Source organism: Pseudomonas sp. NPDC078416 (assembly GCF_050268485.1).
GTDB lineage: Bacteria > Pseudomonadota > Gammaproteobacteria > Pseudomonadales > Pseudomonadaceae > Aquipseudomonas.
Window position 1 is genome coordinate 13,449 of record NZ_JBNNGV010000024.1, and the last position, 57,671, is coordinate 71,119.

The window sequence follows — 57,671 nt, forward strand, 5'->3', positions numbered from 1 at the left end:
AGCGCGCTTGCCCGCGAAGGCGGTGTGCCTCTTACGAATCAATCGCCTGACACGCCGCCTTCGCCAGCAAGCCGGCTCCTACGGATTCTGTGTCCTCCACAAAATTTGTGGCTTGCCGAAATCCACTGTAGGAGCGCGCTTGCCCGCGAAAGCGATCTGCCTGACACGAATCAATCGCCTGACAACCTGCCTTCGCGGGCAAGCGCGCTCCTACGCCTTCGGCAGAAGCTGAGTGCGGCAGATCCAAAGCTTAAGTCGCGCGTATCAACGTCTGCATCAGTTCCGCCTCCGTCGACAGGGTTTTGGAGTTGGCCTGATACGCCGTCTGCGCCTGGATCAGCTCCACCAGCTCGTTGGTCAACGTGACGTTGGAGCCTTCCAGAGAGTGGCCGATGACGCTGCCCAACGTGCCGACACCCGGTGCTTCGTAATTGGCGGCGCCGGAGGCCAGGGTTTCGACCCAGCGGGTATCGCTCACCGGCTGCAGCCCCTGGTTGTTGGCGAAGCTGGCGAGCATGACCTGGCCCACGTTGCGGTGCAGGCCATTGCTGAAGCCGATCATCAGCATGCCGCTCTTGTCGATCGTCAGCTGGGTGGCCTGCCCCGCCGTGTGCCCATCGATGACGACGTTGCTGTTGCCGGTGGGGGCGTTGTGCTGACTGGTCTTGTTGAAGTCCATGACAATGCCGTCGGCATTTCCCGCGGCGCCATTCGCGCCCCAGCGCCCGCCCGGTTGGTTGCCGTCCAGCGGTTTGGCCGGCACCCAGCCTTCGAGGGTCAGGGTGTTGTTGGCGGCGGTCAGCCATTGACTGCCAATCAGCGATTGCAACGAGCCGCTGGAGTCAAACAGCATGCTCGCCGTCGACGGCGCCGTGCTGGTCGGGTCCTGCGGGTTGCGCCCGTCGATCAGCGTATGCATCTTCCAGCTGTTGCTGCCGTCTTTGACAAAGTACTGGGTCATCTCGTGGCGCATGCCCAGGCTGTCGAAGACGCCGTAGGTGGACGCCTTGGTGAAGGTGGTGATGTCCGACGGATTGAACGTCGGTACCGGCCGTGGCATAAGCGGATCGGCCGGGTCGAGCACCGGCAGACCGCCGTCCAGCAACGGCAGTGAGATCGGCCCTGGAGACGGCGCGGGGCTGGCGGTCCAGGCGCCGTTGACGTTGACCGCAGGTCGCCATTGCTGCAGGGACAACTCGGTGTCGGAGATCATCTTCACCGCTGCCGTAGAGCCGGTGAGTGAAAGCTTGCCGGCCGCAGACACTTGCAGGCCGATCTCCAGCGTCGCGGTGCTGGTCGGGTCCAGCGGATTGACGCCGTCGATGAGCATGTACGACGTCCAGTTGTTGTCTTCGGTCTTGACGAAGTACTGCTTGAGCTCGTGATCCTGCGGCGGAACGCCGGCGTCCTGAATCATCCGCCCCGACACGCGGGTATAGGTGGTCGGGTCGCCGGGGTCGAACCTCGGAATAGTCCCAAGTGACGCCGACGCCGCATTCAGGTTGAGGGTCTGCTCCATCTTCCCGGTGGCCTTGGGCGACATGTCGGCCGCGTCAATCTTCAGATCCGTGCGCACGCCGCTGATCACCTCTCCATCGTCTGTCACCCCATAGCCTTGCAAGCGGCTGCCGTGGGAGTCGACGACAAAATTCTGCGCATCCTTGATGAAGGCCCCTGACCTGCCGTAACTGATGGAACCGGCGTCACTCATGACAAAGAAACCGTTGCCCTGAATGCGCATGTCGAGCGCCCTGCCCTCGCTGGTGATGACGCCGCCGGGCGCAAAGTTCTGCGAAACGTTGGCCACTTGCACCCCGTCACCCGAGGCCGTCCGGCTGCCGCCGAGCATGGAAGAGGAATAGACCGCCGAGAATTCGGCGCGTGAGGATTTAAAACCTGAGGTGTGGACGTTGGCGATGTTGTTGCCGGCCACTTCCATGCGCTTGTGCGCCGCATGCAAACCTGAAACCGCTGTGTTGAATGACATGAACACTCCCTGAGTCGTTGTTCAACGACACGCTCGTCAATGCATCGAGATCGCGGGCAAAGGAATGCAATCGAACGGACCGCGTAAACGGCGCCGCTCAATGGCATTTATTTGTCAGCGAACTTGATTCTCGCAAAGACGAAAGTAGGAAGTTTCCAGTTGTAGAGTGGGACGGCTCTCGATATTTCAGTCAAAAAAAAGGCATAAAAAAAGCCCCTCGGAGAGGGGCTTCGTTGACCGTGTCCAGCGACCGTTATCAGGTCATCTGAATGATGGTCTGCATGATGGTGCTCTGCGTCGAAATGGTCTTGGCGTTTGCCTGGTAGTTGCTTTGCGCCTTGATCAGGTTGACCAGTTCACCGGTCAGGTCGACGTTGGATTCTTCCAGCGCCTGCCCGGTCAAGTAACCCAGCGTACCCGACTGCGGCGCGCCCGTGACCGGGATGCCCGACGAAGCCGATTCGCGCCAGTTGGTGCCGCCCGCCGGGGACAGGCCCTGAACGTTGGCGAAGTTGGTCAGCGACACTTGACCGATGACCTTGGACTGACCGTTGGTGTAGGTCGCGAACATGTTGCCGGTGGCGTCGATGTTCATCGCCGTGATCTGGCCGGTGGCGTAACCGTCCTGGGTCTTGGTGATTGCACCCGACACCGCGTTGGTCTGGGTGGTCGCCAGCATGTTGAGCTTGATCCCGCCCGCATTCGCGGCCGCGCCATTGCTCGCCCAGGTGGTGGTGCTGCCAACGGTGGTCTTGGCGGCCGGCACCCAGTTGTTGATGGAGAAGACACCGCCCGCACCCACGCTCACGTTGGGCGAATTGGTGGTATCAGGGGCGCCGGTACCGCTGGTAATCAAGCTACCCGACGAATCGAAGGTCACTGCGGTCGCGTCAGCGGTGGTGGAGTTTGGATCGCTGATGCTGCGGCCATCGACCAGGCTGTACATCGTCCAGGTATTGGTGCCCGTCTTCGAAAAATACTGGTCGAGGGTGTGTTCGTTACCCTGACTGTCATACAGCGGCGTGCTGTAGGTGGTGGTGTAGCTGTTGGTGTCGGACGGCGAGAACGTCGCAACCGTCGGAACCGTCGACGAGGAGTTCAGGTTGGAGGCGACGGTGATCAAGCTGGTGCTTTTCGGCGCCAGGTTCGACGAATCGACACGCAGGTTGCTCAACACGCCCGTGGCGACATTGCCCTGACCGTCAACGCTGTAGCCCTGCAGATTGTTGCCCGCTTCGTTGACGATGTAGCCAGCGGAGTCAGTGTGAAATGCACCGGCACGGGTATAGAGCTGCTCGCCGTTGTTGCTCAGCTTGAAGAAGCCGTTGCCGTTGATCGCCAGGTCCAGGCTGCGGCCGGTACCGGTGTTCAGCGTGCCTTGGGTGAACTGCTGCGAAACCGCGGCGGTGGTGACGCCGCTGCCGGTGTTGGTGCCGCCAGAGGTGCCGCGAATCGATTGGGCGTACTGGTCAGCAAATTCCGCACGGGAAGATTTGAAACCGGTGGTCGCGACGTTGGCAATGTTGTTGCCGGTGACGTCGAGACTTTTGTTTGCGGCGTAGAGCCCACTAAGACCAACATTGAAAGACATGATTAACTCCTGCGCCGTCTAGTCGGCTCTAAATTCCGATTTGCTTGATTTTTGCCAGTGCCACCTGGGTGCCGCCGGCCAGGTTCAACGTCATGTCAGAGCCCGTTGTGCCCATGGTCACGCTGTTGACTGTCGCCGGCAGATAGGTGCTCAACGTAGTGGCGGTGCCGTTGAGGCTGCCGTTGGCGACGAAGCTGTAATTGCCCGCTGCCAGCGCTGTGCCGCTGTCATCTTTGCCATCCCAGCTAAAGGATGTAGTGCCGGCCGCCTGAGTACCCAGGTCGATGGTGCGCACGACGTTGGTACCGGTGCTGTCGTAGATCTTCACCGTGGTGTCGGTGCTGGACGATGGCAGCACCACCGATCCGGTCATGGCCTTGCTGGTGTCAACGTAGGTGGAACCTGCGTCCACGGTCACCGAGCGGCCGACCAGCGAGGAAGCCTGCAACGCCTGGGACGACTGATACATGGTGCTGATCGAGTCGACCGAGGTGCTCAGGTTCTGCATGGTTTCCAGGCTGCTGAACTGAGCCAGCTGCGCCACGAACTCGCTGTTGTCCTGAGGATCGAGCGGGTTCTGATTCTGCATTTGCGTGACCAGCAACTGCAGGAATGAATCCTTGCCCAGGGAACTTGAGCCGGTGAGGCTGCTGGTGCTGGATTTGGTGCTGGTGCCTGTGGTTCCGGAGGTCGTGCTTTGCAGCCCTTTGAGGAACGTCGAGGTAGCGTCTGTGCTTGAGACCGTCATGGATTTCGCCCTTTATCACTGACCGAGGGTCAGGACCTTCTGCATCATTGTTTTCGCGGTGTTCATGATTTCCGCATTGGTCTGGAACGAACGGCTGGCCGAGATCATGTCGGCCATCTCGTTGACGACGTTGACGTTCGGGTAATACACGTAGCCGTTCTTGTCCGCTGACGGGTGATTTGGCTCGTAACGTGCCTCCAGGTTGGAAGCGTCTTCGACGATGCCGGAAACCTGCACGCCGGTGCCGGCCTGACCCTGGTCTTCGAACAGCGATGCGCTGCCGCCGGACTCCTGACCCTGGAAGACGGTGGCGAACACCGGATGCCGGGCGCGATAGGTCTTGTCCAGGCTGGAGGACACGGTTTCGGCGTTGGCGATGTTGCTGGCCACGGTGTTGAGGCGGGTGTTCTGGGCACTCATGCCGCTACCGGCAATATTGAAAACACTGGACAGGGACATGGATTACTCTCCGCGCAGGGCTGCAACCAGCCCTTTGAATTTGCTGTTGAGCAAGGTGAAGCTGGCCTGAAAACCGATGGCGTTTTCGGCGTAGTTGGCGTTTTCGACTTGGGAGTCGACGGTGTTCTGGTCCAGCGACGGCTGCGACGGGGTGCGGTAGAGCAGGCTGGCTTCGCCATCGCTCATGCCTTCGGCTTCGATGTGACGGTTGTTGGTCATGTCGAGGGCGAAGTGGCCGTTTTTGCTTTTGTCGCTTTCGGCGGCCAGGACTTTGGAGAAGTCCAGGTCACGCGCCTTGTAGTTGGGGGTGTCGGCGTTGGTGATGTTGTTGGCCAGCACTTCGGCACGCTGAGCGCGGAAGTTGAGTGCTTTTTCGTGGATGCCGAGGGCGTTTTCAAAACTGATGCTCATGTCGGGACCTTTGAGGGCTGACCAGATGTACGTGCAGGAGTTATAGCAAGGTGCGTGCCACTTGCTGGAAGTGCCGTTTTACGAGGGCTGCAGGGGTGTTGGTGCAGGGGGATGACAGAAAAGCGGCAAGGGATTTCCGCTCGATGGGCGGAAAGCGGCAAGGCAGGTGCCGTTTTTTTGCCGTATTACGCGTCAGCATCAGCCTCAGCTTGGAAGATCCAGATCAACAGCGTCTGCCTGGGGGGCAGACCGTTTCGCCTTCGGCGAGTTACTTTTAAAAAGCACTAGATGTAACCAAAAGTGCCTGCTCTCGGTTGGGTCCCTCCTCCGTCGGGATTCCCTCACTCCGACGATGCTCCGTGGGCCCGCGCCGAACGGACATCCATGTCCTGACGGCGCTCTCGCCGCATCCATGCGGCTCGACCCACTCCACATCGTCTGCGTTCGGCCTGCACCCAAGTCGCGATTTTCGTCGTCTGGGCTGGCTGTGCATGAAGATCAAGAGCAGATCAAAGGCTTCCCGGCTAAAGCCGGTCCCACTGAGGACGCGCTGCTTCAACGATCTTTGATCGGTCATCGTCGCGCCTGACAGAACGCATTTTTTCTGTAGGAGCCGGCTTGCTGGCGAACGCGGTGGGTCAGGTATGCATGTATCGACTGACACATTGCATTCGCCAGCAAGCCGGCTCCTACAGTGAAATCGCGCTCACCCAGCGGGACCGGCTCTGACAGTAGGACCGGCTTTAGCCGGGAAGCCCTTGATCTGCTTTAGATGTGCTTCAGATCAGCTTTTGATCTGCTTTAAAGCGCTTTTGATTTTCATACACAAAAGGCTCAGTCACCGCCAATCGCGACTTGGGTGCAGGCTGAACGTAGGTCTCGCGCAGTGGGCCGAGCCGCATGGATGCGGCGAGAGCGCCGTCAGGGCATGGATGCCCGTTCGGCGCGGGCCCACGGAGCGAGACCGGAGTGAGGGTACTCCGACGAAGGAGGAGCCCAACCAGGAGCAGGCACCCTTGGTTACTTGGGGATGGTGCGACTTTCGACTTTTCCAAGTAACTCGCCGAAGGCGAAATGTCTGCCATTAGGCAGACCAAACTCAGCGCCAATACAATCAACCCGCTGCCAAAAATCCAAGCGCCAACACAAAACAAAAACCCGCCTAAGCGGGTTCTAAAACAAAACCGGAGCCAATCACTTGGCCTGATAAATAATCCCGGGACTGCACTGCACCATCTGATAATGATCCGGTAACCCGTTCAACGCCTCCGACGCCCCAAGGAACAAATACCCCCCAGGCTTCAACGTCGAATGAATACGCAACAAAATATCCTTCTTCACCTCCGCCGAAAAATAAATCAGCACATTGCGACAGAACACGATATCGAACTTGCCCAACGCCGCATAACTGTCCAACAGATTGAACGAACGGAACTCCACACGGCTCTTGATCGGCGCCTTCACCGTCCAGCGCCCTGGCGTCTTCTGATCGAAGAAACGCTGCAGACGATCCGGCGACAGACCCCGGCCGATGGCCAGACTGTCGTACTCACCCGTCTTGCAATTGTTCAACATCAAACCCGACAAATCCGTCGCCACAATCTGCGCCCCGGACTTCAACTGCCCCGGGTTACTGCGCTCGAACTCATCGATTGTCATCGACAGCGAATACGGTTCCTGACCTGACGAACACGCCGCCGACCAGATGCGCAAACGCTGGTTAGGGCTGGCCTTGATCGCCTCGGGCAACACCTTGTTCTTCATCACCTCGAAGGGATACGTGTCGCGAAACCATAACGTTTCGTTGGTGGTCATCGCATCGACCACCTGCTCGCGCAAACCACTGCGCGGCTGGGTCTGGATACGCTGAATCAGCTCACCCAACGACTTGATGGACTGTTGTTCCATCAACTTGTTGAGGCGGCTGGAGACCAGATACTGCTTATTTTCACCCAGCAAAATGCCACAGGCTTTTTCCAGGAATACCCGGAACTGATCAAAATCCAAATTACCTGTAGACATGCCGCCTCTCAAATCATGTGAACAGCAAGGAGGAAAACCCCTCCTCAGCTGATATCTGCCGCCTTGATACGATCTACTACCCTCGCCGCCAGATCGTCCGGCCGGAACTTGGCCAGGAAATCATCAGCGCCGACCTTCTTGACCATCGCCTGGTTGAACACGCCGGACAACGACGTGTGCAACACAATGTGCAACTTCTGCATGCGCGGGTCGCTGCGAATCTCCGCAGTGAGGGTATAGCCATCCATCTCCGGCATTTCAATGTCGGAAATCATCATCAGGAATTCTTCTTCCGGCTTCTTGCCTTCATCCACCAGTTTGCGCAGGAAATCCAGTGCCTGACGACCGTCATTCAACGCCGTGACTTCCACGCCGACGGTTTGCAGGCAACGCGTCACCTGTTTGCGCGCCACCGAGGAATCATCGACCGTCAGCACACGCAACGACAGCGCCTTGTGCTGCACCTCCGCCGTGACCACGCCGACCGAGATGTTCTCGGAGACCGGCGCCACCTCGGCGAGGATCTTCTCGACGTCGATGATCTCCACCAACTGGTTGTCCAGACGCGTCACTGCCGTCAGGTAGTGGTCGCGACCCGTGCCCTTGGGTGGCGGATGAATGTCTTCCCAGTTCATGTTGACGATGCGTTCCACCGCATGCACCAGGAAGCCCTGAATCTTGGTGTTGTATTCCGTGATGATCACGAATGAATTGGTAATGTCAGCCAGCGGCTTGCCACCGGTCGCCAACGCCAGATCGAGGATCGGGATGGTCCCGCCACGAATACTTGCCACACCGCGCACAATCGGACTGGATTTGGGCATGTGGGTAAGTTTCGGGCATTGAAGCACCTCTTTTACCTTGAACACGTTGATCCCATACAACTGCTTGCCGTCCAACCGGAACAGCAACAGTTCAAGGCGGTTCTGCCCGACCAGTTGAGTGCGCTGGTTTACTGAATCCATCACACCAGCCATGCACCACTCCTCCCAAAACGACCAATTGCGCTACCGGATCGGTAAGCGGCACGGCCCTTGCTATTTACACATCATGAACACACAAACGACAGTATCCCGACGCCCCGCACCCGCAACCCGCAGCTTTTTCTGCGTGGTGGTCGCGCTGTGTCTGTTGTGTGCCGCCAGCCTGAGCCGCGCGGACAACATGACCCTGCCTGAAACACTTATCGGCGTGACCCAGGGCTTTCTTGAATTCACAGTTGAAGACTACATGGCGACCAACCAAACCGCCGGCCGTTACGAGATCGAGGTCAAGCAACTGGATCCGCGCATGCGCATGCCGCTGTGCGACAAGGATTTGACAGCCTCACTGGAAAGCCCGGCCCAGCCCATCGGCCGCGTCACCGTAAAGATACGCTGCGAAGGCACGTCCCCGTGGACGGTGTTTGTGCCGGCCCAGGTCCATCTTTACCGCAATGTGGTCACGGGCGTGCGACCCATGAAGCGTGACGCGATCGTGACTGAAAACGACGTGGCACTGCGCGAACGTGACGTGAGCCTGCTGGGGCAAGGCTTCCTGGATTCACTCGATCAGGCAGTCGGGCAGAAAGTCGTCCGACCAACGGTCATCGACCAGATTCTGACGCCCGTCCACCTCGATCAACCGCAAATGGTTCACAAGGGCGATCAAGTGGTGATCAGTGCACGCAGCGGTTCGATGAGCGTGCGGATGCCGGGCGAAGCACTCTCCGACGGCGGTTTCAACGAGCAAATACGGGTGAAGAACCTCAACTCCCAACGGGTGATCAAGGCCAACATCGTTGCGCCCGGGCAAGTTGAGGTCGCTATGTAACTGACATGTGAAGGTAAGACCTCTGGCGCTGCGCTTGCGCTTTTCCTACACTCGGAACCCCAGTGCTCCGTGCGAAGTCCATTCGAGACTGTTTTCGCACGGGCCCTAAAGTTATTCCGGGTCTGGCCGAAACCAAGGCAAGCGTCCTAGAACCCAGAGGTTTTTCAATCATGGTCATCGACTTCAATCGTTTGAACAGCTCCACTACCGTTGGCGGTACAACACGTACGGCCAGCACCAAGGAAGCCGGCAAAACCGAAGCTACGGCAGCGGTCAGCGGCACCTCGAGCGTGCCCGGTAGCGGTGAGGCAGTACATTTGAGCAGCGAAGCTCAACAGTTGCAGAAGATCAGTGATTCGTTGCGTGATCAGCCCGCAGTCAACAGCGCCCGTGTGGCTGAGTTGAAGCAGGCCATCGCCGACGGCAGCTATAAGGTCGACAGCAATCGTGTTGCAAGCAAACTGCTTAACTTCGAAGCCCAGCGCTAGCCCCAGGTCTGCGCAGGGGCTTCTGGACGCTTAAACACCAGGGCATGCGATGCAAGACACTACATTGCTTCAACTGATCACGGACGACATTGCGCCAACCCGGCATCTGCTGGACATCCTGAAGGCCGAGTCAGTGGCGCTTCACGGGCGCAATATGGTCGAGATGGAACACATCCTGGCGCAGAAACAGGCGCTGGTGATCGTGCTCGAGCAGCATGGACGCCGACGTACCCAGCTGATGACCAGCCTGGGTCTGCCCGCCAATCGTGCGGGACTCGAAGAAGTGGCGAAACATTCGTCAGTGGGTGAAGCCTTGTTGAACGCAGGCGATGAACTCAGTGCACTGATGAGTGAATGCCAGGCGGCCAATGAACAGAACGGCAGCCTCATCCAGCTCCAGCAACTCACCACGGCACAGCAGTTGAGAATTCTCAACGGCGGCGATACCCCGACGCTGTATGACAGCCGCGGTTCGACGTCGGGCAAGGCCAGGCCACGTCCGCTCAGCCAGGCGTAAGTTCTTGTATCAAGGTGCGCAACGTGGTGGCAATATGCCGCACGCTGCACGCTGCCGTTATTTGCCTGGAGATGGATAGACCGTGAATGCCTCAAGCGCGGAAGATGTTCCGCAGCCCCCGAAGGTACTGACCACCCCGTTGGAAATCGCCGCCAATCTGCGGCTGCTGATGGAAAGTCATGACCCGTTGATCATCACGTTTCACGAACGCAGCCAGCGGTTTCAGAGCTACGTGATCGACGTCAACCGCGACACCAACGAAATGATCTTCGACGAGATGATCCCCCGAGACGGTGAGCGTTTCCTTGCCAGCGGTGAACCCTTCCGGGTCGAAGGCTTTCACGACGGCGTGCGCATCGCGTGGGAAAGCAAAGCCCAAATGACGGTGATCGAAGAGCCGCGCAGCTATCGCGGCCCTCTGCCCCAGGAAGTCGTCTATCACCAGCGCCGCAACGCGTTTCGCGCGGCGCTGAAGCTGGCGTCCCTGATTGATGTCGAGATCGGCGGCGACCGGCTCAAATTCCCGTTGCGCGGCAAATTGCTGGATGTCTCCGCCACTGGCTGCAAGCTGCGCTTCGAGGGCGATATCTCCGAGCGCATGCAACTGGGTCAGGTCTATGAGCGATTCATCGCCTCCCTGCCCTTCGGCAACATGACCACGCCGGTGGAACTGCGCTATCTGCACTTCGAAGAAAGGATCAACACCACGTTCGCCGGTGTGCGCTTCCACAACATGAGTGGATTGGTGCAGCGTCAGGTCGAGCGTTTTGTCTATCAACTGCAGCGCGAAGCGCGACGCTTCGACAAAGACGACGATTTCTGATCGTTGGTGGTGACCGGCCGGCGCGCTTCGGGGCGTGCTGGCCGGTTGCCGACATCCGCTGCCATCGCCTCCCCCCATAACGCGCCCATCAAATAGGCGCCCTGATCCAGTCCCGCAACGCCTCCCGCCCCGCTCCAACCCCCTCCAAACCAAGCCTGTTCGATCAAAATGCGAACCTCATCACGCCCGCGTGTAGGACTCTTCACCGCGCCAGTGTGGGATGCGTCTTGAAATAACCTGTACCACTTTCAAGCCCCTGACCCTGTGTTAATTTCGCCGCTCAAACGCAGCAGAGCATGGACGCTCGCCGCGGCCACATCTCAGGGAAGTTTCGTCATGCGCCCCATCATCGTTCTCAACGACCCCACCCTCAAAGGCGGTCGAGTCATCCAAGGCTCGCCCTCCACCTTCCTGCACGGTCTCGAAGTCGCCCGCCACGGCGACGGCGTGCTCTGCTTTCACGGCCCCTGTGCCATCGCCGAAGGGGATGAAACCTGCCTCGTCGATGACCGGCCCATTGCCCGCGAGGGGGACCGCCTTCTGTGCGGCGACACCCTGGTGGCGACCCACGATGACTGCTGCATTCTGTAGGGGTCGTCATGAACAATTCCTTTTTGAACCGGCTGCTCGGCAAACCTGCGCCGCTGCCACCCCCTGCCGTCCCGCGACAGTACGTGGCGCCACCGCGTTGCATGTACGACCGGATTTCAGAAAAGCGCCTGGCACAAGAAGCCGCCCAGCGCCTGCTGGACCGGGCCAAACCCCGAGGTAATTTCTGCCCGCAAAGCGTCAGCGTCGAGGACGTCTGGCTCCGATTGCCCGGGCATTCCCTGGATCAGCGGTTACCTGTCCAGGACATCCCCAGGCACGCAAACGCGCTGAGCCACGATTCAAGGCTGATGGCTGCCGATGGCTCGCGCCGACTGTTGCGGCGGATCGAGATCGACGCGATCCCCCTGCCGTCGATCGAGCCACTCACCCGTGCCATCGAACTGTTGCGGGCGACGCTGACCCAGTGCCCGCTGTTCGACCGAGTCGCGGACTGGACGCAGGTTGAAGTGCATCTGTTCCCGCCGTCCCATGTCGATCCGCTGGTCTGGTTCGAGACCGTGGTGAGTGTGTGGCCCCAGGCGTGGCTGCCCGGCGGCGGTTTCCGTATCGCCGGCCAGGCGCCGGGGCCGTGGCTTGCCGAATTGCTGTCCAGCAACCTGAGCATGCCCGACCATCTGTGCCTGAGCATCGACAGCTGGGCCACTCTGCCGGCCAACGCACACGCTGCGGATCCGGCGCCCTTGGGTGAGGTGGCATCCCTCGTTTCACTCAAGCGGGACGCGCGAACCGATACCCCGAATACCGCCCCCGAGCAGACCTTCAATCAGCAGGTTCAGGCCCCGTCGCTGTGCGGCCAGGTCGGGACCGTTGCTGCCGAATGGACGCGGACGGCCCTCGGCTGCCTGGCGGCCCGCGCCGCCTCCGGCCACGCCCGATGGGTGCTGGAACTCACCGACAGCGGCTCAAGCAGCGGATCGATCATCGCTGCCCCCACGCTGTGCCCACTGCCCCGACAGGAAGTCCGACATGACCTTCGCACCCCCCTCCCCCTTCAACTTTGCCGGTATCCGCCAGGAAGGACGCCTGCTCGAACTCAAGACGCCACTGACCGAGCCACTGCTGGCCGTGCGCGTCCATGGCGTCGAACGGCTCGGCCGAATCCCGCGTTACTGCGTGGATGTCGTCAGCGAGTCGACACGCATCGATCCCCACCAGTTGATCGGCGAGCCGGTTCGCCTCGCCATCAAGCGGGCCGACGGCAGCCACAGCTACAAGCACGGTCTGGTGAGCAGCGCGCGCTACCTCGGCAGCGACGGCAGTCTGCAGGACTGGCAGCTTGAATTCGCGCCGTGGTTCAGCCTGCTGGAATACCGTCAGGACTGCCGCATCTGGCAAGACATGACGTTGATCGACATCTTCACCGAGGTATTCCGGGGGCATCCCCAGGCGCAGGGCCGTTACGAATTCAATTTGCGCCGCGCGAATGCGCCGCTGTCCTACGTCACCCAGTTCAACGAGAGCGACGCCCACTTCGTGCAGCGCTGGTGCGAGCACGCGGGCATTTATTGGTACGTCGTTCATGAGGCTGACCAGCACAGGATCGTCTTCGTCGACAGCGTCCTTGACCTGCCGGCGCTGGAGCCGCAAGCGCTGCCTTTTCACACCCAGACGGCCGCGCTGGATCACGACAGCATCGTGGAGTGGAGTCAGGCCGACACGCTGCTCAATGGCCACGCTCTGTGGAGCAGCAACAATTACCGGGCGCACCGCCAGCCGCTGTCTGTCCGCTCCATGGGCCTTAATCCACCTGGGGCGGCGAAGACGCTGGAACGCTACGAATACCGAGGCCAATACGCGTGGCACAGCGAGGACGACGGCAACTGGCAGACACGGGTGCAGATCGAGCAGGTGGAGTCCGCAGCGCGGCGCATCACCGGCCATGGCGGCGTCCGGCATATGCTGCCGGGCCACACATTCGAGCTGCGCGGGCATCCGTTGTACGACGATGGCCCGCGCGACCGCCGGGCGTTCATGCTGATCGCTGTCGAGTTCTTCGCGCAAAGCAACCTGCCCGTTGCACTCACCCGTCGCGAGCGGCCCGGCAGCCTGCAATCGCAGCTCAAAGGTCTCGGCGCCGACAAACCGTCCGAGAAAGGCGAAGGCTTCTATTGCAACTCGTTCGAGGCTCAACGCCGGGACGTCCCGTACCGCAGCGCCTTCGAACACCAAAAGCCTGCCAATCCCGGGCCGCAGACCGCCGTGGTCGTGGCGCCCAACGGCGGGCCTGTGCACACCGACGCGCTGAATCGGGTGTGCGTGCGCTTTCACTGGGACCGCCTCAGATCGCCGGAAAAAGCGCCCAGTTGCTGGCTGCGCATGCTGCAAAACAGCAGCGGCGCCGGTTGGGGCAGTGTCTATGTGCCACGCGCGGGCGAAGAAGTGGTGGTCACCTTTCTCGACAACAACATCGACCGCCCGCTGATCCTCGGCCAGGTCTACGGCGGCGACAAACCGGCGTGGCATTCCACGGGCCGGATGAGCGGCTACAGAAGCCAGGAAATCGACGGGCTCGGTTACAACCAGTGGGTCATGGACGACACCACGGCGCAATTGCGCACGCAAATCCACAGCAGCCACGGCCACAGCCAACTGAACCTCGGCTGTTTGGTGGATCAACAGGGCAATGACCGCGGCGCGTGGCGCGGTGACGGTTTTGAACTGCGCACAGAAGCCTCCGGCGCCATTCGCGCACCACAGGGCCTTTACCTCAGCACGTGGCGCCGCACCAAGGCACAAAGCGGGCATCTGGACAGCAGCGAAGCCGGCCAGCAGTTGAGCGACGCGTTGCAGCGCATGACGGCGCTGTCCGACCAGGCCGGTCAGCACAATGCCCTGTCGCTGGACGAAGGCGTCGACAACCTGAACCGCCTGCATCAGGCCGCCACGCATTCCCACCGCCAGGGCAATGCGACGTCGCAGGGCTATGACGCACCGCTGATCGTCGCCTCGGCCCCCGCCGACATCGCCGCTGTCACGCCAGAGAACATCCAGCTGCACAGCGGCCGCCACACCAGCCTCTCCAGCGGTGAAGACATCAACTTCGCCAGTGCACGCTCGCTGCTGGTCAGTGTGGGTCGCAGCATCAGCCTGTTTGCCCGCGGCGCCGGGGCGAAGCTGTTCGCCGCGAAGGGCAAGGTGGAGATTCAGGCCCAGGACGACGCCATCGAGCTGACCGCCAAGGACAGCGTGCGCATCACGTCCACCGCGCGAACCATCGAGATCGCTGCACAGGAAGAAATTCTGCTGACCTGCGGCGGCGCCTACATCCGCCTCAAGAGCGGCGATATCCAGATTCACGCGCCCGGCACCATCGACATCAAGGCGGCGAAGAAAAACATCGGCGGCGCCAGCCGGATGGACCGCGAACAGACGCCGTGGCCGCAAAGCACGGCGGGCCAAACGCTGACCCTGCTGGCCGGACAAAGCAGCGCCGCCAGTCATCAGCCGTGGACCGGCATGCCTTACACGGTGTTCGCCGACGGGGTTGAGATTGAAAAGGGCGTGATGTCGAGCGATGGGAAAATCAGCGTCGAGCACCGCGTATCGCGCTCGCGCTACCGCGTCGAACTGGCCAACGGCGCCAGCTACGACATCCCGGTCAGCGGCGACTACCTCGGCGATCAGGACAACGGCGCCCGCGCGAACCGCGGCCTGCACCGCCACCAACACAGCCTGACGCCCGGTTCGGGCGCCGCACCCAGTCAGTATCGCGAAGACTACGACCGCCTCAACGACCCGGACACGGAAGCCTGAAGATGAACACACCCAGCATCACCTGCCCCATCGCCACGAGCCAGACCTCATCAGCCGTCATGAATCAGCGCTGGATGGTCGAGTGCAGCGAGTATTCGCCCAAGCCTGCGACCTTCGAGCCGCTGGTCAATGGCGAGCGAGCGTTTGGCGCGGTTCACGACGCGATCATGGCGGCAAAACATTCGGTCGAGATCATCTGCTGGGGGTTTCAGCCTTCGATGCATTTCAAGCGCGGCGGTGATCAGGCTCTGTGCATCGGCGAACTGCTGGTCAATAAAGCCTCCCTCGGTGTGAAGGTGCGCGTGCTGTGCTGGTCCGACAGCGCGCACCTCACTGCGATGTTCGCGGAGAACATGACACCAGGCCGGAACCTGGCCTCTTTTGTATCACCCGCCGGCGACTGGCGCTCCACGTGGCAGCAGGCGTATGACTGGGAATGGTACCGCCGCGCTTCAACGCCTGACACCGGCGCCACTTCGCTGGTGGAAAGGGTGTTCCCCGGACTGAAGGGCTTCCGATTAACCACGTTAATGGCACAAGAACTGTTCAAGGCGGGCGCGCGGCCATTCGAAAACATCGAGTTTACGGTCCGCGACCTGGGGCTGGCCGACCGAGCCGAGATTGCCTATCAAATATGGACGCGCTCCCGGGAGCAAGGCGCGACAGAACTTGAGGCCGCCGGCAAGGCGGCGGCGATGTCGGTGATCCCCACTCATCACCAGAAAATGGTGCTGGTGGACTACGAACACGCTGATCGCGCAGTCGGCTTCGTCATGGGCCACAACATGCTCGACCCCTATTGGGACCGCGACGACCACGCCCATGCTCATGCCAATGATGTGTCCGGCCGCAACGGTCTTACGCCGAGGCAGGACATATCCAGCCGTGTCACCGGCCCGGTGCTCCAGGACCTGAACGCCAACTTCACCCAGGCCTGGCTGAAGGCGACCGGCATTGACCTGCAGACCGCCCGCGAGCCCCTCGCCGCCCACCTGAAACCGCGCAAAGGCTTCGGGCCGCCGATGATGGCGCAAGTGCTGCGCACCCAGACCGAGGCAGGGAAACGCGATATCCGGACGATGTACCTGCAAGCGGTCAAGAACGCGACCCAGTTCATCTACATCGAGAACCAGTATTTCCGATGGAAGCCGTTTGCCGACGCGGTGGTCGACATCGCCCGGCGCCATGCCGAAGGCGGCCGCGATCCTGGCGAACACGGCTACCTACATTTGTTCGTCGTCACCAACTCCTCCGACGAAGGCATGGCAGACGGCGCACTTGGGACTTTTCGCATGCTCCGGCAGTTGGGCCGCAGTGAAGTCATGCCTTCTGTAGCGCGTCTCGAACACGATGATTACTGGCAAGCGAAGCTCGATGCGCTGCACGAGGAGTACATTGCCGCGCAAGTCAAACTGGCCGCCTACTACAACCGTGTGGACGCGATGGGCAAGCTCGATGGACCCATCGAACGGTTGGAAATCGAACGAGATGAACTGGCCAGACAGTACGCAGAACTAAAAAGGCAGCTCAAGAGCGAGAAAAGCGCCCCCATCACCCCGATTGATGTGCCTGGTTTAAAAGTCCACATCTGCACTCTAGTTGCACCAGACTCCCCGCCCGATAACTGGCTGGAAGTGTATATCCATAGCAAGTTGATGATTATTGATGACGTGTTTACCACGTTGGGCTCGGCGAATATTAACGAGCGGAGTATGAGCTCGGACAGTGAGTTGAATATATGTGTCGAAGATCCGGCGGTGGCGCGGCCGTTGAGGAGGCAGTTGTGGGGGTTGCATACGGGGGAGGAAACACCCGAAGACATTAAAGAAGCATTTAAAGTATGGACTAAGAAGATCAAAGAAAATAAGCGAAGACGAATTCAGCAGGACGTGCCCATGCTCCTACGACCTAAACAATCACTTGTTGAGTTCCTACGAACCAGCCCAAGTCGTAAAAATGTTGATTAACTATATTGGCAATACAGTTTCGGCTGTAGCATTGATTCTGATCTTGAGCAGTTGTGACTATGGGGACAAACCTGTGACAGACTTCATTCCTGAGAAAGCCGATTACGATGTAGCATTCAAGCGCCTAGAATTTCAGTGTATTCATGAACGTGACCATCTACCAGCACTGCATCCGGATGCAGATGAGCTTTATAAGTACGGATTACACTTAGCTCAAGTAACAGGCCCTAAAGACTTTGATAAACTCGCGCGTTACTACCGCATTGCTGCTGCTTTCGACCATTATCTAGCAGCTAGAAACTTACAGGCACTGCTATCACAAGGCATGACTAGCGCCAAACATCCAGCGCATGAAACGATAAATCTGACGGAGCACTTCATGAACCAAGGAGTTCCGGGAGCTTATTACGATATGGGGCACTATCTCGAACTCGGATATGGCGTCAGGCAGGATGCTGATGCGGCCCGATACTATTTCAGGCGTGCCGCCGACATGGGCAATCCTGAAGCACAATACTACGTGGCTGATTCGTTGAGCCGAATCCGTGGCGCAGGACAGGTCGCCCTAACCATGCTTCGCTGCGCTATGGATCAAGGACATACTGAAGCAGCGTTGGAGTACGCCATCGAGAAGGAAACCAGAGAGGAATATGAGAAAGCTGCACAAGCTTACCAAACTGCGATAAAAGCCGGAGACCCTGTAAGTCCGATGATTCTCAGGAAAGCTTTTATAGGTGGGCAGTCTAAAGACAACTCCGACTATCTTGCACAGCCCAAAGATATCGAACGGTCCCGAAGATACGGGCTCGTCGAAGTTTTCTTGGATAGATACGAACACCTCGGCGCAAAAGTCCCCGACATCGACCAAATCGTACCCCTCCCACCCGCCAAACTCCCTGAGTGGGACGAAACCTTCGAGTGGAAGCGCAAGCGCGACGCCGCCGTGCCTCCATCGCCACCCAGCGACGAATTGATCGCGCGGATGTGCGAGGAGAAAGGGCTTGATCCCTCTACCGGCTGGCCGTTGAGTGGGTTGAAGTAATGCCCCTTTTGATGCGTGAGCACTTGAGCTGAAGAGAAACTCTAAGGACTGGTATGAATTACTACCCATCGGCGGCGCTAACACTAGCGCTGTTTCTAAAAGGTTGTGACGCGGACGATAACAACACAGCGAAATTCGTTCCTGAGAAAGCCGATTACGACGCCACATTCAAAAACCTGGAGTTCAAGTGCGTATATGAATCAGAAAAACTGCCACCTCTCGATGCTGACGCAGAACTTTTGTATCGATATGCACTGCACCTGACCCAGGTAAGAGGCCCGAGAGACTTTGATCAGGCGGCACGTTACTACCGAATTGCCGCGGCGCATGGACACTATCGTGCGGCCACGAATTTGCAAGTCTTACTATCGCAGGGCATGACGGCGGCCAAGCGTCCGGCGCGGGAAACGCTCAATCTAGTAGAGGACTTGATTGCTCGGGACATCCCTGGAGCGTACTACGATATGGGCCACTATCTTGAACTTGGATACGGGGTCAAACAGGACGGTAAAGCTGCTCGTTATTATTTTCGACGAGCAGCAGAGATGGGCAATCCTGACGCACAATATTACGTCGCCGACATGCTCGCCCGAATCGGCCAAGGCGGACTTGCAGCGGAATTTATGATGCGTTGCGCCATGGAGCAAGGCCACACAAAAGCGGCTAGGCGCTATAGCATCTCGAGTAAAGCCCAACAAAGGTTTTTAGAAGCGCTGCAAGGATTTCAAAGCGCAGTGAAAGCGGGGGACTCGGTTACTGCAATGACGTTGAAGCATGCTTTTGACGGTCCTAGACCAGAACAAATACTGCACTACTTAGCTCAGGATAAAGATGTTGAAAGATCGAGGAGGTACGGACTCATCGAAGACTTCCTAGACAGATACGAACACCTCGGCGCCAAAGTCCCCGACATCGACCAGATCATCCCCCTCCCCCCCGCCAAACTCCCCGAGTGGGACGAAACATTCGAATGGAAGCGCAAGCGCGACGCCGCCGTGCCTCCTTCCCCCCCCAGCGAAGAGCTGGTCGCGCGGATGTGTGAGGAGAAGGGACTTGATCCCGCCACAGGATGGCCGTTGGGTGGGTTGAAGTAATGCCCCTCAACGCCATCACCTGCCCCATCGCCACCCGCCAGACCTCATCGGCCGTCATGAACCAGCGCTGGATGGTCGAGTGCAGCGAGTATTCGCCAAAGCCTGCGACCTTCGAGCCGCTGGTCAATGGCGAGCGCGCGTTTGGCGCGGTTCACGACGCGATCATGGCGGCAAAACATTCGGTGGAGATCATCTGCTGGGGGTTTCAGCCTTCGATGCATTTCAAGCGCGGCGGTGGTCAGGCGCAGTGCATCGGCGAATTGCTGGTCAATAAAGCCTCCCTCGGTGTGAAGGTGCGGGTGCTGTGCTGGTCCGACAGCGCGCACCTCACTGCGATGTTCGCGGAGAACATGACACCAGGACGCAACGTGGCCTCTATTGCATCGCACGCCGGCGACTGGCGCTCCACGTGGCAGCAAGCGTATGACTGGGAATGGTACCGCCGCGCTTCAACACCTGACACCGGCGCCAGTTCGCTGGTGGAGAGGGTGTTCCCCGGACTGAAGGGCTTCCGATGGATCACGTTGCAGGCACAAGAACTGTTCAAGGCGGGCGCGCGGCCTTTCGAAAACATCGAGTTTGCGGTCCGAGACCTGGGGCTGGCCGACCGAGCCGAGATTGCCTATCAAATATGGACGCGCTCCCGGGAGCAAGGCGCGACAGAACTTGAGGCCGCCGGCAAAGCGGCGGCGATGTCGGTGATCCCCACTCATCACCAGAAAATGGTGCTGGTCGACTACGAACACGCTGACCGGGCAGTCGGCTTCGTCATGGGCCACAACATGCTCGACCCTTATTGGGACCGCGACGACCACGCCCATGCTCGTGCTGATGACGTGTACGGGCGCAACGGTTTTACGCCGAGGCAGGACATATCCAGCCGCGTGACCGGCCCGGTCCTGCAAGACCTGAATGCCAACTTCACCCAGGCGTGGCTGAAGGCGACCGGCATTGACCTGCAGACCGCCCGCGAGCCCCTCGCCGCACACCTGAAACCGCGCAAAGGCTTCGGGCCGCCGATGATGGCGCAAGTGCTGCGCACCCAGACCGAGGCTGGGAAACGCGACATCCGGACGATGTACCTGCAAGCGGTCAAGAACGCGACCCAGTTCATCTACATCGAGAACCAGTATTTCCGTTGGAAGCCGTTCGCCGACGCCGTTGTCGACATCGCGCGGCGCCATGCCGAAGGCGGCCGCGACCCCGGCGAACACGGCTACCTGCATTTGTTCGTCGTCACCAACTCCTCCGACGAAGGCATGGCTGACGGCGCACTTGGCACGTTTCGCATGCTTCGTCAGTTGGGCCGCAGTGAAGTCATGCCCTCTGTGGCGCGTTTGGAACACGATGATTACTGGCAAGCGAAGCTCGATGCGCTGCACGAGGAATACATTGCAGCGCAAGTCAAACTGGCCGCCTACTACAACCGTGTAGACGCGATGGGCAGGCTTGATGGACCCATCGAACGGTTGGAAATCGAACGCGATGAACTGGCCAGACAGTACGCAGAACTAAAAAGGCAGCTCAAGAGCGAGAAAAGCGCCCCCATCACCCCGATTGATGTGCCTGGTTTAAAAGTCCACATCTGCACACTTGTTGCACCGGACTCTCCGCCCGATAACTGGTTGGAAGTTTATATTCATAGCAAGTTAATGATCATTGACGACGTGTTTACCACGTTGGGCTCGGCGAATATTAATGAGCGGAGTATGAGTTCTGATAGTGAGTTGAATATATGCGTGGAAGATCCGGCAGTGGCGCGGCCGTTGAGGAGGCAGTTGTGGGGGTTGCATACGGGGAGCAACAGCTCGAGTGAGGACATATCAACGGAATATCAGAAATGGAGCGATGTGCTGACTGAAAACAGTGACCGTCGAGACCCGATGAGTCAAGCCAAACTACGGACACCGGCTTGTTCGCTCGTGGAATTTTTACGACTCAGCCCGAGCCGCAAAAATGTTGACTAAATGCAATTTTTATCGGAGATCATTGTTCGCACTTATTTTATCCTTAGCTGGTTGTGATTATGGAGACAAACCAATGACATCATTCGTTCCAGAAAAAGCAGATTGGGAAGCCGCGTTCAAACGATTAGAGTTTGAATGTATTCATGAAAAAGATCGTCTGCCTCCACTGGACCCAGATGCACATCGCCTATATCAATATGGATTACACCTATCCCAACTTTCCGGGCCAAAGGATTTCGATCAGACGGCGCGCTACTATCGGATCGCCGCCGCGCATGATCACTATCGTGCTGCGACAAACTTGCAAGCGCTGCTATCACAAGGCCTAACAAACGCCCCGCGCCCCGCGAAAGAGACTATTGATTTGGTAGAAGATTTGATTAACCGCGGCATCCCAGGAGCTTACTATGATATGGGTCACTATCTTGAACTCGGATATGGTGTCAGGCAGGATGCTGAAGCAGCTCGCTACTATTTCAGACGCGCGGCTGACTATGGAAATCCGGACGCTCAATATTACGTAGCTAATTTATTGGCGAAGACTGGTAAAGCTGGAGCCATCCCACTTGCGATGATGCGCTGCTCCATGGAACAGAGACATCGCGAGGCGGCGCTGAGATACGGCGTATCGAGAAAGAATGAAGGTCTATTCATTGAAGCTCTTGAAGCTTATCAATCAGCATCTAAATTCGGAAATCCCGCTGGAGCGCGCAGACTTAGAGAGGCATTTAACTACAGCAAGACAAGCAACGAAACCTATTACTTAGCAGCCGATATTGATAGCGAAAGATCACGACGATATAGCCTTATAACTAACTTTTTGAATAAATACGAACACCTCGGCGCTAAAGTTCCCGACATCGACCAGATTGTCCCCCTCCCCCCAGCCAAACTTCCCGAGTGGGACGAAACATTCGAATGGAAGCGCAAGCGCGACGCCGCCGTACCCCTATCCCCACCCAGCGAGGAGCTCATCGCGCGAATGTGCGAGGAAAAGGGGCTTGATCCCGCTACGGGTTGGCCACTGAGTGGGTTGAAGTAGCAACCGTCGTGCATGAGTATTTGAACTGGAGCAAATGTAAGGACTTATATGAATTACTACCGATCGGCGGCGCTAATACTCGCGCTCCTTCTAACTGGCTGCGACGCGAAAGATAACAACATCACGAAATCTGTTTCTAAAAAATCCGATTACGATGCCGTGTTCAAAAACTTGGAGTTCGAGTGTGTGCATGAATCAACAAAGCTGCCAGCTCTCGATGCTGATGCGGAAAGCTTGTATCGATATGGTTTGCACCTGACGCAAGCGGGACGCCTGAAAAACTTAGACCAAGCGGCGCGCTACTACCGAATTGCTGCGGCATTCGTTCACTACCGCGCCGCGACAAGACTGCAGGGGCTTCTATCTCAAGGACTGACCAGTTCGCCGCGACCGGAGAGAGAAACGATCAATCTTGTCGAGGAGCTTATGGCTAGTAATATACCCGGCGCCTATTACGACATGGGCCACTACCTGGAATCAGGATATGGGGTCAAACAGGATGTCGAAGCTGCTCGATATTATTTTCGTCGTGCTGCGGACCTTGGCAATCCGGAGGGTTTGTATTACGCCGGGGAATCTTTGGTACGGATAAAGGAAGCAAGCGGAATCGCATTTTTGATGATTCGTTGCGCCACGGAACAAGGACATACTGCAGCGTCGTTCCGCTACGCCACTGTTCGGCAGGTCCAAGAAGATTTTGGGGAAGCGATCCGGGGTTATCAAACCGCGATCAGAGCAGGAGACTCATCGGCCGCAATGGTTTTGAAAAAATCCTTTTTAGGGCCGAAACAGAGTAATGCTCTGTACAAGTTGGGCTTAGATGAGGATAAGGAAAGATCTCGTCGGTATGGCCTGATAGTCGAATTTCTGCGCAGATACGAACACCTCGGCGCCAAGGTTCCCGACATCGACCAGATCGTCCCCCTCCCCCCCGCCAAACTCCCCGAGTGGGACGAAACATTCGAATGGAAGCGCAAGCGCGACGCTGCCGTACCCCCATCCGCACCCAGCGAAGAATTGATCGCACGAATGTGCGAGGAGAAAGACCTTGATCCAGCAACAGGTTGGCCGTTGAGCGGATTGAAGTAATAGCACTCGGCGCAGATTGTCGGCTACATGGGGATCAACTGTAGGAGCGCGCTTGCCCGCGAATACGGTGAGTCAGCCGAAATCCATTTCACAGACGCACCGCCTTCGCGGGCAAGCGCGCTCCTACAGTTTTTGCCTCAGCAAAAATTTTGGGGTCAGGCACTGAATCTGTGGGAGGCAGCTTGCTGGCGAAGGCGGTGGGCCAGCCGACATCCATTTCACAGACACACCGCCTTCGCGGGCAAGCGCGCTCCTACAGGATTTCGCGGTGCTCGGGCTGTCTGGGTGAGACAACCCACCTGTGGGAGCCCGGACAGCCAGGCCGCATCACAAAGGCCGATCCACCCCAACATCCCGCCGCACTTCAATCGCCTCATCCGGCCCAGCCGTACCAGCATCCGCAGCCACTTCCTCATCCATAATCGCCACCGGCCGCACAACGCCTTCACCCGACGCCACGACCCGCTCCACCATCTCAGGCTGCACTTCAACTTCGGCCGCTACATCCGGCGCAACCTCGGTCGAAATCTCAGGCTCAGGCTCAACGTCCTGCATCTGATCCTGCACCACCTGTTCATCCACACGCGGGTCAAGGGCGACCACCAGCGGCGAGCTGGACATGCTGTCGGGCATGGCGATGTGGTGCAGCGGGGCGTCTTCGACCTGGTGCAGGTTGGTGACGGCTTTCGGACGAATACGGGTGACCAGCACCAGCGCCACGCAGCAGACGAAGGCGTAGAGCATGTTGCTGCCGAACATTTTCATCAGCACGCCGGACACCAGCGGGCCGATACTCGCCCCGACGCCGTAGGTCATCAGCAGCATCGCGGTCAGGGAGACGCGGCGTTCGCCTTCAACGTGGTCGTTGGAGAAGGCCACCGCCAGCGGGTACAGGGAAAACTGCAGCAGCGAGGCAAGAAAGCCCACCACCAGCAGCACTTCCATCGGCACGTTGGGGAGAATCGCCAGCGGCAGCGAAGCCAGCACCAGCAACACCGCTACACCGCGGATCAGCCAGGCGCGGTCGTAGCGGTCCGACAGTTTGCCCAGCGGACCTTGGACGATAAGGCCCGCGCCGATGCAGCTGGCCATGAACAGACCGACGTGCTCGGTGGACAGCCCCTGTTGCGCGGCATAGAGCGGCGCCAGGCCGTAGAACGAGCCGATGATCATGCCGGCGCTCAATACTGTGGTCAGGGATTGCGGTACGCGGCGCATGAAGAACAGCGGCTCCAGCGGGGCCGGGTGCATCGGCGCCGGGTGAATGCTGCGGGTCATGGCGACAGGCACAAGGCAGAGCGCGAAGCACATCGCCACGAGCATCAGCAGTTCAGGGCCGAGCTGCGGGTGGATGACCAGAATCAGCTGGCCGAGCACCAGCCCCAGGTACGACGCGATCATATAGAGGCTGAACACCGTGCCGCGCTGCTTGGGCGAGGCCTGCTCGTTGAGCCAGCTCTCGATGACCATGTACTGGCACATCATGCCCAGGCCGACAATCATCCGCAGGAAGATCCACGCCGGGAGGTAGTCGAACAGACCGTGGCCCAGCACCGCCGCGCCGACAATACCCGCGCAGGTCGCGTACGCACGAATGTGCCCGATCCGGCCGATCAGCCGGTGGCCGATCTTGCCACCCAAGGCCAGACCGACATAGTTGGCTGCCATCAATGCACCGACCCACAGGCCATCGACCTGATCGGCGGCCAGACGCAAGGCAAGGTAGGTGCTGAGCAGGCCCGAGCCGATCAACATCATCAGCGAGGCAAAATACAGCGCTCGAAAGGACTTCCAGATTTGGCGCATAGCTTTCCAAAAGACGGAAACCCTCGATTTCAGAGGATTTCCGAACAGCGATTCTTAAGCCTGAGCGGCCAGAACGCGGCGCTCCCAGGGGGTGATTTCGTTGAAGAAGCTGGTCAGTTCCAGGGTCTTCGACGCGACGTAGCCTTCGATGAATTCGGCACCAAACAGTTCCTTGGCCAACGTGCTGCGAGTCAGACGTTCCAGGGCAGCGTGCAGGGTACATGGCAACGACAGATTATCGGGCACAACGAACTCGCCCTGAATCGCCGGCGACGGTTCCAGCCTGTGCTCGATGCCATAGAGCCCCGCGGCCAGACTGGCCGCAATGGCCAGATACGGGTTGGCGTCGGCGCCAGGCAGACGGTTCTCGACCCGACGGGCGACCGGTGCGCTGGCCGGAATGCGCAGGCCCGCCGCGCGGTTGTCGTGGGACCAGCAGGCGTTGTTCGGCGAAGCAAACGGATGGCACAGGCGCTGATAGGAATTGACGTTAGGCGCGAACAACGCCGTGAAGTCAGCCATCGCCGCCTGCTGCCCGCCGATGAAGTGATGGAACAGCTCGGTGGCCTCGCCCTGATGGTCGCTGAAAATGTTCTGGCCGGTGGTGGTCTCGACCACGCTCTGGTGAATGTGCATCGAACTGCCGGGGGTGTGGGCCAGCGGTTTGGCCATGCACACCACGATCAGCCCGTGCTTGAGCGCGACCTCCTTGAGCATGTGTTTGAACAGAAAGGTCTGGTCCGCCAGCAGCAGCGGATCGCCGTGCAGCAGATTGATCTCGAACTGGCTGACGCCCATCTCGTGCATGACCGTGTCGCGGGGCAGGCCCAGCGCCGCCATGCAGGCATAGACCTCTTTGAAGAACGGTCGCAGGCCGTTGTTGGAACTGATGCTGAACGCCGACTGGCCGTCTTCGCGACGGCCGTCCAGACCGACCGGCGGCTGGAAGGGCTGGCTCGGATCGGGATTGGCGGCGAAGACGAAGAACTCAAGCTCGGTGGCCACCACCGGCGACCAGCCATGCCGGGCATAGCGGGCGATCACGGATTTGAGCTGGCCGCGGGTGGACAGCGGCGACGGCTGGCCGTCGAGCTCGTCGGCGTCGCAGATCGCCAGGGCGCGGGGCTCATCGCTCCACGGCAGAATGTGCGTTTGCTGCGGATCGGCGATCAGGGCCAGGTCGCCGTCGTCGCTGCCGTAGAATTTCGACGGCGGGTAGCCGCCCACTATGCACTGCAGCAGCACGCCCCGCGCCAGCTGCAACCGACGGCCTTCCAGAAAGCCCTCGCCGGTCATCACCTTCCCTCGTGGCACGCCGTTCAGATCCGGCGTGACGCATTCAATTTCATCAATGCCCATCAGTCGCTGCGCGAGTGAATGGTGGTCATCGCTGCTCATGACTCAAATCCTTTTTCGTTGGGCACGCCGCAGGGCGGCAAGGCGTACAAAATAAGCGTCAGGCGTTCGGAATATCAAGCGCATCTTTGCAGCCCGGCGGGTTGGCCGGCTTCTTGCTTTTTCGGTGCCATAGCGCCGCAAACGCCATTTCGATGACGGCGAGCGTTCGACAACGCCAGCCATCACAGCGCGGGCGTTCCGCCGTGCGACAACGAGCACAGCCCGCAGCGCGTCAGAGAGCACAGGAAGCTTATGAGTAAAACGATCCCGGTCACCCAGCCTCTGCTGCCTCCGCTGGAAGAGTTCATGCCTTATCTGCAGCAGATATGGGACAGCAAGCGCCTGACCAACGCCGGGCCCTTCCATGAAAAGCTGGAGAAAGACCTGGCCGCGTACCTGGGCGTCGACCATTTGTGCCTGTTTTCCAACGGCACGCTGGCGCTGCTCACGGCGTTGCAGGCATTGCGTGTGACCGGCGAGGTGATCACCACGCCCTACTCGTTTGTCGCCACCGCCCATTCGCTGCTGTGGAACGGGCTGAAACCAGTGTTCGTCGACATCGCGCCGGGTACCTTCAACCTCGACCCCGATCGCATTGAAGAGGCCATCACCCCGGCGACCACCGCGATCATGCCGGTGCATTGCTATGGCATGCCGTGTGACGTGGACCGCATCCAGCAGATCGCCGACCGCTACGGCCTTAAAGTGATTTACGACGCCGCCCACGCCTTCGGTGTGCAGCATCAGGGGCAGAGCCTGCTGCGCAACGGCGACCTGTCGGTGCTCAGCTTCCACGCCACCAAAGTCTTCAACACCTTCGAGGGCGGCGCGATCGTCTGCCCGGATGCGAAGACCAAAAAACGCATCGACTACCTGAAGAATTTCGGTTTCGCCGATGAAGTGACCGTCGTCGCCCCCGGCATCAACGGCAAGATGAGTGAGATCAACGCCGCGTTCGGTCTGTTGCAGCTCAACTACATTGATGGCGCCCTGGACCGGCGCAAGCAGATCGATTCGATGTACCGCGAAGCCTTGACGCAAATACCCGGCATCGATTTGCTGTGGAGCCCCGGCGAGCACCACAACTATTCTTATTTCCCGGTGCTGGTGGGCGACGCCTTTCCGATCAGCCGCGACGCCTTGTACGAGCGTTTTCGCGAGCAGGACATTCTGGTTCGGCGCTATTTCTACCCGCTGATCTCGTCATTCCCGATGTACCGCAGCCTGGAATCCGCCAGGCCGGAGCGCCTGCAAGTGGCGAGCGACGTGTCGAATCGGGTTCTGTGCCTGCCGATCTTCGACAGCCTCACCCCGGATGAATTCGCCAGCATCATCGCGATCATGCAGACGGTACTGGCCGAGCACCGCTGAGCTGCGCCCACATTCAAATCGCCGGTGCGCCCATGAGCGTCAACCGGCGCCCGTAATCAGCCGCAAGGTAACCCGATGAGCGCTTCACGCCTGGTCAGCATCGTCATTCCCGCCTACAAACCCACCTACTTCGAGTCGGCGCTGCGCAGCGCTTTTGCGCAGGACTACGATCAGCTGGAGATCGTGATCTGCGACGACTGTCGTGACGGAGGCATTCGCGCGCTGGTGGATGAGCTGACGCCGGAAAGCCCGTTTCCGATTCGTTATTTCTTCAACGAACATTCGCTGGGCGAAGCGCTGAACGTTGCGCGCGGGGTCAGGGAGGCGCGGGGCGAGTACGTCAAGTTTCTTTACGATGACGACCTGCTGGAGCCCGAGTGTGTCAGTGCGCTGGTCGAGTTGCTGCATGGCCATCCGGACATCACCCTTGCGGCGGCAACCCGTCGCCTGATCAACGAAAACGGCGAGTTTCTGCGGGAAAACATGCTGACGGTGTTCCCGTTCAAGGAAGACGTAGTCATCCACGGGCCGGAGCTGGTGGCGCTGCTGTCGGAACTGCCGTTGACGTTCATGGGCGAACCCAGTTCGGTGATGTGCCGGCGTGACAGCGCGCTGGCCTATGGTCAGGACCTTATGGCGCTCAAGGGCCTGCCGATCCACTGGCTGGGCGATATCACCCTGTACGTAAAACTGCTGCGTGAAGGCAATCTGGCGCTGATCGGCCGCCCGCTGTCGCGCTTTCGCATGACCGACACGCAGAGCAGCAGCATTGCGCGGGCCACGCCGCAGATCGCCAAGGAAGGCCACGCCAACTTTTACCGCATCACCAAAGAGCTTGAATGGCTCCGCCCGCTGGCCGACAACGGCGACGTCAAGGTAGCGCCGCTGCATGACCGGGAAAACTTCGTCCCCTTCAATCTGCGTGCCTGGTTCTTGCAGAAGTCGGCAACGGAGGTCCGCCACGACCAGATCCAGGAGTGGGCCTGGCAGCGTCGCCCCGCCGGGCCGCAGAAGCCGCACATCGTGCAGTACTTCCAGCAGCACCACGGCGCGCCGACCTTCGCGATCATCGTGTCCGATCTGCATAACCGCCCGCAGGCACTGGTCAAGACCTTGGTCAGTGTCGAGGCGGCCACTCGCGGCTGGATGCCGCCACGGGTGTTTGTGCTCTACGACGGCAGTCGTGACACGCCGCAACAAGTGGCGGACAACCCGGCCGTGTACGTGCCCGTCGCCGGACAGAACCGCGCAGCTCCGCTCAATCGGCTGATGGATGAACAAGGGTTCGACTGGTTTCTGATGCTTGATGCCGGCGCAACGGTGAATGTCGCCGGGCTGTTCAAGGCGGCGGTCAAGATCAGCGAAGGCCCGACCACCCGGGCGCTGTTCGCCGATGAAATCGCCCAGACCCAGGACGACACGTCGGAAGTCATGCTGCGCCCGGACTTCAGCCTCGACTACCTGCTCAGTTGCCCGGGAGTGACCAGCAAGCATTGGATCTTCAACCGCTACTCGGTGATCGATGCCGGGCGGTTTGACCCGCATTACCCTCAGGCCCTCGAACTGGACCTGATCCTTCGCCTGATCGAACACGACGGTATGGGCGGCCTTGAGCACATCGCCGAGCCCCTCGTCACCTATCGCCCGCAAGCGCGCGAGCCGAACCTTGACGAAGGGCGAACGCTGCAGCGACATTTGCTCGCCCGGGGCTATGAAAACGGCCAGGTGATCGAGACACGCCCTCGGCAGTACCAGATCAAGTACGGCCATGCGGGTCAGCCCAAGGTGTCGATCATCATCGCCACGCGGGATCAGATCCTGCTGCTGCAGCGCTGCGTCGAGAGCATTCTGGAAAAGACTACATACCCGAACTACGAGATCCTCATCGTCGACAACGACAGCCAGATGCCGGACGCCGTTGACTGGCTGAACGGCGTCGAGGCCATGGGCCTGGATCAGGTGCGGGTGCTGCGCCACTCCGGCGAATTCGACCGCTCGGCCCTCTACAACAACGCCGCACGCCAGGCGACCGGCGAGTACCTGTTGCTGCTCGACAACAGTACCGCCGTGTTGCACGGCGACTGGCTCGACAACCTGCTCAATCATGCGCAACGGCCCGAAGTCGGCGTCGTCGGCGCAAAACTGCTCGCCCCGGACAACACGATCCACCACGCGGGCCTGATCCTTGGCCTGCACGAGCCTGTCACCTCGATCTTCAGCGGACAGAGCGGCGCCAGCGAAGGCTACATGCAGCGGCTGGCGGTGGATCAGAACTACAGCGCGGTCAGCGACGCCTGCCTGATGATAAGCCGGACCCTGTTCGAAGCGGCGGACGGGCTGGACGAGGGTGAGCTGAACAACCGCTATCGCGGCGTCGACCTGTGCCTGCGGGTGAAGGAGTCCGGGCGGTTGATCGTCTGGACGCCCCACGTGGTGGTGCTGCACGAAGCCCGGATTCACGACACTGCCCAAATCGAAGCGCCAGACGAACAGGCCAACCCTGCGCTTTACCGCAAATGGCTGAAGTACATCGCCCATGACCCTGCGTACAACGACAACTTTTCAGCCCGCGCCCAGGGCTTGCAGCTCGAAATCGACACCGCGCTGACCTGGCGGCCGCTCACCTGGCGGCCCGTACCGATCGTGCTGTCGCACCTGAACGACCTCTGCCCGGCGAGCCAACGCCTGAACGGTGCGCTGGACAGTCTCGCTGACGCGCTGTTGATCGAGCATGTGTCCGTGCCGGACGTCCTGACCCTCGGCGAGTTCGCTCGCCTGCGCCCGGAAGCGGTGATCCTCCAATGCCCCTTGGGCGAAGCGTCCCTTGACGACATCCGCACGATCAAGGCGCACAGCCAGGCGCTGCGCCTCTGCGACATGGATCAATACCCGCCGTCCGCCGAGCGATTGCCCGGCGCGCCTTCAGCGCAACAGGTGCGTGCCAGTCTTGAGGCCAGTCTGGCGCTGATGGACAAGGTGGTGGTGTCCAGCGAAGGGCTGGCGGACGAGTTGGGCGGGTTGCATCCGCACATTCACGTCATCGAAACCCGGTTGAGCGAACACTGGCGGCGGGTGCAGTGCCATTCGCTGCCCCATGACAAGCCACGGATCGGCTGGGTCGGCACGCAGGCGGAAGTGAACGATCTGGCGCTGATTGCGGACGTGATCGAAGCCTTCGCCGACCGGGTCGAGTGGATCATCATGGGTCCGTGCCTGCAGGCACTGCGCCCTTATGTTCATGAATGGCGCAGCCCGGTGGAAGGCGTCTTATACCCCGGCGTGCTGGCCTGTCTCGACCTGGACGTTGCGCTGATTCCCGCCGGTCACGATGTATTTGGCGAACACCGAAGCTGCCGCCTGGCGCTGGAATTCGGCGCTTGTGGTTATCCGGTCATCGCCAGCGACGTGCAGGGCCTGCGCAATAATCTGCCGCTGACAAGGGTGCCCAACACAACCGCCGCCTGGACCGACGCCATCGCCCGGCACCTCAACGATCTGGACGAGTCGAAACGACTCGGCCAAGTGTTGAAGCAGCGCGTGCTGAGTGACTGGATGATGGATGAGGTGTATCTGCAGCGCTGGCAGCAGGTGTTGCTGGATCGCTGAACTAAAAAGGGCGCCTTCATGGGGCCCTTTATGAGTACGGTGGAACAGCTTCATCACTTACCAGCGAATAACGCACCCACCCCACGAATACCCCACGCCGAAACCCACCGCCGTGATCACGCTGCCGGGCTGCACTTGGCCTTTGTTCAGGGACTCCTTCAACGCAATGGGAATGCTGCACGACACCGTGTTGCCGCAGTGTTTGAATTCGGTGATGAATTTCTCCGGCGCCAGCTTCAATCGGCGGCGCAGGGCTTCGAGCATGAACTGGTTGGCCTGGTGAAAGACGAACAGATCGGAATGCTCGACCGTGAATTGCTCGTCGAACAGTGAAGCGAACAAGGCCGGCACCCGGGTCATGGAGAATTCGAAGATCGCCGGGCCGTTCATGTACAGATCGGCGTCCGAACGGACATTGCCGCTGTCGTCTTCGTACTCGATGGGCATCTGTTCTGCATCGAACGGCCGACGGGCAGCGCCCATGGGCACGATCAGGTTGTTCGCCCCGGCGCCGTCGCTGCCGTAGCGGAAACGATCGAGGCAAGGCCCCTCCTCGTCCGACGCTCTGATCAACGTGGCGGCCGCCGCATCGCCAAACAGCGTGCGCACGCTCTTGTCTCGGGGGTTGATGTAACGGCTGTAGGTTTCGGCGGTGATCAGCAGCACGTTCTTGCACTGCCCGGATTCGATGAAACCTTTGGCAATGCCCAGCCCGTAGATGAACCCTGAACAGCCCTGATTGAAATCGAACGCAGCGCAGTGCTGCGGCAGTTGCAGGCGATGCTGCAGGATGCAGGCGGTGGCCGGGAGCATGTGATCGGGGCTTTGGGTGCAGTAGATCAGGCAGTCGATCTGCTCTCGCGGCGTGGCGCTGCTGGCGAAGAGTTTTTCGCAGGCGCGAAACGCCAGGTCCGACGCGGTCTCGCCCTCGGCAACGATGTGCCGCTGGCTGATCCCGGTCTTCTGGAAAATCTTGTCGACGTCCCACTCCGGAAACGCCTCGGCCAGCATCTGGTTGTCGAGCACCTGCTCGGGCAATTCGTATTCGATTTCGGCAATTCGAGCGTAGGTAGGCATGTCGTTCTTATCCTGAGATGCACTTGGCCGGCACACCGAAAACCACGCTGCCGGGTTTGACCGCTCGCAGCACCACGCTGCCGGCGCCGACCACAGCCCCTTTGCCGACGCGCACCTTGGGCAGCACGGAGGCGCGCGAACCGAGGAACACTTCGTCTTCCAGCACCGCGCCGCCGGTCAGATCACAGTGTCCGCTGAGGGTCGAGAACTGGCCGATGATGGTGTCATGGCCGACGGTGCACAGCGAGTTGATCGTGACGAAATCGCCAACGACCAGATCCACCGACAGCACCGAAAACGGGCAGACCAGCACGCCCCGCCCGATCGTCACGTTCTCGCCAACGATGGCCGTGGGGTGAATCAGCGTGAAGAACGATGCGCCCTTGGCCAGCAGCTTTTCCACCACGTATTTCTTGTCGGCGGGCTTGCCGATGGCGCAGAGCAGCAGCTCATCGTCGGCCGGTTCGTAGGCGTCGATGGTCGAAAGGATGTCGGCGTAATGATTGAAGCGATTGAGGGACAGGCTGCCGTCATCGATGAAGCCGCCGATCACGTAATCCGGGTTGTGCTCGACCCAGTCCTTGAGCCAGGAATGGACCTCCCGGCCCAGCCCGCCTGCGCCGACGATAATGAGTTTTTTGGTGTTCATTCGGCCAGGTAACCTCCATCGACAACCAGCGACGTACCCGTGACCCAGCGCGCGGCCGGTGACAGCAGATAATTGACGGCGTAGGCCACGTCCAGCGGATGACCGAGGCCCAGCGGATGTTTGCGTTCGATGGCGGCCATGGCGTCTTCGCCGACCAGGCCTTCGAGTTTCTGCGCCATTTCAGTTTTGATCACGCCGGGCGCAATGGCGTTGACGCGGATACCTTCCCGCGCCAGCTCCAGTGCGGCGGCGCGAACCATGGATTCGACCGCGCCCTTGCTCGCGCAGTAACCGATCAACGCGGGCTGAGCGACCTGGGCCATGACCGACGACAGCATGACGATGCTTGACGGGGTGCGGCACACGCCCTTTTGCCTGAACGCCTTGATCAGGGAAAAACCTGAAGTGACGTTGGTGGCGAAAATGGTTTCCCAGTGATCCAGACCCATGGCCCGAATCGGCAGCGGCAACTGCACGCCTGCCGCATGCACCAGACCGTCGAACGGCGAGCCGTTGCGCGACAGGGCTTTCAGCCAGGCAGAGACATCGCCGCCACCCAGAAAATCGAACACCTCGACCGAATGCCCCTCGCCGTGCAGCTGGCTGAGGGTTTCCTCCAGGCGCTGAGTGTCACGGGCCACGGCGACGATTCGTGCGCCCTGCCGGCTCAGCCAGATCGCCACGTCACGGCCGATCCCGGAAGACGCGCCGGTGACCAGGATGGACATGCCATCTAGGGAAAAAGGATTGCTCTGCACTTACGCCTCGCTACTGTCTGTGCCGACCAGCGTCAGCGGGCTGATCCAGGTGTTGTCGAGATCGACAACACACCCGGCCCACGAATACCCCACGCCGAAACCGGCGAGCAGGTGCTGGCCGTGCAGGATCGATCCACTGTCGGCCGTGGCCGCGTTCGCGCTGAGGCTCAATGCCAGGGGAATCGACGCGCTGCTGGTGTTGCCGACGTTCTGCAGGTTAAGTACGACCTTTTCCGATGGCAATTTGGTCTTTTTCGACAGGTGCTCGAGCATGAAGCGGTTGGCTTGGTGGAACACATATTTGTCGACGCCGCGTTGCTGTTCCTCCGCGTGCTTTTCCAGGGTGCGCACCAGCCCCGGCACACGGGCCAGGGTGAAGGCAAAGATCTCGGTGCCGTTCATGTACAGGTCGAACGGGCCACGCACATCGTCTTCACTGGTGGAGCCATCGGCCCCCTTGCGGTCACGAAACCCGCCGCCGGGCACGATCAGGTTCTTCTCGCCACGGCCATCAGTGCCAAGCACGAACGGCGCACCGGCAACGGTTTCGTCGTAATCGAGCAACGTCGCTGAACCGGCATCGCCAAACAGCGCGGCCACCGAGCGATCACCCGGCGCCACCAGTTTGCTGATGGTGTCGCCGACCAATAGCAACACGCGTCGGCTGCCGCCACCGGCGATCATCGCCGACGCCATCCATAACCCGTACACGTAACCGGAGCAGCCCATATTGACGTCGAACGCTGCGGTGGTGACCGGCAAGCCCAGGCGCCGTTGCAAGGTGCACGCGGTGGCCGGGAGCACGTAGTCCGGGGTCTGGGTGATGAAGATCAGCGTGTCGATGGACGTCTTGTCGATGTCCAGGTCCGCCAACAGACGCTGGGCCGCCTCGACACACAGGTCCGAGGTGCATTGGTCCTGCACCACATGCCGACGTTCGATGCCGGTGCTGGCCATGATCTTGGCGATGCTCTCGTCGCCGAAGCGCCCGGTCAGGTCCGCGACATCCGACACGGCCTTGGGCAGCGCACAGGCGATGCCTCTGATTTTGACGTTGGCAATGCTGCGCACTGCGTCATCGCTATTGCCCGTGACGCTACTCATACCCGTTCCTCGCCAACCGTTGTGACGGCACCGGCCTGTCGTGCCCACTCCGCGCAGGACGCCCGAAAATGCAGAAGCTTGGCTTCCAGCGAGCTGTAGTAACGCGGGGCATTCCAGGACCAGGTGTCGCCAGGAATTCTCTTGCAGATGGTGTGATCTTCTTCGAACACGGTCCGGTTGTTCTCGGCCGTGGACGTCATGAACGTGGACACGATCTCGTCGTATCGCTCGGACTCGGCACGCAGCGGGTACAGCTGGCTGGTGAACCAGGTCCGGTCGGGTTGTGCAGAAGGAAAGAAATTCTGCATCGACCACGAATAGCCGTAGGTCGAGGACAGCATCGAAAACGGGTACAGAAAGAGGCTCACGTACCCTGCGTAGGCCTCCCGAGGGGCGAAGAAGCGCGACAGGCTTTCCAGCCGTCGGGCGACCTTTTCGTTCTCCACCGGGGCGTACCAGATGGAATTCTCGCCGTAGAACACATTCTCGCCGATGCCCAGTTTCAGGGTCGCGAGGGTGTCCCGGTGCACGAGGGGGATGTGGTACGGCTCAAGGGCGTTTTCCAAAGCAATCGGCCAGTCGGCTTCGAAGGCGTAGCGATTGAAATCCGAGGGCTTGTTCAAATCCGGGGTGGTCTGCTCAAGCAGCGTGAAGATGTGCTGACCCAACTGTTCAAGCAGCGACGCGCGAGGTTCGATGGCAAAAAACACCAGCTCGCCGCAGGTCGCCAGTTTGAAGAAATTCAGGCTGGCGCTGCCGATGTCACAACCGACGAAACGCTTGGCGTCCGGGATGCGCAACTGGCCGTCCGCGTAATTCCAGCCGTGGTAGGGACACAGGATCCGTTGCTGACCGGCGTCTTCGGTGAAAAACCGCGTTCCCCGGTGGGGGCAGCGGTTGTCGAAGGCGATCAGATTGCCCGCGTCGTTGAACACCACGACTTCGAAATCCAGCACGTTAAAGCGCACAAAATCCTTGTCGTCGGCCACCTGCGACTTCAGACAAAGCGGATGCCAGTAGGCTTTCACCAAATCCGGCGCGATCCGTTGTGAGGCTGTGCACGTCATGAGTCTGTCCAGAAAACGGGGTCACGCTTGAGGGCGCCACACCCAGGGCCACATGGCGGCCCCGATGTTGAAGCGCTTTCGGTCATGAGAGGCTTATTCGCAAGGCCGGGATTTATTCCGAAACCAGCGTAATGACGTCCCGGACGGTTTCGCACTTGTTCAGGCGCGAAGCCGAAATGGTTTTCTCCAGGCGCTCGTCGACCAGGGCCATGAAGGTCACCAGGGCAATCGAATCCCAGTCCAGCGGCTGGTCGACCTTGAGGGTGCCCTCATCGGCTTCCATCGCTTCTTCGATCAGCGCGACGACTTGCTCTTCCAGTGCCACTGCTTGCTCAACCATCTCTCGTCACTCCACAGAACTTGATCGGACGCCTTCGCCGATGCGTATCCGTGCAGAAGCAAGTTCCGAACCAAAGATCGAAAAGCAGGCGCCAGGCCACAGTTCACAAGGGCCACAGCGATTTCAGGCAGCGTTGGCAGAATCGGAAAGAGACAAAAAAACGGCGCGGGCAGGATGTGATCTGCTGTTGCGGCTACGTCGATTGCCTCCGCCGCCGAAACCGAGTCATTCCCCGATCCGTGTAGGAGCGCGCTTGCCCGCGAAGAGGCCTGTACATCCGACACACCTCTACCGACTGTACCGACGCCTTCGCGGGCAAGCGCGCTCCTACACTGGATACGCATCGAGGGCGCATTTTGGACTGGCGCAAACTTCTTCATTCCGTATTTCCGGAACGGGCCCGGGCGACCCTTGGCCGGGATATTGCTTCAACCGTCGCTCATGCCGCGCGCGTCATTTTCATGGCAGATTTTTTCATTTAACGGATACCCCCATGGATTCTCAACGACTGGTCAGCGTCGTCATCGCTGTCTGCCGCACCGAGTTTTTTGAAACCGCGCTGCGCAGCGTGATCGGGCAGACCCACGATGCGATCGAAATCGTGATCTGCGACGACGCCACCGACGGTCTGGCAGAAACCGTGACGGACCTGTACCGGGCGTCGTGCCGTTGGCCGATTCGCTACCTGCGCAACGAGTCTCCACTGGGCGCCGAGGCTTGTTTCAACCGCGGCGTTGCCGACGCTTGCGGGCGGTACATCAAGTTCATGGCGGGTGACGCTGTTCTCGCGCCGGACTGCATTCAGCAGATGGTCGCGGCGCTGGAGGTCGATCCCCAGGCCTCACTGGTGGCTGCGCACCGCCAGTGGTTGAACGCCGAGGGCGCGGCGCTGCAAGAGAGTCTGGCGACCCGTTTTCGCGTCACCGAGCCCACGGTTTTCCATGGCCCCGACGTCGTCGGGCTGCTCGGCGAGTTCACCTGCAATTTCATCGGGGAGTTGAGCAGCGTGCTGTGTCGCCGCGACGACCTGCTGGCGTTGGGCGCCGATCTGTTTTCCCTCAACGGTGAATCCGTCGGCCCGCTGGGCAATCTGGCGCTGTACGCCCACTTATTGCACGACGCCGAGCTGATCATGCTGCCGGCCACGCTGACGGGCACGCGCATCGCGCCGCAGCAGTTGACCGAGCAGGGCATCGAAATTGTTGGCACGGACAGTGATCATCTGCCCGCCTTTCACCGGCTGATCCGTGAAGCCGGCTGGGCCAGCACGTCGCTGGACAACGGCTGGGTAGGCGCTCGCCCGCTGTCGGCAACCCAGGGCTTCACCGATTTCAACCTGCTCGCGCAGTTGTCCGCGCCGTTGCCGCAACGGCTCAACCCGCAGCAGGTCGAGGCCTGGCTCGGTCATCGCGTCCCGACGGCCGAACAGCAGACGCAGATTGATCGGCGTCTGACGGAAGTCGGTGCGCCTTCGCTGTTGGTGGTGATCAAGGATGTTGCCAACGCCCCGGAGAACGTTCAGCGCAGCCTCGACAGCCTCGCTTCCCACGGCGCCCTGCACGCCGCGATGAACGTGGTGGTGTTGACCGACGCGACCAAGCTGCCGGCCACCTTAGTCGGCCCTCGGCTGACCAATCTTGCCATCGGCGAGTCGAACACCGCCGCGCTGCTGAACCAAGTGGTTGAAACCCAGCGTTTCGACTGGCTGATCGTGATCGACGCCGGTACCCAATTCACGCCGTTCGGCCTCGCTGCCAGCGCGCTGACGTTGCTCGAATCCCCTGACGCCCGCGCCGCCTTCGCCGATGAAATGCACCGGCGGCCTCGGGGTGGCCTGAGTTCAGCCATGCGCCCGGATTTCAATCTCGACTACCTGCTGAGTTATCCGCTGCTGACGGCAGGTCATTGGCTGTTCCGGCGGCAGACGCTGGTGGACCTCGGCGGCTTCGATGAGCGCTTCGCCGATGCCGCTGAGTTTGACGTCATCTTGCGTTTGTTCGAGCGTGAAGGCCCCGAGGGGATCATTCACATCAGCGAGCCGTTGGTGGTCTGTGACCTGCCGGAAGCGGTCGATAATCCCCACGAAATAGAGACGCTGCAGCGCCATCTGCAGGTGCGCGGCTACCCCCAGGCGGTCATCGAACACACCCTGCCCCGCCGCTACCACGTGCAGTACGGCCACACCGATCAACCGTTGGTGTCGATCATCGTCCCGACCAAGGATCAGCTGCCGTTTCTGCAGCGCTGCGTCGAAACCCTGCTGCACAGCACCCGCTACCTGAATTACGAAGTGCTGATCGTCGACAACAACAGCGAAACCCCCGAAGCCCTCGAATGGCTGGCGCGCATCGACGCGATGGGCTCGGCGCAGGTGCGCGTGCTGCGCTACCCGCACCCGTTCAATTATTCGCGTATCAATAACGTTGCTGCCGCCCAGGCCAGGGGCGAGTACCTGGTGCTGCTGAACAACGACACCGCCATCGTCCACAGCCGTTGGCTGGACGAATTGCTCAATCATGCGCTGCGCCCTGAAGTGGGCGTGGTCGGCGCCAAGCTGCTGTTCCCCAACGGGCGGATGCAGCATGCCGGCGTGCGCCTGGGCATGGACGGCCCGGCCGGTCATCAACACATCGGTGAGCCCGCACACATTCAGGGTTACATGCAGCGCGTGCAGGTGGATCAGGACTTGAGCGCGGTGACGGCGGCGTGCCTGATGGTCCGCCGCTCGATTTACGAGGCCGTCGGCGGCCTGGATGAAGAGGCCTTCGTTGTGTCCTACAACGACGTCGATCTGTGCATGAAGGTCGGCGCCCTCGGCTACCTGAATGTCTGGACGCCCCATTCGGTGCTGATCCACGAGGGCAGCGTCAGCCAGACCCACGTCGACACCGCCACCCAGCAGGCCAAGCGCAAGCGCTTCGTCGGCGAGCAACTGGCGATGTACCGCAAGTGGCTGCCGACCCTGGCGAACGACAGCGCTTTCAACCGCAATCTTTCGTTCGATCTGCAATCGGTCGAGCTCGAACTCAACATGCCGCTGGTCTGGCGGCCGATGGCCTGGCGCCGCGATCCGGTGGTGCTGGCCTACCCCGCCGGCCTCTGGGCCTCGCCCCATGAACGGGTCATCGCGCCCTTCGAGACGCTGCAAGCCGCCGGTGTTGTGGACGGCATGCTCAGCAGCCAGCCGCTGTCGATTCCCCAGGAGGGTCGCTTCAAACCCAACGTCGTGGTGTTTCAGGCCCGGCTCGACGCCGATCACCTGCAAACCATCGCCCGCGCCCAGCTGTTGCCGGACGCCTTTGTCGTGCTCGACATCAATGATCTGCAACTGGGCTCCCGTACGCCAGGCGAAGACCCGTTCGCCTTCGATGCCGAGTGCGTCGACCTGCTGCAGAAGAGCCTGCATCAGGCCCATCGCGTGATCGCTTCGACCCAAGTACTGGCCGACATCGCCGGGGAGTTTCACGCGGACGTTAGATTGCTGCCCTCGCGGTTGTCGCCGCAGGTCTGGGGCAACCTCGTCTCACGCCGTGGTGCGGGCAACAAACCCCGTGTCGGGCTGGTCAGTGACCGCTGGCAGCCGCAGGACTTGCATTTGATGCTGACCGTGGTCCAGACCCTGGCCGATGAGGTCGAGTGGGTGGTCATGGGCGATGACCAGGGTGTGCTGCGCGACCAGGTCCATGAAGCCCACGAACGGCCGCCCGCCGAGCAATACGCCACAGCCGTCGCCGACCTGAACCTCGACCTGGCGCTGCTGCCTGCGGTGGACAACCTGTTCGGCGCCTGCAAGAACAACATCACCCTGCTTCAACTCGGCGCCTGCGGTGTGCCGGTGATCTGCAGCGACGTTCGCGCGTACGCGGGGGATTTGCCGGTGACGCGGGTGCCCAACACCCTGGAGGCCTGGGTCAACCTGATTCGTGCCCACACCATGGATCTGGCCAGCGCAGCGCTGCTCGGCGACGACTTACGCAAACAAGTGCTTCGCGACTGGATGTTCGACGACGGGGCTGTTCAGGCCTGGCGCAAAGCGTGGCTGCCCTGAGGCCAGTGGCGGCTCATCAATCCGCCGTCATTGAGTCGTTGGCGGTTTGCTTCTTGCGGTAGCCGCCCGGACTCTCCCCCGTCCATTTCTTGAACGCCCGGTGAAACGCGCTGGGCTCCTGAAACCCCACCAAGGACGCGATCTCCACCACGCTCAGTTCGGTGTCGCGCAGCTTCTGCTGGGCGATGCCGCGGCGGACGTCGTCCTTGATCCCTTGAAACGCGCAGCCCTCGCGCTCCAGCCGACGGCGGAATGTGGTGGCGCTGAGTTTCAGTTCATCGGCCATTTCCAGCAGCGTCGGCCAGTGTCCGTAATGGCTGTTGCGCAGGCGCTGATAGACCTGCGCCGCGAGGCCGCGCTGGTTGCGGTAGCGAATGACCAGCCATTGCGGCGCGGTACGCAAAAATGATTTGAGCGACGGCAACGACTGCACCACCGGCAGACGCAGGTAGTGGCTGGAAAACTCGATCTCGGTGCGCGGCTCGCCAAAACTCAGGTTGAAACCCCACAGCAGTGAGTCGTCGCTGAGACGCTGACGGCGCTGGCGAAACTGTGCCCGATCAATGCTGATGCGGCGCCCGCCGAGCCAGCACAACAGGCTGATCATCAGCAGCAGAAACGTCTCTTCACCGAAGCGCTGCCGGACCGGGTCGTCCGTGGTGGTGTCCACCGCGAGCACGGCGCGCGAGCCGCGAACGATGAGGCTGCCGCGAAAGTCGCGCAGGAACAGGCCGAAATTGCTCAGGCACTGGCGCAGGGCCTTCTCCAGATTGGGCTCCTGAATCAGCCCCCGGCAAATCAGGGCAAAGCTGCCCAGGGGCATGCCGTGGGAATCGAGGCCGAAAAACTCGTCGCCCAGTTCCTTGATCTGAATCAGCCACAACGCCGCAAACGCACTGGCCGAGACCCGCGCCGTGGGGTCGTCAAGCAGCGCCATATCGATCTCCGCCGCCTGCAAAACCGACTGCAAACGCAGCGGCTGGTCGCGCAGCGCGTGGACGATCAACTGGACGAAGTAGATCGACACTGAATCCTTTTCCCGCATGACCGCCTTTCCCTTTTTGAATGGTGCACCACGGATCAGGCGCTGATGGTAAAGAACGCCAGCCCATCTGGACAGTTTCGGCATAGGCCCGTCCCGAACGCCGATCTAGACTTGCCCGCAGTCAGCACCGGCTGAAACGCTGTTTCGCGGTGCCACCCCACAATTCCAATACGTATCAGGAGTCCCCATGAGCACACCCGAAGTTTTCGTCGTCAGCGCACTGCGTACCGCCATCGGTGGATTCGGCGGTTCCCTCAAGGAGGTCTCGCCCATCGAACTGGGCACTCAGGTCAGCCGCGCCGCACTGGCCAAATCGGGGATCGCACCGGAACACATCGGCCATGTGGTCATGGGCCACGTGATCCCCACCGAAGTCCGCGACGCTTATCTTTCCCGGGTCATCGCCCTGGAAGCCGGCCTGACCCAAGAAACCCCCGCCATGAACGTCAACCGTCTGTGCGGCTCGGGCCTGCAGGCCATCGTCTCGGCGGCACAATCCCTGATGCTCGGCGACGCCCGGGCCGTGCTGGCCGGTGGCGCCGAATCCATGAGCCGTGGCGCGTACATCATGCCCCAGGCCCGTTGGGGCGCGCGCATGGGTAACGTGCAGGCGTACGACTACATGCTGGGCGCGTTGCATGACCCGTTCGCCAATATTCACATGGGCATCACTGCGGAAAACATCGCCGAGCATTACGGCATCACCCGCGCCGATCAGGACGCCTTGGCGCTGACCAGCCAGCAGCGCGCGGCCCACGCCATCGCCGAGGGCCGTTTCGAGGGCCAGATCGTGCCGATCGAGATCGCCACGCGCAAAGGCACCGTGACCTTCGCCCAGGACGAGCACGTCCGTGGCGACGTGACTGCCGAGCAGCTGGACAACATGAAAACCGCGTTCAAGAAGGACGGCACCGTCACTGCAGGCAATGCATCCGGCCTGAACGACGGCGCGGCGGCGCTGGTCATGGCCAATGGCGACATGGTCCGCGAGCACGGCCTCACGCCGATGGCGCGTCTGGTGGCGTATGCCCATGCAGGCGTTGATCCGTCGATGATGGGCCTGGGGCCGATTCCGGCCAGCCGCAAAGTGCTGGAACGTGCCGGCCTGACCGTGGCCGATCTGGACGTCATCGAATCCAACGAAGCCTTCGCCGCCCAGGCCTGCGCCGTCGCCCGTGAGCTAGGCTTTGATCCGGCCAAGGTCAACCCGAACGGCTCGGGCATTTCCCTCGGCCATCCGGTGGGCGCAACGGGCGCGATCATCGCCACCAAGGCGATTCACGAGTTGCACCGGATTCAGGGCCGCTATGCACTGGTGACCATGTGCATCGGCGGCGGTCAGGGCATCGCTGTCATCTTCGAACGCGTGTAAGGAGGCTTGTCGATGAGCATGCAACACATCGCCGTGATCGGCGCCGGCACCATGGGCAACGGCATCGCGCAGGTCTGCGCGGTGGCGGGTTTCGACGTGACCCTGCTGGACATTTCCGACACGGCACTGGAGCGCGGCATGGCGACCGTGCGCAAGAACCTCGAACGGCAGGTGACCAAGCAGACGGTGGCGGCCGAGGTCGCCGAAGCGGCCCTGGGGCGCATCAGCGTCACCACTGACTACGGCCAGCTGAACGGCGCGCAGCTGGTGATCGAAGCGGCCACCGAGAACCTTGAGCTGAAGCTGCGCTTGCTCAAGCAGATCGCCAGCCATGTCGACCGCGAGTGCGTAATTGCGTCGAACACGTCGTCGCTGTCCATCACGCAACTGGCGGCCAGCGTCGAACACCCGGAGCGATTCATTGGGCTGCACTTCTTCAACCCGGTGCCGATGATGAACCTGATCGAGGTCATTCGCGGTTTGCAGACGGCGGACACCACCCACATCGCGGCAATCAAGCTGGCCGAGCGGTTGAACAAGACGGCGATCACCGCCGGCAACCGCCCGGGCTTTGTGGTCAACCGGATTCTGGTGCCGATGATCAACGAAGCAATTCTGGTGCTGCAGGAAGGTCTGGCCACCGCTCAGGACATCGACGACGGCATGCGCCTGGGCTGCAACCAGCCCATCGGCCCGCTGGCGCTGGCGGACCTGATCGGGCTGGACACCTTGCTGGCGATCGTCGAAGCGTTCAACGAAGGCTTCAACGACAGCAAATACCGCCCCGCGCCGCTGCTCAAGGAAATGGTTGCGGCGGGGTACCTGGGTCGCAAGACCGGACGTGGGTTTTTTACCTATAACTGAGGCAAGTAAGCGCTAAAAACGTGGGTCGGGCACGAATTGCCCGTTTGACGCAATCCCCTGTAGGAGCGCGCTTGCCCGCGAATTGCGGTGCGTCAGTGGCATCTGTGTGACTGACAGGACGCCATCGCGGGCAAGCGCGCTCCTACATTGAATGCGCATGCAGTCAGTCGCCATCTTCATCGCTGACCACCCCGTTAGCCAGCAAGCCGGCTCCTACGGAATGTGATCTGTGCGGATGATACGGACTCACGAAAATCCACTGTAGGAGCCGGCTTGCTGGCGAACCCGGCGTAACAGGCGAAAGCGATGTATCTGGCCGGACGCTTTCGCCAGCAAGCCGGCTCCTACAAATATCGCGCCCGACCCAGACTGCCAGTTTGGCGCAACACCCTGGAGCGCGCTTGCCCGCGATATCGGTTGGTCATTCAGCCTTGCTTGCATCTGACACAACCCATTCTGCTTGTAGGGCTCCACTCAATGGGAAAACAGCGAATTCCCGACCTTGCCCGCCATCTTCTCCGGTTTGATCAGGAACCGCGCCAGCGCCGGCAATAGCCACAGGGCGCCGAACATGTTCCACAGCAACATGAAGGTCAGCATCAAGCCCATGTCGGCCTGGAATTTGATGGCCGAGAAGATCCAGGTACACACCCCGATCGCCAGGCACAGGCCGGTGAACAACACCGCTTTGCCGGTGGACTTCAGCGTCTGGTAATAAGCTTCCTGCAGCGGCAGCCCCGCCCGCAGGAAACTCTCCAGTCGGCTGTAGATGTAAATCCCGTAATCGACCCCGATCCCCACCCCGAGCGCCACCACCGGCAGCGTCGCGACTTTCACGCCGATGCCCATGAACGCCATCAGCGCGTTGCCCAGCACCGACGTCAGCACCAGCGGCAGCACGATGCACAGCGTCGCCGCCCATGAACGGAAGGTGATCATGCACATCACCGCCACGCACACGTACACCAGAATCAGAATGGTCAGCTCGGCCTGCTTGATGACTTCGTTGGTGGCCGCCTCGATCCCGGCGTTACCCGCGGCGAGCAGAAACTCCAGGCCATCCTTGTTGTTCTGCTGAGCGAACTCCTGCACCGCATGCACGGCGCGATCCAGGGTTTCGGCCTTGTGGTCGTTAAGAAAAATCAGCAACGGCGCCAGAGAACAGCTGTTGTTGTACAAACCGTCAGCGCGGGAAATCGAGCTGTTGAGCACGTCCTTATTGCGCGACAGCGACTCCCATTTCAGGTTGCCCTCGTTCATGCCCTTGATGACCTGCTTGGACACGGTCACCAACGAGATCGCCGATTGCACCCCTGGCGTGTTCTCCATCTTCCACGACAGCTCATTCATGGCCGACAGCGTCTGATACGCCGAACACCCCTCGGGCGGCGTCTTGACCATCACCACCAGCACGTCGGAGCTGGTCGAGTAATTGTTGATGATGAAGCTGTTGTCTTGGTTGTAGCGCGAGTCCGGCCGCAGTTCCGGGGCGCCCTGGTCGAGGTCGCCGATCTTCAGGTTATGGCCGTACCAGAGGCCGCCCACCAGCGCGACCAGTGCCAATGTCACCGACACCTGAGCGACTTTCGGCGCGGCGAAGTTCGACAGCAGACGCCAGAAAGGATGCTCCCGCACGGCATCCTCTTTGCTGCGCACCACGGCTTTTTTGCTGATGCCAGCGTAAGAAATCGCCACCGGCAACAGGATCAGGTTGGTGAACACGATCACCGCCACGCCGATGGAGGCGCCGATGGCCAGCTCGCGGATCACGCCGATGTCGATGATCAGCAACGTGATGAAGCCGACGGCGTCCGCCAGAATCGCGATCATCCCCGGCAGGAACAACTGGCGGAACGTACGGCGTGCTGCGGTGAGCGCGCTGTCGGCGTCACTGGATTGCAGGGCGATGCCGTTGATCTTCTGCACGCCGTGGGAAATACCGATGGCGAAGATCAGAAACGGCACCAGCATCGAGTAGGGATCAAGGCCGAAACCCACTACATGCATGAGGCCCAACTGCCAGATCACGGCGATCAGCGTAGTGCTCAAGACCGCGATGGTGCTGCGGGCGCAGCGGGTGAACCACATCAGCAGGACCAGGGTGATCAGGAAGGCGATGCCAAAGAACATCACAACCATGATCAGGCCATCGATCAGGTCGCCGACCTTCTTGGCGAAACCGACGATGTGAATCTCGACGTTGGGGTTCTGCGCTTCGTACTTGTCGCGAATCTTTTCTTCAAGCTGGTGGGAGAACTGACGGTAATCCAGCGGCAGCAGTTTGCTCTGGTCGTTGGGGTCCGGGTAGAACTCCTGCAGCGGCACATCGACAATGCTCGACTTGAAGTTGTTGGACACCAGACGCCCGACCTGCCCGGACTTGAGGACGTTATTGCGCAGCTTGTCGAGACTCTGTTGCGAGCCGTCGTAGCTCTGCGGAATGACCTCGCCGCCGGCGAAGCCCTCCTCCGTCACCTCGGTCCAGCGCACGCTGGGGCTCCACAGTGACTTGAGTCCGGAGCGGTCGACCCCGGAGATGTAGAACACCTCGTCGTTGATCTGCCGCAGGGTCTCCATGTACTCCCTGGAAAAGATATCGCCCTGCTTGGCCTCCACCGAAATGCGCACGGTGTTGCCCAGGTTCGCCAGGTCGTTGCGGTGCTCCATCATGTTCTGAACGAACGGATGGCCCAGCGGGATCATTTTTTCGAAGCTGGTGGACGGGCGCACCAGCGTCGCTTGCCAGAACAGAAAGATGCTGACCAGCAGACAGATGCCGATCACCGTCTTGCGGTTGTTGAAAATCAACTGTTCCAGGCGCGTCGGCTTGTCGTGATGGTGTTGAAGGTTGCTCATGGAAACGTGTCCTCGCCTGCTTGTTCTTATTGTTGAGCGCTGTCAGCGCCCGTCGGCGAGGTGACGCGAACGCCACCCTGTCCCACCAGAACCAGATTGCCTTTGTCGTCTTCAGCGACCCCGGACAGCGAAAGCCGATCGGGGCGATTGGCGACCGTGAAGCTTTGGCCATCGTCCGTGCTGCGCATGACGCTGCCGCCGTTGCCGACCAGCACGATGGCGTTATCGGGCATCAGCGAGGCATTGGCGATGCTGAACTCCAGCGGTCCGCGCTCACCCTGGAGCTGGACGGGCTCCCAGGTGGTGCCGAAATCGGTCGAGCGAAACAGATTGCCGCGCAGGCCGTAAACCAGGAGCGTGTTGGATTCCGCAGTGCCTACCGCACCGAACAACGAGCCCTGGTAGGGGCCTTCGAGCTTTTCCCATGTCTGGCCGTCGTCCGGGGAGCGGAACATGCTGCCCTGCTCGCCGACCACGAAAAGGCCCGCGTCCTTCACGTACGCAATGCCGTTGAGGTGGAACTGGTCTTCGTTGTCCAGACGGTCGCCGATGTCTTCCCAGTGCTGGCCACCGTCGGTGGTTTCCAGTACCGCGCCATAGGCACCCACCGCGATCCCGGTGGAGAGGTCCTTGAACCAGACATCCAGCAACGGCGCTTCACGTTTGAGGTCTTCGAACTGCTTGGTCCAGGTGGCGCCGGCATCGCTGCTGGCCAGGATCTGCGCATCGTGCCCCACCGCCCAGCCGTGTTGCTCATCGACGAAATACACCGCCGTGAGCATCTGACGCGTCGGCACCTTGGCCTGGGTCCAGGTGTTGCCCTGGTCGTCGGAATAGAGAATGTGGCCGCGATCCCCCACCGCCACCATGCGCTTGCCGGCATGGGTCACGTCCAGCAGCAGGCTGCGGGAGGCTTTGGCGGATTCGAGGGCGTAGACGGCGGAGTCGCCAGCGTTGGCAGGTTTGTCGACGGGTGCCACGGCGGACGTGGTGTCAGCGGCCAGGGCGGCGCCGCAGAAGATCGGGGAGATAAGCAGAGACAGAGCAGCGTGGAGAGGCAGGCTCTTGAAAAGCGTCCGGGCACTGAAATGGCCCCGAATGACCGCAAACCGAGTGCGCCGAATGACGGGCTCACGCATGGAGCTACCCCTTTCTTTATTTTTATTAGGTTCTTCGGGAGGCGATTTTGACAGCGCAGGCGCTCTAGCCTGCAGGCGACGCAGCCCCACCGAAGCGACCCCATCCTAGTCAGCTTTGGAAACGTATGACAATCGACATGACGTTATCTTTTGTTAAGCAACGGGGCGCTGATTGGCGCGTTATCACTGGGAGTGATTGAGCGGACCCACTGTGAATAGCGTAGCCGGGCCACTAAGCTTAAGTTCGAGGGTAAACCGTGCCGGGCAGCGCGCCGGCGGCACGGTTTGCGGCAAGGCTCAGAAAGCGTAGGTGAGCGCCAGGGTCGATATCGTTGTCCGGGCAGACTGGCTGCTGGCGTTGCCCCCCACACGGAAGCGGTCACCGCTCTGGGTATCGTTGATCAGGGTGCTGCCTTTAGTCTCCGCGTACACCTGATGATCCACCCCAGCCTTCAGTAAAAACTCCGGATTGACCTGATAGGTCAGCGCTACAGCCAGGCTCTGCATACGCCCGCTGTTACCGTTTTCGCCTTTATAGTTCACGCCAGTCAGATGATGGCGATCCTGATCTCGCCCCTTGACCCACTGGCTGTATTTGAACTTGCCTTCCAGGGTCCAGTTGCGGAAATGGTAGAGACCCACCAGCCCCAGGTAGGGCGTGTCGTAGGTCTGCTGATAGGAAATCCCTTTGTCCCCCGCCGGGAACTCTCCGGACTCATCGCGGAAGCCGTCGTCCGAAGAATAGGTGTAGCGACCACCTCTCGCGTGCCAGCCAAACTGGTTACGCTGATAGCCGAGCAGTACGCCCAATGCCAGGTCATCGCGCTGGAGCGCCCAGGCGGTGGCGGCAAATTCAGCTTGCCAGGCTTTGGTCACTCGTGTGTCAGGATGGTCCGAATAGTCACTCCAGTCGGCATGCTCACCGTCCAGCCAATCGTAATCCTTCATATGACCGTCGCCCTTCGCCACTCGCGTCCAGCCGTTCAGATCAAGGGAAAGCCAATTCACCGGCTGGTAGTTCAAACCCAGGTGCAGCGTCGGCACCTGCTTCATGCGCCAGTTCAACTGGCTGATCTTCTGTCCACTGTAGGGGTCATACACCCTCTCCCGCGCCTGCCCGTTGAGTAAGCCGACACCCAGGCTTGCCCCAACCGCCCCCAACTGAAACTGCTCCTCGCGGGTCGTCTGCGCCTCGGCAAACGCCTCGGTGCCCAACGCAGCCAGCCCTAGCCACAATAGCGTTTTCCTGCCCTTCATCACCCACTCCGCACTCTTCTTATTGAGAATCTTGTCCAGCGCCGCACGCATCTGAACAAGGAGCGAAAGGATGAAGACCCGCGAAGGAAATTTCTGCCGGGCGGTTCTGAAGGATTTGCGTGAAAGCTAAACGTTGGTATTGGGAAATTGCCTACAAAACCGTCGAACGCCTGTTCAGTGACGCAGCAACTTGCGCAACGGCACCCCATCCTTGAGCACCGGTGACTTGATGACGATGTAGCTGAAGTACTTCGAAATCCCGATGTTTTTGTCGAGCAGGCTTTCCACCACTTCCTGGTAGTGCTGGATGCTGCGGGTCATGAAGCGCACCAGGTAGTCGTAGCCGCCGCTGATCAGGTGGCATTCGAGGACTTCGTCCACCAGGCGGATGTTGGATTCGAACTTGGCGAAGTCTTCGCGCTTGTGGTCGCTGAGGGTGATTTCGGTGAAGACGGTGACCGAGTCGGTGATCTTGGCCAGGTTCAGATGCGCTTTGTAGCTGGAGATATAACCGGCCGATTCCAGCCGCTTGACCCGTTGCAGGCACGGGCTGGCGGACAGGCCGACGGCATCGGCGAGGCTGACATTGGTCATCCGGCCGTCCTTCTGCAGTTCGACCAGGATACTGATGTCGATCCGATCCAGTTTTACGAGCCCTTCCATCACGTACCTCTTGACTGCCGTTGTAAGACAATCTTCTAGCAAAATCAGCGCCGTAAAGACAGCTGATGCTGCGCCACCAGATCGGCCATGCTGTTAATGCAGTACTCCGCCGCACAAGGCGAAGGCTGGCGCGCCCGGTGGCGGCCGATCAGGCAGCGGTCCAATGAGGCGTAAGGGGCGACCGATGGTCGGGTGACGTGCAGGACCGGTTGCACCTGATCGCCCTGATCCGTGAGCCATTGCGGACCTTCGGCCAGAGAAATGAAATCTTCCGGTGCAATTCCCAGTCGCTCGCACAGCACGCCGCGATCCTCGGCATCGCGATCGCCACGCACCAGCAGTCGATAGAATTTGCGCAGGTAGAGCATCGCCCCCGGCGCGTCTTCGAACAGCGACCAGCTGCCCGCCGAACGGGCGAAGCTCATGCCCTCCTCCCAGCTGGCGTGCAGACCCCACTTTTCGGCCAACTGACGATGGGCGAAGCACAGCATGCCGCTGAAGCCCAGCTCGGCGAAGCGCGGATACAGGGTCGCAACGACCGCATAAAATTCGGCCAGCACCTCGTCCCTGGCCGGTTGCCCGCCGCGGCTGTCGAGCAGCGGTTGCAGCGCGGCCCAGACGCCTGAGTCGCGGTCCACCAGCACTTCATCGCAATCGATCAGTAACGCTCGGTACTCTGTTAGTCCAATTCCCGTCAGCCCCAATTCTGTCAGCCCCATGTGGATTGAACCTCCTGGATGCATCTGGCCCGTAGCGGGCAAGGCACTACTTCAAATTCGAGTTCAAGACCCGTGCCAAGGCGGCGTCGAGGATCTGCACGGCTTCATCGACCTGGGCTTCTGTTGTCACCAATGGCGCAAGGAAGCGCAGCACGTTGCGGTAAACGCCGCATTTGATGACCAGCAAACCACCGGCGCGGGCTTCGTCGATCACCCGTGCATTGAGGTCGGGATCCGGGGAGCGCTCCGCGTCATCCTTGACCAGCTCGATCGCCAGCATGAAACCGGTGCCGCGTACGTCGCCGATGCGCGGGTAACGCGCCTGCAAACCGATCAGGCCACGGCGAAGGCGTTCGCCCAGGACTTGGCTGCGCGCCAGCAGTTGTTCTTCCTCGAACGCGTCGATCACCGCCAGTGCCGCCGCGCAGGCCAAGGCGTTGCCGCCGTAGGTGCCGCCGAGGCCGCCGGGCAGTGGCGCATCCATGATGTGCGCCTTGCCGACCACACCCGACAATGGCAGGCCACCGGCAAGGCTTTTGGCGACAGTGACCAGATCAGGCTGGATGCCAGCGTGCTGGTAACCGAACCAGGTGCCGGTGCGACCGAACCCGGTCTGGATCTCGTCGAGGATCAAGACGATGCCGTGCTTGTCGGCCAAGGCGCGCAGTGCCTGGAGAAACGCCGGCGGCGCGGTGAGGAAACCGCCATCGCCCTGCACGGGTTCGATGAGGATTGCGGCGACGCGGTCCGGCGCGACTTGAGTGGCGAGCAGCTCATCCAGCGCTTTAAGTGCAACCTCGCTGCTCACGCCGCGATACGCATTCGGGTACGGCGTGTGGAACACCTCCGGCGCAAAAGGCCCGAAGTTCTGTTTGTAGGGTTGGCTCATGCCGGTGAGCGTGGTGCCGAGCAAGGTGCGCCCGTGGAAGCCGCCACGGAAGGCAATGACCGCCGAACGATTGGTGTGGGCACGGGCAATCTTCACGGCGTTTTCCACCGCTTCAGCGCCGGAGGTGAAGAACGCGGCCTTGTAGGCTTCCTGCCCGCCGATCATTTCGCAGAGGCGCTGAGCCAGGTCGAGATAAGGCGTATAGGCCGCCACCTGAAAGCAGGCGTGGGAGACTTTCTGCAATTGCGCTTGCACGGCGGCGACGACTTTCGGGTGGTTGTGGCCGATATTGAGCACGCCGATGCCGCCGACGAAATCCAGGTAACGCTTGCCATCCACGTCCCACAATTCGGTGCCTTGGGCGCGGTCGATCACCAGCGGGTGCGCGGTCACCAGGCCACGGGGCACAAATTGCTCGCGCTGACGGAGCAAAAGAGGGGTTTCGTCGACTTTGCTGTTCATGGCATTTCCCATCGTGAGTCCGGCAACCTGGAGGCGGTTGCGATGCTGTTCAGGTTACGGCGTGCGGGCAACGCACTTAGCCGAACTTGGCCCGTGAGAAATTCGGATCGACTGTTTTGGCCCCGCCTTTCAACAGATCCTGCGCCGGGCTTGGGGGATGATGTGGGCTGGCTCCCTACACTTCCCTCCAACGTCCTTTCAGCAGGAAACGCCCATGGCCTTGCTCTATAAAGCCGACCCCGCGCGCGCGCCACACTGGCAGACACTGTTCGCCGAACACGCCCCGGACATCGAATGGCGCGCCTGGCCGGACATCGGCAATCCCGAGGAGGTCGAGTATCTGGCCGCGTGGCAGGCGCCGGATGATCTGACGCAGTTACTGCCCAATCTGAAAGTGCTGTTCGCGCTGTCCGCCGGAGTGGACCAGTTGGATCTGTCGCGGTTGCCGGCGGACCTGCCGGTGGTGCGGCTGCTGGATCCGGGCATTACGCGGGGCATGTGCGAGTACGCGACGTGGGCGGTGTTGAGTCTGCATCGGGATATGCTTCGGTACCGCGAGCAGCAGGCGGCGCGTTGCTGGCAGGCGCATCTGTTGCAGCCGGCAGAGAACCGGCGCGTGGGGGTGATGGGGCTTGGCACCCAGGCGCAGCAGATTCTGGCGACGCTGGCGCCGTTCGGGTTTGCCTTGTCGGGCTGGGCGCGCAGTGTTCATGAGATTGAGGGGGTGGACTGTTTTGCGGGTCAGGCGCAGTTGGCGGCGTTTCTGGGGCAGTGCGATATTTTGCTGTGTGTGTTGCCGTTGACGGAGCAGACGGAGGGGATTCTGGACCGGAATCTGTTTGCGTTGCTGCCGCGGGGTGCGGGGCTGATCAATATGGGGCGCGGCGGGCATCTGGTCGAGGGGGATTTGCTGGAGGCGCTGGAGAGTGGGCAGTTGGGGGGCGCTATTTTGGACGTGTTGCAGGTGGAGCCGGCGGGGTCTGATCATCCGTTTTGGGGTCATCCGCAGGTGGTGTTGACGCCGCATGTGGCGGCGATGACGCAGCCGGCGAGTGCGTTTGGGGTGTTGCTGGAGAATATTCGGCGGTTTGAGCGGGGGGAGCGGATGGTGGGGCAGATTGATCGAAAACGGGGGTATTAAGATCTAGATCAAGGGCGTCTGCCTGGGGGCAGACCGTTTCGCCTTCGGCGACTTACTTTTGAAAAGCACCAAAAGTAAGCAAAAGTGCCTGCTCCTGGTTGGGCCCCTCGTTCCTCGGGGTTCCTTCACTCCGGTCTCGCTCCGTGGGCCCGCCGCCATCCGCCATCCATGGCGGGGGGCGGCTCTCGCGGCATCCATGCCGCTCGGCCCACTCCGCGAGACCTGCGTTCAGCCTGCACCAAAGTCGCGATTGGTGTCGTCTGGGCTATTTGCGTATGAAGATCAAAAGCAGATCAAAAGCAGATCAAGGGCTTCCCGGCTGAAGCCGGTCCCACTAGGTGCGCGCGGTGTTTTAGTGGGACCGCTTTAGCCGGGAAGCTTTTGATCTGATCGTTCCCACGCTCCGCGTGGGAATGCATCCCCTGACGCTCCGCGTCATCGGTCTCACTGATGTACGCGCCCTCATAATGGGACCGGCTTTAGCCGGGAAGAGGCCCGAGCAGTCGCTATCAATTTCGCGGTGTGCCACACGATGCTTTCCCGGCTAAAGCCAGTCCCACGGAAATCTAAAGCCTGTGCCCCCGGCAACATCCCGTAACCCCCACGCCGTTGACCACTCGTCGACCCGACCGCATCCTGCGCCGCCTCAAATTGGCAGTCATCAACAAGGTCATGTTCAAGGACGACAAAAAAGATCCCTTCGGGGAGAACTCGATTTTCAAAGGGCTTCCCAACGGGGGCGCGTCATGGACACCGTGGAATCCGCCTCCCGAACCCGTGCGGGCGCCCACTCCGATGCCTGAGCGATGGCCCGAGCCGAAGGCGCGTACCGACAAGGTATTCGCCAAATCCTGTACCGGGGAATGGTGCAGCACCGACGCCGGTACCACCGTAGAACCCGCCTCCAACTTCGGCGCAATCATGATGGCGGGCGCCATGCTGCTGCCCTCCGCCTCCGACGCCATTGCCGCCGCCCTTGGTGCAGACATGGGACTGGGCCGCATGGCCGGTGGCGGCATCATGCAGCGCAGCCATACCTGGCTGCTTCGCGGCGCCGGCGGCCCAGCGAGTCTGTTCATCCTGGGCATGCTCCCGGCGAAGATGGGCGACGGCACGCTCTATACCGATGACGAATTGCGCAAGCTGACTCAGGCGACCACGAGGGTGCGCTTCCAGCTGCGCCGTGATGCCGAAGGCGAGTTGCAGGTGTACGGCATCCACTCCAAGGCATCCGGCGACGACTCGGTCCGCACCGTGCAAGCCCGCTGGAATGCCGACAGAAGCGCGATGGAAGCCCATCTCAACGGCATCACCATCCTCATGACGCCCCGCCGGGGCCGACACGGGAGACTGGAACCGCTGGTCTACCCTGAAAACAGCGATGCCCGTTTAGGCACCCTCCTCGTCCACCCGATCCCGGACGACACCGACAGCCAGCTCGAAGGCCTCCCCGGCGAAGACATCACCGCCGAAGACTGCATTTTGGTCTTCCCCGCTGACTCGGGGCTGAGGTCGATGTATGTGGTGTATGCGCGGCCGTTTAATGGGGATCATGGGTATCACCTCCCCCCCAAAGGACTTTCCGCATTTCCTGATGCGGTTAAGGCGCCTTCAAAAACGAAGGTTCAGGGCGGTGGTGGCACTCGCAAACGATGGAAGGACCGCAAAGGCAGAATTTTCGAGTGGGATTCGCAGCACGGTACAGTTGAAATGTACGACAAACAGGGTAAGCATTTAGGTGAGTATGACCCGGATACGGGTGAGCAAACCAAGCCCCCAAACCCAGGCCGCAGAATCGAGAAGTAGGAGCATTCATGTACCCATGCATCAGCGGATTTCTAGCAGACAGCAGCGAAGACGAGTCACTTAAGTTCGAGCTTGATCTCGACGAATCTCATATCCAGGAAATCCTTCCAATACTTGGTCTTCGGAGCATCAATGAAATGGCAGCAGGCGAATGGCTGCTCTCGAATGAACAGATCATGAAAGTGTCGGCACTTGTGGGGCGGCCACTGCCTACTGACTTACAGATGTTCATAGGACTTGAAGCTTGAGCGGAACAACGTTTGAAGGGGACTGATTTATTAGCAGCGCTTCTCGATAAATTAATCTGTCCCCGTGCCAACTGGCGCTCGCCGACTCACGGCCGAATCCGGTCTCACTGAATGTAACCGCGAGTTGGGGAGACCGGCTTTAGCCGGGAAGAGGCCCGAGCAATCGATATCAACTTCGCGGTGTGGCAACTGACGCTTTCCCGGCTAAAGCCGGTCCTACAAACGTCAAAAGCATGTACGCGGTGTTCGAGACAAACTCCGTCTATCGCGTAGAGGCCAACCTCCCGGCAATCGCCGCTCCCACGTCTTGCGTCGAGCCCTTCCCGCCCAGGTCCGGGGTGATCGGGCCTTCTGCAATAACTTGTTCAATCGCCTGCAATATCCCGTCGTGGGCCGCGCGGTAGCGTTCGTCGCCGTTGCCGAGGAAGTCGAGCATCAGTGCGCCGGACCAGATCATCGCGATGGGGTTGGCGATGTTCTGTCCGTAGATGTCCGGCGCGGAGCCGTGCACCGGTTCGAACAACGACGGAAACCGCCGTTCCGGGTCGAGGTTGGCCGACGGGGCGATGCCGATGGTGCCGGCGCACGCCGGGCCGAGGTCGGACAGGATGTCGCCGAACAGGTTCGACGCCACGACCACGTCAAAGCGGTCCGGCTGCAAAACGAAGCGTGCGCACAGGATGTCGATGTGCTGTTTGTCCCACGTCACTTCGGGATAATTCGCCGCCATCAAGGCCGTGCGTTCGTCCCAGTACGGCATGCTGATGGAGATGCCGTTGGATTTGGTCGCGGCCGTCAGGCGTTTGCGCGGGCGGGTTTGGGCGAGTTCGAAGGCGAATTTGAGGATGCGGTCGACGCCCCGGCGGGTGAACACCGATTCCTGCAGCACGAACTCGTGTTCGGTGCCTTCGAACATCTTGCCGCCGACCGAGGAATATTCGCCCTCGGTGTTTTCCCGGATCACCACGAAGTCGATGTCGCCCGGCTTGCGTCCGGCCAGCGGACAGGGCACGCCGGGGAACAGGCGCACCGGGCGGATGTTCACGTACTGGTCGAAGTCACGGCGAAACTTGAGCAGCGAACCCCACAGGGAAATGTGGTCCGGCACCTTGTCGGGCCAGCCCACGGCGCCGAAGTAGATCGCGTCATAGCCCTTGAGCTGCTCGAACCAGTCATCGGGCATCATCTTGCCGTGGGCGAGGTAGTAGTCGCAGTGGGCCCAGTCGAGCACGTCGATGCTCAGGTTGAGTTCCCATTTTTTTGCCGCCTGTTCCAGTACCCGCAACCCTTCGGGCAGGACTTCCTTGCCGATGCCGTCGCCCGCAATCGCGGCGATTCTGAATGCCTTGCTCATGGTGCGCCCCTTGCAATGAATCAGTTCAAGCCGCCGATGTGGAAGGCTTTGACTTCAAGGTACTCGTCCAGGCCGTACTTGCTGCCCTCGCGGCCGAGGCCCGATTGTTTGATGCCGCCGAACGGCGCGACTTCCATCGAGATGATCCCGGTGTTGAGGCCGACCATGCCGAACTCCAGCGCTTCGCCGAAACGCCACGAGCGCTTCAGGTCCTGGGTGAAATAGTAGGCGCCCAAACCGAACGGTGTGGCGTTGGCCAACGCCAATGCCTCGGCTTCATCAGTAAAGCGCATCAACGGCGCCACCGGGCCGAAGGTTTCCTCGTTGGCCAGCAGCATGCCGGCGTGGGCGTCAGCCAGCACGGTGGGTTGCACGAACTGGCTGTCGCCTGTGGGAATGCCGCCGCAGAGCAGTCTGGCGCCCTGACTCAAGGCATCGTCGATGTGCCGGGCCACCTTGGCGACCGCCGCCGGGTTGATCAGCGGGCCGATGGTCACGCCCTCTTCCAGGCCGTTGCCGACCTTGAGCTTGCCCACCTCCTCCACCAATCGCGTGGCGAAACGGTCGTAGATGCCCGCCTGCACCAGAATGCGGTTAGCGCACACGCAGGTTTGTCCGGCGTTGCGAAACTTGCTGATCATCACCCCGGCCACGGCCTGTTCCAGGTCGGCGTCGTCGAACACCACAAACGGCGCATTGCCGCCCAGCTCCAGGCTCAGGCGCTTGATGTGCTCGGCGCTCTGGCGCATCAGCAGGCGCCCGACGGCGGTGGAGCCGGTGAAGGAAATCTTGCGCACCGCCGGGTTGCCGGTGAGTTCTTCACCGATACCGGCGGGCATTCCGGTGATGACGTTGAACACCCCGGCCGGAATGCCGACACGCTCGGCCAGCACCGCCAGGGCGAGGGCCGAGAGCGGCGTGAGGTCCGACGGTTTGACGATGACCGGGCAGCCGGCGGCCAGGGCCGGCGCGCATTTGCGGGTGATCATCGCGTTGGGGAAGTTCCACGGGGTGATCGCGGCGCAGACGCCCACGGGTTGCTTGAGGGTCAGCAGGCGGCGGTCGCCGCTCGGGGCCGGCATGGTTTCGCCGTAGACACGGCGCGCTTCTTCGGCGAACCATTTCACGAAACCGGCGCCGTAGCGGATTTCGCCCTTGGCCTCGTTCAGCGGCTTGCCCTGCTCGCAGGTCATGATCAGCGCGAGGTC

General features: G+C 60.7%; 45 protein-coding genes (1 of these 45 only partly in view). 20 read left to right on the forward strand and 25 right to left on the reverse strand.

The window, feature by feature from the left end; translation table 11 throughout:
• Positions 1–250: 250 nt before the first annotated feature.
• The 7 genes from ACQKEN_RS19025 to ACQKEN_RS19055 all read right to left on the reverse strand — a co-directional run bounded on the left by ACQKEN_RS19025 (position 251) and on the right by ACQKEN_RS19055 (position 8,195).
• On the reverse strand, positions 251–1,987 hold the full coding sequence (locus tag ACQKEN_RS19025) for a flagellar hook protein FlgE (RefSeq protein WP_427687876.1): 1,737 nt from the start codon (positions 1,985–1,987) through the stop codon (positions 251–253).
• A 256-nt stretch (positions 1,988–2,243) separates the two neighbouring features.
• The gene (gene flgE / locus ACQKEN_RS19030) at positions 2,244–3,578 is read right to left on the reverse strand and encodes a flagellar hook protein FlgE (protein WP_427687877.1); all 1,335 of its coding nucleotides are present in this window, start codon (positions 3,576–3,578) and stop codon (positions 2,244–2,246) included.
• Positions 3,579–3,606: 28 nt separating this feature from the next.
• Positions 3,607–4,326, reverse strand: coding sequence for a flagellar hook assembly protein FlgD (locus tag ACQKEN_RS19035; RefSeq protein ID WP_427687879.1), 720 nt, complete (start codon positions 4,324–4,326; stop codon positions 3,607–3,609).
• Positions 4,327–4,341: 15 nt separating this feature from the next.
• Positions 4,342–4,785, reverse strand: coding sequence for a flagellar basal body rod protein FlgC (gene flgC, locus ACQKEN_RS19040; protein WP_427687881.1), 444 nt, complete (start codon positions 4,783–4,785; stop codon positions 4,342–4,344).
• Positions 4,786–4,788: 3 nt separating this feature from the next.
• Complete coding sequence (gene flgB / locus ACQKEN_RS19045) at positions 4,789–5,196, reverse strand: flagellar basal body rod protein FlgB (RefSeq protein ID WP_074893064.1); 408 nt, start codon at positions 5,194–5,196, stop codon at positions 4,789–4,791.
• 1,194 nt (positions 5,197–6,390) lie between these two features.
• Entirely contained in the window at positions 6,391–7,218 is an 828-nt protein-coding gene (cheR, locus tag ACQKEN_RS19050) for a protein-glutamate O-methyltransferase CheR (RefSeq protein ID WP_192172653.1), read from the reverse strand.
• Between the two features lie 44 nt (positions 7,219–7,262).
• Entirely contained in the window at positions 7,263–8,195 is a 933-nt protein-coding gene (locus tag ACQKEN_RS19055) for a chemotaxis protein CheV (RefSeq protein ID WP_133775929.1), read from the reverse strand.
• Positions 8,196–8,268: 73 nt separating this feature from the next.
• On the opposite strand from ACQKEN_RS19055, the gene flgA reads away from it, so the two are divergent.
• From flgA to ACQKEN_RS19080, 5 genes are all read left to right on the forward strand, one after another.
• Positions 8,269–9,030 (forward strand): flagellar basal body P-ring formation chaperone FlgA, encoded by a 762-nt coding sequence (gene flgA / locus ACQKEN_RS19060; protein ID WP_427687884.1) that lies wholly within the window; start codon positions 8,269–8,271, stop codon positions 9,028–9,030.
• Between the two features lie 170 nt (positions 9,031–9,200).
• Positions 9,201–9,518 (forward strand): flagellar biosynthesis anti-sigma factor FlgM, encoded by a 318-nt coding sequence (gene flgM, locus ACQKEN_RS19065; RefSeq protein WP_427687886.1) that lies wholly within the window; start codon positions 9,201–9,203, stop codon positions 9,516–9,518.
• A 49-nt stretch (positions 9,519–9,567) separates the two neighbouring features.
• Positions 9,568–10,035, forward strand: a complete 468-nt coding sequence (locus ACQKEN_RS19070; RefSeq protein ID WP_427687887.1) for a flagella synthesis protein FlgN — start codon at positions 9,568–9,570, stop codon at positions 10,033–10,035.
• An 82-nt stretch (positions 10,036–10,117) separates the two neighbouring features.
• Entirely contained in the window at positions 10,118–10,858 is a 741-nt protein-coding gene (locus ACQKEN_RS19075) for a flagellar brake protein (protein ID WP_427687889.1), read from the forward strand.
• A 336-nt stretch (positions 10,859–11,194) separates the two neighbouring features.
• Positions 11,195–11,449, forward strand: coding sequence for a PAAR domain-containing protein (locus tag ACQKEN_RS19080; protein ID WP_265389032.1), 255 nt, complete (start codon positions 11,195–11,197; stop codon positions 11,447–11,449).
• 299 nt (positions 11,450–11,748) lie between these two features.
• Here the strand turns inward: ACQKEN_RS19080 and ACQKEN_RS19085 are convergent, their stop codons facing one another.
• Positions 11,749–11,922: a hypothetical protein gene (locus tag ACQKEN_RS19085; RefSeq protein ID WP_427687891.1), complete on the reverse strand. Its 174-nt coding sequence runs from the start codon at positions 11,920–11,922 to the stop codon at positions 11,749–11,751.
• A gap of 514 nt (positions 11,923–12,436) precedes the next feature.
• On the opposite strand from ACQKEN_RS19085, the gene ACQKEN_RS19090 reads away from it, so the two are divergent.
• The 7 genes from ACQKEN_RS19090 to ACQKEN_RS19120 all read left to right on the forward strand — a co-directional run bounded on the left by ACQKEN_RS19090 (position 12,437) and on the right by ACQKEN_RS19120 (position 23,424).
• Positions 12,437–15,223, forward strand: coding sequence for a type VI secretion system Vgr family protein (locus tag ACQKEN_RS19090; protein WP_427687893.1), 2,787 nt, complete (start codon positions 12,437–12,439; stop codon positions 15,221–15,223).
• A gap of 2 nt (positions 15,224–15,225) precedes the next feature.
• Positions 15,226–17,190, forward strand: coding sequence for a phospholipase D-like domain-containing protein (locus tag ACQKEN_RS19095; RefSeq protein ID WP_427687895.1), 1,965 nt, complete (start codon positions 15,226–15,228; stop codon positions 17,188–17,190).
• Positions 17,180–18,232 carry a DUF6396 domain-containing protein gene (locus tag ACQKEN_RS19100; RefSeq protein WP_427687897.1) on the forward strand — a complete coding sequence of 351 codons (1,053 nt, stop codon included), beginning with the start codon at positions 17,180–17,182 and terminating at the stop codon, positions 18,230–18,232. Before ACQKEN_RS19095 ends, ACQKEN_RS19100 begins: the two co-directional genes overlap by 11 nt.
• A 53-nt stretch (positions 18,233–18,285) precedes the next feature.
• The gene (locus ACQKEN_RS19105; RefSeq protein WP_427687899.1) at positions 18,286–19,326 is read left to right on the forward strand and encodes an SEL1-like repeat protein; all 1,041 of its coding nucleotides are present in this window, start codon (positions 18,286–18,288) and stop codon (positions 19,324–19,326) included.
• Positions 19,326–21,293, forward strand: coding sequence for a phospholipase D-like domain-containing protein (locus ACQKEN_RS19110; protein ID WP_427687901.1), 1,968 nt, complete (start codon positions 19,326–19,328; stop codon positions 21,291–21,293). The genes ACQKEN_RS19105 and ACQKEN_RS19110 overlap by 1 nt, the downstream gene beginning before the upstream one ends.
• A 73-nt stretch (positions 21,294–21,366) precedes the next feature.
• A complete protein-coding gene (locus ACQKEN_RS19115; protein ID WP_427687902.1) occupies positions 21,367–22,335 on the forward strand; it encodes a DUF6396 domain-containing protein in 969 nt (322 codons plus the stop codon).
• Positions 22,336–22,383: 48 nt separating this feature from the next.
• Positions 22,384–23,424 (forward strand): SEL1-like repeat protein, encoded by a 1,041-nt coding sequence (locus tag ACQKEN_RS19120; protein WP_427687904.1) that lies wholly within the window; start codon positions 22,384–22,386, stop codon positions 23,422–23,424.
• A gap of 327 nt (positions 23,425–23,751) precedes the next feature.
• On the opposite strand, the gene ACQKEN_RS19125 is transcribed toward ACQKEN_RS19120, so the two are convergent.
• On the reverse strand, positions 23,752–25,230 hold the full coding sequence (locus ACQKEN_RS19125) for an MFS transporter (protein ID WP_427687906.1): 1,479 nt from the start codon (positions 25,228–25,230) through the stop codon (positions 23,752–23,754).
• A gap of 54 nt (positions 25,231–25,284) precedes the next feature.
• On the reverse strand, positions 25,285–26,526 hold the full coding sequence (locus ACQKEN_RS19130; RefSeq protein WP_427687963.1) for a glutamine synthetase family protein: 1,242 nt from the start codon (positions 26,524–26,526) through the stop codon (positions 25,285–25,287).
• A gap of 354 nt (positions 26,527–26,880) precedes the next feature.
• Here ACQKEN_RS19130 and vioA point away from each other — a divergent pair, with 354 nt between their 5' ends.
• Positions 26,881–27,999, forward strand: a complete 1,119-nt coding sequence (gene vioA / locus ACQKEN_RS19135; protein WP_427687908.1) for a dTDP-4-amino-4,6-dideoxy-D-glucose aminotransferase VioA — start codon at positions 26,881–26,883, stop codon at positions 27,997–27,999.
• 75 nt (positions 28,000–28,074) lie between these two features.
• Complete coding sequence (locus ACQKEN_RS19140; protein ID WP_427687910.1) at positions 28,075–31,605, forward strand: glycosyltransferase; 3,531 nt, start codon at positions 28,075–28,077, stop codon at positions 31,603–31,605.
• 57 nt (positions 31,606–31,662) lie between these two features.
• On the opposite strand, the gene ACQKEN_RS19145 is transcribed toward ACQKEN_RS19140, so the two are convergent.
• From ACQKEN_RS19145 to ACQKEN_RS19170, 6 genes are all read right to left on the reverse strand, one after another.
• Complete coding sequence (locus ACQKEN_RS19145) at positions 31,663–32,682, reverse strand: ketoacyl-ACP synthase III (protein ID WP_427687912.1); 1,020 nt, start codon at positions 32,680–32,682, stop codon at positions 31,663–31,665.
• 7 nt (positions 32,683–32,689) lie between these two features.
• A complete protein-coding gene (locus tag ACQKEN_RS19150; RefSeq protein WP_427687914.1) occupies positions 32,690–33,331 on the reverse strand; it encodes an acetyltransferase in 642 nt (213 codons plus the stop codon).
• Positions 33,328–34,089 carry an SDR family NAD(P)-dependent oxidoreductase gene (locus ACQKEN_RS19155; protein WP_427687916.1) on the reverse strand — a complete coding sequence of 254 codons (762 nt, stop codon included), beginning with the start codon at positions 34,087–34,089 and terminating at the stop codon, positions 33,328–33,330. The genes ACQKEN_RS19150 and ACQKEN_RS19155 overlap by 4 nt, the downstream gene beginning before the upstream one ends.
• A complete protein-coding gene (locus ACQKEN_RS19160) occupies positions 34,090–35,193 on the reverse strand; it encodes a ketoacyl-ACP synthase III (protein ID WP_427687918.1) in 1,104 nt (367 codons plus the stop codon).
• Complete coding sequence (locus ACQKEN_RS19165; protein ID WP_427687919.1) at positions 35,190–36,260, reverse strand: aromatic ring-hydroxylating oxygenase subunit alpha; 1,071 nt, start codon at positions 36,258–36,260, stop codon at positions 35,190–35,192. Before ACQKEN_RS19165 ends, ACQKEN_RS19160 begins: the two co-directional genes overlap by 4 nt.
• A 112-nt stretch (positions 36,261–36,372) precedes the next feature.
• A complete protein-coding gene (locus ACQKEN_RS19170) occupies positions 36,373–36,600 on the reverse strand; it encodes an acyl carrier protein (protein ID WP_237254702.1) in 228 nt (75 codons plus the stop codon).
• A gap of 493 nt (positions 36,601–37,093) precedes the next feature.
• Here ACQKEN_RS19170 and ACQKEN_RS19175 point away from each other — a divergent pair, with 493 nt between their 5' ends.
• On the forward strand, positions 37,094–40,648 hold the full coding sequence (locus ACQKEN_RS19175) for a glycosyltransferase family 2 protein (RefSeq protein ID WP_427687922.1): 3,555 nt from the start codon (positions 37,094–37,096) through the stop codon (positions 40,646–40,648).
• A 16-nt stretch (positions 40,649–40,664) separates the two neighbouring features.
• Here the strand turns inward: ACQKEN_RS19175 and ACQKEN_RS19180 are convergent, their stop codons facing one another.
• Complete coding sequence (locus ACQKEN_RS19180; RefSeq protein WP_427687923.1) at positions 40,665–41,693, reverse strand: AraC family transcriptional regulator ligand-binding domain-containing protein; 1,029 nt, start codon at positions 41,691–41,693, stop codon at positions 40,665–40,667.
• Positions 41,694–41,880: 187 nt separating this feature from the next.
• Between ACQKEN_RS19180 and ACQKEN_RS19185 the strand changes: the two genes are divergently transcribed.
• Both ACQKEN_RS19185 and ACQKEN_RS19190 read left to right on the forward strand, forming a co-directional pair.
• Positions 41,881–43,065 carry an acetyl-CoA C-acyltransferase family protein gene (locus ACQKEN_RS19185; RefSeq protein ID WP_427687925.1) on the forward strand — a complete coding sequence of 395 codons (1,185 nt, stop codon included), beginning with the start codon at positions 41,881–41,883 and terminating at the stop codon, positions 43,063–43,065.
• A gap of 12 nt (positions 43,066–43,077) precedes the next feature.
• Positions 43,078–43,929, forward strand: a complete 852-nt coding sequence (locus ACQKEN_RS19190) for a 3-hydroxybutyryl-CoA dehydrogenase (RefSeq protein WP_427687927.1) — start codon at positions 43,078–43,080, stop codon at positions 43,927–43,929.
• A gap of 474 nt (positions 43,930–44,403) precedes the next feature.
• Here the strand turns inward: ACQKEN_RS19190 and ACQKEN_RS19195 are convergent, their stop codons facing one another.
• From ACQKEN_RS19195 to gabT, 6 genes are all read right to left on the reverse strand, one after another.
• The gene (locus ACQKEN_RS19195) at positions 44,404–46,785 is read right to left on the reverse strand and encodes an efflux RND transporter permease subunit (RefSeq protein WP_427687929.1); all 2,382 of its coding nucleotides are present in this window, start codon (positions 46,783–46,785) and stop codon (positions 44,404–44,406) included.
• Between the two features lie 26 nt (positions 46,786–46,811).
• On the reverse strand, positions 46,812–47,924 hold the full coding sequence (locus tag ACQKEN_RS19200; protein ID WP_427687931.1) for a WD40/YVTN/BNR-like repeat-containing protein: 1,113 nt from the start codon (positions 47,922–47,924) through the stop codon (positions 46,812–46,814).
• 297 nt (positions 47,925–48,221) lie between these two features.
• On the reverse strand, positions 48,222–49,181 hold the full coding sequence (locus ACQKEN_RS19205; RefSeq protein WP_427687933.1) for an omptin family outer membrane protease: 960 nt from the start codon (positions 49,179–49,181) through the stop codon (positions 48,222–48,224).
• Positions 49,182–49,355: 174 nt separating this feature from the next.
• Complete coding sequence (locus ACQKEN_RS19210) at positions 49,356–49,844, reverse strand: Lrp/AsnC family transcriptional regulator (RefSeq protein ID WP_003174918.1); 489 nt, start codon at positions 49,842–49,844, stop codon at positions 49,356–49,358.
• 44 nt (positions 49,845–49,888) lie between these two features.
• Positions 49,889–50,533 carry a 2-haloalkanoic acid dehalogenase gene (locus ACQKEN_RS19215; RefSeq protein ID WP_427687965.1) on the reverse strand — a complete coding sequence of 215 codons (645 nt, stop codon included), beginning with the start codon at positions 50,531–50,533 and terminating at the stop codon, positions 49,889–49,891.
• A 76-nt stretch (positions 50,534–50,609) separates the two neighbouring features.
• The gene (gene gabT / locus ACQKEN_RS19220) at positions 50,610–51,914 is read right to left on the reverse strand and encodes a 4-aminobutyrate--2-oxoglutarate transaminase (RefSeq protein ID WP_427687936.1); all 1,305 of its coding nucleotides are present in this window, start codon (positions 51,912–51,914) and stop codon (positions 50,610–50,612) included.
• Between the two features lie 214 nt (positions 51,915–52,128).
• Between gabT and ACQKEN_RS19225 the strand changes: the two genes are divergently transcribed.
• The 3 genes from ACQKEN_RS19225 (at position 52,129) to ACQKEN_RS19235 (ending at position 55,109) form a co-directional block, all read left to right on the forward strand.
• Positions 52,129–53,055: a 2-hydroxyacid dehydrogenase gene (locus tag ACQKEN_RS19225; protein ID WP_427687937.1), complete on the forward strand. Its 927-nt coding sequence runs from the start codon at positions 52,129–52,131 to the stop codon at positions 53,053–53,055.
• A 651-nt stretch (positions 53,056–53,706) separates the two neighbouring features.
• Entirely contained in the window at positions 53,707–54,861 is a 1,155-nt protein-coding gene (locus ACQKEN_RS19230; protein WP_427687939.1) for a colicin E3/pyocin S6 family cytotoxin, read from the forward strand.
• 8 nt (positions 54,862–54,869) lie between these two features.
• The gene (locus ACQKEN_RS19235; protein ID WP_427687941.1) at positions 54,870–55,109 is read left to right on the forward strand and encodes a pyocin S6 family toxin immunity protein; all 240 of its coding nucleotides are present in this window, start codon (positions 54,870–54,872) and stop codon (positions 55,107–55,109) included.
• A gap of 262 nt (positions 55,110–55,371) precedes the next feature.
• On the opposite strand, the gene ACQKEN_RS19240 is transcribed toward ACQKEN_RS19235, so the two are convergent.
• Together ACQKEN_RS19240 and ACQKEN_RS19245 are read right to left on the reverse strand one after the other, a co-directional pair.
• On the reverse strand, positions 55,372–56,463 hold the full coding sequence (locus ACQKEN_RS19240; protein ID WP_427687943.1) for a tartrate dehydrogenase: 1,092 nt from the start codon (positions 56,461–56,463) through the stop codon (positions 55,372–55,374).
• A gap of 20 nt (positions 56,464–56,483) precedes the next feature.
• A protein-coding gene (locus tag ACQKEN_RS19245; RefSeq protein ID WP_427687945.1) for an NAD-dependent succinate-semialdehyde dehydrogenase crosses the window boundary here: on the reverse strand, positions 56,484–57,671 show its 3' portion. The gene runs 273 nt beyond the window's last position; only the last 1,188 of its 1,461 coding nucleotides appear in the window; its start codon lies off the right edge, out of view — the gene reads right to left on this strand; it ends in the stop codon at positions 56,484–56,486.

Excerpts from the sequence above, each read along its gene's own strand:
- flgC (WP_427687881.1), bottom strand. The coding sequence starts at position 4,785 with ATGTCCCTGTCCAGTGTTTTCAATATTGCCGGTAGCGGCATGAGTGCC.
- ACQKEN_RS19235 (WP_427687941.1), top strand. The coding sequence starts at position 54,870 with ATGTACCCATGCATCAGCGGATTTCTAGCAGACAGCAGCGAAGACGAG.
- ACQKEN_RS19205 (WP_427687933.1), bottom strand. The coding sequence starts at position 49,181 with ATGAAGGGCAGGAAAACGCTATTGTGGCTAGGGCTGGCTGCGTTGGGC.
- ACQKEN_RS19175 (WP_427687922.1), top strand. The coding sequence starts at position 37,094 with ATGGATTCTCAACGACTGGTCAGCGTCGTCATCGCTGTCTGCCGCACC.
- ACQKEN_RS19035 (WP_427687879.1), bottom strand. The coding sequence starts at position 4,326 with ATGACGGTCTCAAGCACAGACGCTACCTCGACGTTCCTCAAAGGGCTG.
- ACQKEN_RS19210 (WP_003174918.1), bottom strand. The coding sequence starts at position 49,844 with ATGGAAGGGCTCGTAAAACTGGATCGGATCGACATCAGTATCCTGGTC.
- ACQKEN_RS19130 (WP_427687963.1), bottom strand. The coding sequence starts at position 26,526 with ATGACCGGCGAGGGCTTTCTGGAAGGCCGTCGGTTGCAGCTGGCGCGG.
- gabT (WP_427687936.1), bottom strand. The coding sequence starts at position 51,914 with ATGAACAGCAAAGTCGACGAAACCCCTCTTTTGCTCCGTCAGCGCGAG.
- ACQKEN_RS19110 (WP_427687901.1), top strand. The coding sequence starts at position 19,326 with ATGCCCCTCAACGCCATCACCTGCCCCATCGCCACCCGCCAGACCTCA.
- ACQKEN_RS19085 (WP_427687891.1), bottom strand. The coding sequence starts at position 11,922 with ATGCACTTCAACCTGCGTCCAGTCCGCGACTCGGTCGAACAGCGGGCA.
- flgA (WP_427687884.1), top strand. The coding sequence starts at position 8,269 with ATGAACACACAAACGACAGTATCCCGACGCCCCGCACCCGCAACCCGC.
- ACQKEN_RS19150 (WP_427687914.1), bottom strand. The coding sequence starts at position 33,331 with ATGAACACCAAAAAACTCATTATCGTCGGCGCAGGCGGGCTGGGCCGG.
- ACQKEN_RS19025 (WP_427687876.1), bottom strand. The coding sequence starts at position 1,987 with ATGTCATTCAACACAGCGGTTTCAGGTTTGCATGCGGCGCACAAGCGC.
- flgB (WP_074893064.1), bottom strand. The coding sequence starts at position 5,196 with ATGAGCATCAGTTTTGAAAACGCCCTCGGCATCCACGAAAAAGCACTC.
- ACQKEN_RS19125 (WP_427687906.1), bottom strand. The coding sequence starts at position 25,230 with ATGCGCCAAATCTGGAAGTCCTTTCGAGCGCTGTATTTTGCCTCGCTG.
- ACQKEN_RS19100 (WP_427687897.1), top strand. The coding sequence starts at position 17,180 with ATGTTGATTAACTATATTGGCAATACAGTTTCGGCTGTAGCATTGATT.
- ACQKEN_RS19090 (WP_427687893.1), top strand. The coding sequence starts at position 12,437 with ATGACCTTCGCACCCCCCTCCCCCTTCAACTTTGCCGGTATCCGCCAG.
- ACQKEN_RS19105 (WP_427687899.1), top strand. The coding sequence starts at position 18,286 with ATGAATTACTACCCATCGGCGGCGCTAACACTAGCGCTGTTTCTAAAA.
- ACQKEN_RS19145 (WP_427687912.1), bottom strand. The coding sequence starts at position 32,682 with ATGCCTACCTACGCTCGAATTGCCGAAATCGAATACGAATTGCCCGAG.
- ACQKEN_RS19170 (WP_237254702.1), bottom strand. The coding sequence starts at position 36,600 with ATGGTTGAGCAAGCAGTGGCACTGGAAGAGCAAGTCGTCGCGCTGATC.
- ACQKEN_RS19070 (WP_427687887.1), top strand. The coding sequence starts at position 9,568 with ATGCAAGACACTACATTGCTTCAACTGATCACGGACGACATTGCGCCA.
- ACQKEN_RS19165 (WP_427687919.1), bottom strand. The coding sequence starts at position 36,260 with ATGACGTGCACAGCCTCACAACGGATCGCGCCGGATTTGGTGAAAGCC.
- ACQKEN_RS19140 (WP_427687910.1), top strand. The coding sequence starts at position 28,075 with ATGAGCGCTTCACGCCTGGTCAGCATCGTCATTCCCGCCTACAAACCC.
- ACQKEN_RS19225 (WP_427687937.1), top strand. The coding sequence starts at position 52,129 with ATGGCCTTGCTCTATAAAGCCGACCCCGCGCGCGCGCCACACTGGCAG.
- vioA (WP_427687908.1), top strand. The coding sequence starts at position 26,881 with ATGAGTAAAACGATCCCGGTCACCCAGCCTCTGCTGCCTCCGCTGGAA.
- ACQKEN_RS19115 (WP_427687902.1), top strand. The coding sequence starts at position 21,367 with ATGACATCATTCGTTCCAGAAAAAGCAGATTGGGAAGCCGCGTTCAAA.
- ACQKEN_RS19120 (WP_427687904.1), top strand. The coding sequence starts at position 22,384 with ATGAATTACTACCGATCGGCGGCGCTAATACTCGCGCTCCTTCTAACT.
- ACQKEN_RS19160 (WP_427687918.1), bottom strand. The coding sequence starts at position 35,193 with ATGAGTAGCGTCACGGGCAATAGCGATGACGCAGTGCGCAGCATTGCC.
- ACQKEN_RS19200 (WP_427687931.1), bottom strand. The coding sequence starts at position 47,924 with ATGCGTGAGCCCGTCATTCGGCGCACTCGGTTTGCGGTCATTCGGGGC.
- ACQKEN_RS19185 (WP_427687925.1), top strand. The coding sequence starts at position 41,881 with ATGAGCACACCCGAAGTTTTCGTCGTCAGCGCACTGCGTACCGCCATC.
- ACQKEN_RS19180 (WP_427687923.1), bottom strand. The coding sequence starts at position 41,693 with ATGCGGGAAAAGGATTCAGTGTCGATCTACTTCGTCCAGTTGATCGTC.
- flgM (WP_427687886.1), top strand. The coding sequence starts at position 9,201 with ATGGTCATCGACTTCAATCGTTTGAACAGCTCCACTACCGTTGGCGGT.
- ACQKEN_RS19195 (WP_427687929.1), bottom strand. The coding sequence starts at position 46,785 with ATGAGCAACCTTCAACACCATCACGACAAGCCGACGCGCCTGGAACAG.
- cheR (WP_192172653.1), bottom strand. The coding sequence starts at position 7,218 with ATGTCTACAGGTAATTTGGATTTTGATCAGTTCCGGGTATTCCTGGAA.
- flgE (WP_427687877.1), bottom strand. The coding sequence starts at position 3,578 with ATGTCTTTCAATGTTGGTCTTAGTGGGCTCTACGCCGCAAACAAAAGT.
- ACQKEN_RS19080 (WP_265389032.1), top strand. The coding sequence starts at position 11,195 with ATGCGCCCCATCATCGTTCTCAACGACCCCACCCTCAAAGGCGGTCGA.
- ACQKEN_RS19240 (WP_427687943.1), bottom strand. The coding sequence starts at position 56,463 with ATGAGCAAGGCATTCAGAATCGCCGCGATTGCGGGCGACGGCATCGGC.
- ACQKEN_RS19055 (WP_133775929.1), bottom strand. The coding sequence starts at position 8,195 with ATGGCTGGTGTGATGGATTCAGTAAACCAGCGCACTCAACTGGTCGGG.
- ACQKEN_RS19190 (WP_427687927.1), top strand. The coding sequence starts at position 43,078 with ATGAGCATGCAACACATCGCCGTGATCGGCGCCGGCACCATGGGCAAC.
- ACQKEN_RS19095 (WP_427687895.1), top strand. The coding sequence starts at position 15,226 with ATGAACACACCCAGCATCACCTGCCCCATCGCCACGAGCCAGACCTCA.